The following is a 57,671-nucleotide window of genomic DNA, read 5'->3' as shown; positions in this document are numbered from 1 at the left end:
TCTAAAATTTCCTTTTTTCAACAATTCATTTTCAGGAACGTAAGGACATACTTCCAAAATGGTTGTTAGGTTAATGTCTGTAATCAGATAATCGTTCAGATTACCTAAGTTTTTCACTAAAGCTTCGTACACATCTTTAGGATTATCAGCATTAATCAACATCATGTGTGGTACTTTCTTTTCTTTCTGCGTTTTTTCGTCGAAAGTAATGTATTGTACCTTGGCTTTATACCAAATCTCTGAACCATTTTCTTCAAAGAAAACTTCACTGAGCTTCATTTTAGCTAAATTAATCAACTGAAAATCAGGTGTATTACTTGCTACTACTTCAAACATTCTTGCTTCTGCTTCTGTATAAGAAACTGCATCAACTAAGTATGCTTCATTAATTGTTTTTAAAGAACCCGCTTCGTCTTCACGTTGGTAACGTATTTTACCTAAATACCAAGTTGCCATGTTTTGTTGTTTTAATATGAACAACCTCACCCCTAACCCCTCTCCTGTTGAGAGGGGAACTTTAATTTTGATAAGCCCCCTCTCAACAGGAGAGGGGGTTGGGGGTGAGGTTTACTTCGCCAAATTTTATTTAAGACCTTTTCCTTGTATTTTTTACAATTACACAAAACTATCAAGACTTATGGAGGAATACAATTTGTGAGGGATAAGTTCTTGCAACCCTTGAATAGTTTTTAGCATCTATGCTTTCAAACTAAAATCTCTACAGGCTGATTATCTTGATTTTATTCCTTAATTTTAATTACAGAATTCAATAAATCCTCTTCTAAAATTATTTAACAAAATGGAATCAACAAGCACATTAAGTCATCCATTACACACTCATCAAAGTAAAACAAGTTTCGCCAGTCTTCTTTTAGGCATTCCAATGTATGTTTATGTTGTTGCTATTTGTTCATGTTTAGTCATCAGTGGTATTCTGTGGGATATTGCTTGGCACATGACGATTGGCAGAGACGGGCTTTTCTCTGCGCCACATAATTTAATTTATATTGGTGCGGCTTTCGCAGGAATTATTTCAGGGTTTCAAGTATTAAAAACTTCTTTTTGGGGAAATGCTACAGAAAAAGGTAAAATGGTAAATTTCTGGGGGATTTTCTATAGCTCATTGGGCGGAATGTTTTGTATTTGGGGAGGTTTTGCCGCAGGAACTTCTGCTCCTTTTGATGATTGGTGGCATAATACTTATGGCTTAGATGTTCAAATTTTTTCGCCTCCGCATACAGTTTTGCTTTTGGGGTTAATTTCTATTCAGATTGGAGCGATGATTATGGTTTTAGCCATTTTGAATAGAAAAGAAAAAGTAGCGAGTTTAACGAAGGAACAAAACGAAGCAAGAAACATCCGTTTGCGTTGGATTTTTATCTTTACCGCAGGCATGGTATTAGCAACTGCTTATACTTTTATGTTTGAATTTTTGGGAAGATGGAATATGCACGGTGCATTATTTTACCAAATAGGTTCTGCTTTATTTCCTTTATTAATTATTCCTTTTTCAAGGGCATCTGGCAGTAAATGGGGCGCTACTTATTCCGCTTTAATTTACATGATTTATTACATTACTATCAATGCAACGCTTAGAATGTTCCCCGCAGAACCTTTATTAGGACCTATTGCCAATCCTGTTACTTTCTATCAGACAACGGCTTTCCCTTTATTATTAGTTTTCCCAGCAATGGTGATTGATATATTGACTACAAAATTCGGTGCGAAAAATGATTGGTTTTTAGCAATACTAATGGGCTTTGGTTTCTTAGCTACTTTCTTGATTATTCAATATCCAGCAGGAAATTTCTTACTTGAATCACCTTATGCACGTAACTGGTTCTTCCAGTCAGACGCATGGTCGTATAGTAGCAGTGCAGATTGGGAATATCGTTACAAATTTGCTCCTTGGGATGTTACTGAAGGAATAGAAGCTTGGGCAAAAGGCGGAGGGATTGCATTGTTACTTGGTATTTTATCGGCAAGAGTTGGTTTGCTTTGGGGGAAATGGATGCAGAAGGTTCAGCGATAAATAACTGGAACTATTCCGTTATTTATCAATTTTACGCAAAAGGAAAAATGTTTTTTTTAATCTTAATTATTCATTCTTAAAGACCTTACTTTTCTTGTCTTGACACAAGAAAAGTAACAAAAGAAAGTCAAGAAATTCCGAATCGCAGCGGCGAACCGCCTCGCTCCGCTCAAACAGCGGAATTTCGAAAAATGCTGACGCCAGAATAATAACATATTTTTCTTTGCTTTTTGTAGGTTTCTATTTACTCTTTCTTTACAAGCCTTAAAAGAAAATTATACTATGAAAAATATATTGTTAAACAGTTTTTTATTACTCTTAAGTTTTTGTTTTACTTATCCAATTCAAGCTCATATTGGTAGTTCGGGTGTTGTTTTTGAAGGAAATGCTGGTAAATATGCTTTGCAAGTATATGTTCAACCGCCTGATGTTATTCCGGGAACAGCAAAAGTAACGGTGATTGCAGATGCTAACGATATTCAGAAAGTAAATATCAAACCTATTTATTATTGGTTTGGTGATGAAGGTTCTCCTCGTTCAGATGAAGCTTTTCCTGTAGCAAACCAAGCTGGGCGTTACGAAGGACAAATCTGGTTGATGAATTCTGGTGCTGCCAGTGTACAAGTAGAAATCATCGGTAGTCGTGGTAAAGGAAGTTTGATAGTTCCTTTAGTTGCCATTGCTACTGCCAAACGTGCGATGTCACCATCTTTAGGTTGGGTTTTAGCAGGTTTAGGTTTATTGTTAGTTGGCTTGCTAACAACCATTATTGGTGCAAGTACAAGCGATAGTTTACAAACTGTTGGTGAACCAATTAGTGGAACTACCATGAAAAAGAGAATCAAAGGCTCTGTGATTGGAGCAAGTTTTTGTGGTGTTTTACTTTTTGTGGGTAATAATTGGTGGAATGGTCTGACGGATGATTATCAAAGAAATCTCTATAAACCTTATACTGCCAACACAAAAGTGATAGAAGAAAATGGTGTCTCAGTTTTAAAATTACAAATTGATAGTAATTCTGTACAAAGACGTTGGCTAAGTTATGCCATTCCTGATCATGGAAAATTAATGCACTTGTTTTTAATTCGTCAAGGTACGATGGATGTTTTTGCTCATTTACATCCTTCCAGAAAAGATACTTTAAATTTTGAAGCACAATTACCTGATTTACCTGCGGGCAAATATTTATTATATGCCGATGTCATGCGTTATCAAGGCGCACAATATACCATTGCTGATACTGTAGAAATCAAAAAGCAAATTAGTAATGGTAATAATTCAAGTACTTTAAAAGACCCATACGATGCCTACGCCATTACTAATCCGTTAAATACCAAAGAGGCAAGTATCAAAAGTGATTTGATTACAATTTGTGGAACGCCCGGTGTTAAAACCAAATTACAAGATGGTTCAAGTATTGTTTGGGAGGAAGACCCCAATAAACCTTTAATGATGGGAAAAGTCTATGATTTAAAGTTTAGTATTCTCAGTCCAGATGGTACAAAAGCTAAACTTGAACCTTATTTAGGAATGATGGGACATGCCGCTATTGTAAAAGATGATGGCTCAGTTTATATACATTTACATCCAACTGGAACGGTTTCAAGTACTTCTGTTTCTGTCATGCAAAAAAGACTCGACGAAACATCAAAGAAACCTAATATTTTACCTGCTATCGCTTTTAAAGATAGTGTAGATAAAATCATGACAAAATTAAGTATGATGACAGAAGCAGAAAGAGACAATTTTTTGATGCCAAATATGTTACATACAAACGACAAAGCCGAACATCACAATACGGTAAATTTCCCTTACGTCTTCCCACAAGCAGGAAAATATAGAATTTGGTTACAAGTAAAAAGAAATGGCAAAATCCTGACTGGAACATTTGATGCGAAAGTGATGTAGGATTTTGGGATTTCAGATTTCAGCTTTCGGATTTCAGTCATCGGGTTTTGTTTATAAATTATAAAGTACAACTGATGGCATGAATGAAGTCATGCCATCAGTAAAGTAAAAATTCAAAGCCGACATCTGATAGCCGACTACCGAAAGCCAACAGCGAAAAACTGACCTTCATCATTTTACCACAAAAAAATCAAAAAAACGTCCTACGTTTCCTTTTCGTTTCTACCTTTGCAGTCAAGTTTAATCGGAGGATAATCTTGTTCAATAGAAGCAAGCTTATTCGCTAATTCTCATATTTTCAAAAGGTAGAAATGGAATACAGAATAGAAAAAGACACGATGGGCAAGGTACAAGTGCCTGCGAATGTTTACTGGGGAGCGCAAACGCAACGTTCAATCTTGAACTTTCCTATTGCTCAAGACATCAACAAGATGCCAAAAGAAATTATCCGTGCGTTTGCCTATTTGAAAAAAGCGGCAGCCATCACAAATTTCGAGGCTGGTGTTTTGGCAGAAGATAAGAAAAACCTTATCGGACAAGTATGTGATGAAATCTTAGAAGGAAAATTAGACGACCAATTTCCATTGGTAGTTTGGCAAACTGGTTCGGGAACACAATCAAACATGAACTGTAATGAAGTGGTTGCTTATAGAGCACACGTAATTAACGGTGGTAACTTGTTAGATGAAAGTAAATACGTTCACCCGAACGATGATGTAAACAAATCGCAGTCGTCTAACGATACTTTTCCAACAGCGATGCACATTGCGGCATACAAAATCTTGGTAGAAGTAACGATTCCGGGAATCACCAAATTACGTAATACCTTAGACGCAAAAGCAAAAGAATTCAAAAATGTTGTAAAAATTGGTCGTACTCACTTTATGGATGCTACGCCTTTAACTTTAGGACAAGAATTCTCTGGTTATGTTTCTCAACTTGACCACGGTTTGCGTGCTATCAACAATACTTTAGCTCACCTTTCTGAATTAGCTTTAGGTGGTACAGCAGTAGGAACAGGTATCAACACGCCAAAAGGATATTCTGAAAATGTAGCAAAACACATTGCTGATTTAACAGGCTTACCTTTTGTAACAGCAGAAAATAAGTTTGAAGCGTTGGCGGCACACGATGCTATCGTAGAAGCACATGGAGCTTTGAAAACAGTAGCAGTTAGCTTAATGAAAATCGGTAACGATGTTCGTATGCTTTCTTCTGGTCCACGTTCGGGTATTGGTGAAATTTATATTCCTGATAACGAACCGGGTTCGTCAATTATGCCAGGAAAAGTAAACCCAACACAATGCGAAGCGATGACAATGGTTTCAGCACAAGTAATGGGTAATGATGTAGCAATCGGTATTGGTGGTTCGATGGGACATTTTGAATTGAATGTTTTCAAACCAGTAATGATTTTCAACTTCTTACACTCTGCTCGTTTGATTGGCGATGTTTGTGTGGCGTTTAATGATAAATGTGCTGAAGGTATCCAACCTTTACACGAAAATATCAAGAAACACGTAAACAATTCTTTGATGTTGGTAACGGCATTGAATACTAAGATTGGGTATTATAAATCGGCTGAGATTGCTCAGACTGCCCATAAAAATGGCTCAACGTTAAAAGAAACAGCTATCGCTTTAGGTTATTTAACAGCAGAAGAATTTGACGCTTGGGTAATTCCTGAAGATATGGTTGGTGATATTAATGTTTAGTAGCAGTCAGCTATTAGCTTTGAGTTATGAGCTTTGAGCTTTGAGCTTTTGATTGCCATTGCTCGTGTCTCCACGAGCAATATTGCGGAGTAATTCCAAACATAAAAATCCCCTTTACAGCGATGTGAAGGGGATTTTTATTTTTATGGGAATTACACTCAATGAATGGCGACTTACAATAAAGAAATGACCATTTACATTGAAGAAATGGCAACTTACAATCGAGAAACGACCATTTACATTCAAGAAATAGAGACTTACAATCGAGAAACGACTATTTACATTTAAGAAATGGTAACTTACAATTGAGAAATGACCATTTACATTGAAGAAACGAATAATTACACTCCCTAAACACTTGCTTACATTCCAGAAACAGGTGACTACAATGAAGAAATTGCCATCTACACTAAAGAAAAGAGAAACAGCAATTGATAATCAGATAATTACATTTGAGAAATATAGGTTTACAACTAAGAAATGATATGTAGCTGTAAACCTTTACGGTTACCGTTTTTGTATCTGTACTTTCCTAAAAGGTAACCGCAAGATTTACCGCTACACCTTATCATAAGACAAAATACCGTTTAATAAGTTTTTGGGAAATTGTTAGCTATTGGTTTGGGTATTTTGTGGGAAAATGGTAGGTTGTGGGAGTGTTTGGATTTATATTATTTCATTATGAAGTGTATAATACAAATCAATTTAAAAAATAAAAAATCTTATCTGTTAAACACAATATTGTCAACTTGTTTCCTCAATGAAAGAACTCGATAAATTCTATTTAGAATATGGTAAATTTATTATAAATTTTGAAAACATAAATTTTAGGCTTTGTTATATAATACGTAACATTTGTACAAATCATAATATGTTTTCAGAGGATGATAAAAAAATTGAAATTTTATTAGAAGGTTTAACTGCAAATCCCTTGCTTTCTAAGTTTAAAAGTCTTTTTCTGACACTAGATATTTCTGAGGATAAAGAAATTACAGATTTAATTGACAATTTTCACAAAAACTTCTTAAAAGTAATAGAAATTAGAAATTTCTTAGCACATGGAACATTTTTTCCGGGTGACCCACAAGGAAACTTGGAGAATTTTGAAGTTCGAAAACCTAAATTAAGTAAAAAAGGGTATCATCAAAATGTTAATATTATTTCTATTGAAGCACTAAGAAAATTAAATTTAGAAGTAAAGAAAATGGAGAATTTTATAAATTCATTTAATTCGTTTCAAGGTGGGAATCTTTCAGAAGGTTTAAGACAACGAATATACAATGAAATGAAAAGCTCAATTTTGGGTTTAAATGTTTCTTTGGATATATTAAATAAGTCTATTGATTAAAACAAATCAAAACTCCAAGCTCTTCCAAGTTTCTAAACTTAGAAGCTACAATAAAATCAGTCTTAAACTTTGTAAAGCATACTTATCCTCACATCGATTAATAAAATTATGAAAACACTAATATTCACAGTACTAACCTTGACTTTTTTAAGTTGTTCAACAAAAGGCAATAACAAAATGGGATTATTTTGGAAAAAAGAAATTCCTAAACAAAATGTAAACAATATTACAAGTTTTGATACGACACAACTTGCAAAAACAGCAGAAATGCTAGATGAAGATTTGTATTGGAAAATTATTGACAAATCATTAAAAAACACTTCTAACCAAGATGACCAAGAACAGTATTTAATAAATGAAATTGGTACCTTGACACCAAAACAGATGATTGGTTTTCGTTTACGAACAGACAAGTTACTTTATGACACTTATAATTCAGAAATGTGGTGTGCAGGATGTATTATGAATAATGGCTCTTCGGACGATGGTTTTGAGTATTTTAGAAATTGGGTGATTTCAAGAGGTAAAAAAGCTTACTATAATGCAAAAAAAATCCAGACAATTTAATCAACGAAGTGAACGAAGATTTAGAAATGTATGAATTTGAAGCTTTTTGGTATGTAGCTCTGGAAGCATTTAAACGAAAGACAGGTAAGGATTTATATGACTATATTGATGAAGAAAAGTTTAAAGAAAATGAAGGAAATTATCCTCAGTTTAAATTTACTTGGCAAGAAGACAAACCTCAGAGTATGAAGAAAATTTGTCCGAAATTATTTGACAAACTATGGGATAAATAAAAATTATTGTCAACAACTAATCTCCCAAGCTCTTCTAAGTTTCTAAACTTGGAAGCTCCAATAAAAATCAGTCTGAGACTGATTTTTATTTTGCCCTTGTTGGAGTTATCTCCAACAGGATGTGCGTAAGCAACACACCAGCTTGATAGTTTAATTCTCCCTTCACATTTGGCGAGTTGCTTACGCTCGTTTCGTTGGAGATAACTCCAACGAAGGTGGAATCCGAAACCCGAAAGCCTCTTCCTAAATCTCCATCAATCGCTTTAAATTATCGTGGAAAGAAACGCCTGTTTCTAATTTACTTCGTTTTTGGTCTTGCATTACTACCAAGTATTTGCCGTTGAAATGTCTTTCTAATTCTTTAATTCTGGTAGCATTTACAATACACGAACGGCTGATTCTGATAAAGCTGTCTGGTAGTTTTTCGCTAAGGTTGGCAATGGTATAATTGGTAATATGTTGTTTTCCATCGACAGTATTTAAAAATACATACTTATCATCTGCCTGAAAAAAGGCGATTTCGTGGAAAGCAATGATTAAAATTTTATCGCCATTCTTTACAGAAATAGAATGTATTTCTTTTTTAGGTTTTAGCAATTCCGAAATAGATTGAATACTCTCGGAAGAAAGTTTTAAAGATTGGTTTTCCGTAAATTTCAGCAGTTTTTGTACCGTTCTATCCAACCTTGATTTTTCGATAGGCTTTAATAAATAATCTATAGAATTTTCTTCAAAAGCCTTCATCGCAAATTGGTCGAAGGCAGTCACAAAAATCACAATCGGCATATAAGTAAGCTTTGCCAGCATCTCAAAACCAGAAAGAATGGGCATTTCGATGTCTAAGAAAATTAAATCAGGCTTTAAATCTTCGATGATTTCCAAGCCCTCTTGTCCGTTCAAAGCCTCGCCAATGATGTCGAAAGTATCGTCATAATCATTCAAAAGTCTTCGCATTCGACTAATTGAAATAGGTTCGTCGTCTATAAGTATGGTTTTGTATTGCATGATTTTTGGATTTCGGATGTCGGATTTCAGTTTTCGATTTTTATTAATTTATATCTCAAGCAAAAAGCTCATAGCTGAAAGCTACAAAGGCAAATAAATCACCACCACCTTCTCCGGTTGATTTTTAATGTCAATAGTTGCCTTGTCACCATAAACAATTTTTAGTTTTTCCTTGATACTCCGCAAGCCAAAACCTCCTCCGAAAGATTCGCCAAAGTCTGGTCCGTTGTCATGGATTTTTATCAAAATCTTATTCTCAAGCGTTGTGATTTTAACCGAAATAATTCCTGCACTGGCAATTTTAGAAATACCATGTTTAATAGCATTTTCTACCAAAGGCTGTAACAAAAATCGAGGAATTTTTTCTTCCAAAATACTTTCTTCACAATCAATAGCATAAGTCAAACGATGTCCAAAACGTACTTCTTCAATTGTTAGATAAGCTTTAATGATTTCTAATTCATCTGCCAAAGTATGAAAATTCTCTTCGGTTCGTCCTGTTGTGTAGCGAAACAATTTTGATAATTGAATCGTCATTTCCTCCGCTTTATCAGGTTTATCGTGAATTAAACCTGTAATACTATTCAGCGAATTATACAAAAAATGTGGATTGATTCGGGCTTCCAAAGCATCTAATTGTGCTTTTGATTTTAGCTTTTCTAAATTCAATAATTGGTACTCTTGTTCAGAAATTTTACGAGTAATACTGCGTGTTCTTAGCCAATAAAAAAGGTACGCCCAACTAATCAGCACAGGAAGAATAAAGTAAAAATAAATAGCAGTCCCATTATCAAGGTCCCAAATACTTTTATCAACATTTTGCCAGCTTAAAGTTGTATGAAAAAGGTTGCCGAAAAGTAAAGAACAGCCCATTAAAGGGAAAAACTTCACAAAATCTACGGGAATTCTATTTTCAATAAAGTTTATAAAAACATAAATAGAAGCCACAGCAGCGAAGGAACTCATCAGATTCAAGTAAAAAACATCCTGATAAACTCCAGAAAAATCTAAAGGTAAATGACTGATTTGAAGTGAAAAGAAAATCACAGAAGTAAAAGCATAACCTACCAGTAAACAAAAAATGATGTTAAAATAGATATTGTATGATGGTTTCCACTGAGACTCATGCTCAGTTTTAGCAAAAGGTTTAGCGTTTTTTATAGGTTTTTCATGAAAAGGCTCAGGGCTTTTTTTTTCAGGAGGTTGCTGTGGATTATCTTTCGGAGCATTCGGACGATAAGTATCGTTGGCAAAGTCTGAATGAAAGATATTTATTTTACCCGCCAAGGTTTTAATGGTTACGTTCGCTCCGCCCCCATTCAATTTTCCTCTGATACTTTGTTTGGTTTGATAGCCCGAAAAATTTTGAAGTGGGGGCAAATATATTCTATTGGCAGATGCTTCCAAATCTATGGGATGTTCGAGCGGGAGCGAAATATTGATGTTTCCACCAGCCGTATCAAACCAAGCGTATTGATTAATCGCATTTACTTCAGCCCGAATATTTCCGCCTTTGGTACTTGCTCCGATATTACCATTTATGTTTTTTAAAGCAATATTTCCACCTGCGGTGTTGCATTCGAAAGCGCCAGAAACATTGAAAGCTTCGATATTCCCTCCCCAACTTGAACAGTGAATTTTTCCTTCATGGTTCTGAATATACATATTTCCACCTTTGGTATCTATCTTAATATCAGCGTTGTTTCCTGCTAAAAAGATATTTCCACCCATTGTAGTAGCTTCAACATTTCCTTCACATCTTAATAAATTAATCTTACCGCCCATCGTTTTTCCATAAATATTACCATGAGTCTGTTCGGCAGAAATATTTCCTCCCCAAGTAGAAAAACTATGATTCCCTTCAAGGTTTTTTAAGGCTATTTTTCCCCCATAGGTTTTTGAATAAGAATTGATAGACGCTGGCAAATAAATACTGAAAGAGGTTTTCTGGAAATTAAACCAATTATAAATATTAAGATAATTGGGTTTTGAATAAATATGCAATGTATCGTTAACCACGTTCATTGATAAATCATGAGCCTCAAAATCAAATTCCAGTAATGGGTCTTTGATGATAAAAAAAGTAAACAAACTACGAACAGTAGCAAATACTTCTACTTTGATGGTATTATCATCATGTCCGACTATCTCTATATCGCCAGAGAAAGTTTTTAGTTGAAGGTTTTTGAGGTTTTCAACGTCGTATTTTTTGGTAATTACTGGTTTATAGTTCATTGCTCAGAAAGCATCAGCCTATGCGAATGATGCAAGTTTAAATTTAATGAATTGTTTTGATTAGATTGAGATTGAAGCTTTTAGCTTTCGGTCATCAGCTATCGACTTTTATATTTATTATTTGATTCAAAACAACTTATAAAAACTATTTTCTAGAAATGCTTTCCGATAGATTGAAGTTTTAGAAGGATAAAATTTATTTTATTGAGGATAAAAAAAATCCCGAAAATGAATAATTCACTTTCGAGATTTTTGATAATTATTTTATGACGTAAAAATCAAATTGCTTAAATCTCATTGTTTTTAGCAATTTTAAGCTTCTCTGCTTTAGCAATATCTCTTAAACTTTTCATGTAAAGCAATTCTACTTTTGTTCTTGCCCAAGGAGTTTTTCTTAAAAAAGACAAGCTTGATTTTACGTTAGGGTCATAATTAAAACAACGAATATTGATTAATTCTCCTAATTTTTCCCAACCATAATAAGCCACTAAATGGTTCACTATATTTTCTAAGGTTACTCCATGTAATGGATTATTTTTTTGCTTGGTTTCCATATTTTTATTTTTTGGTCTGCTATCGGCTATCAGTCGTCGGGTTTCAGTAATTCTAAAAAACCGAAAGTGTATAGCCGAAAGCCGACGACTGAAAGCCATACTAAGCTACAAATCTAATCATTAAATTCCTTTACCGCTTTGTTTTTATCAATTGTAACTTCCAAAGAAGTAACGGCAGAAGTACCAAACCAGCCTGCTGCTTGTTTTTTTGAATTTGGGTTTGTATTGTTTACATTACATGGGATTCTAGCCGCAGGTGTCGCAAATAAGCCTGAATTATTTAATTCAGTACGTAACTGAGTCCAAAAATCAAAATGTGCTTCCGTAATCGAACTTAGTTCAACTTTCAATTTATCGTTTTCTGCATATAATTCTGGAGAAATAGCACGACGAAGTGGTAAAATAAACATCAGTCCATCGCCAACACTACTTTTATTCAAAAGTGCATCATAAGCAATAACAATATTTTCAGCTCCGCTGAACAACTTCCCATTTTTATATACTTTTACACGATAGCAGTCTCCTACTCCCACAAAATCTTTGGCATAAAAATTAGCGTCGTAGCCTTCTTTGGGTTTGTCATCACCTGTTTGGTTTAAGTTAGGACTATCTTCGTACTTATAAACGATAGAATCAATTTTAGGAACTCTTTTCAATTCAGAAACCGCTTTGAAACTTTCACCTTCAGCTTCAATGGTCAAAGTATAAGTTTTACCAATTACACCCATTATTTCTGTAGAGCTTGAAGGAGTCCAAACGTATTTGCCTTCATTCTTCAAGTCTTTGAATTCATAAATCTTACCTGTATTGTCTGTTACTTTTACCACCGCATTTGTAATGGCTCTTGGCGTTGTGCTACTCAATAAAGCTTGAGATTCACTCAGTTTAATAACTTGTTCACCCGCTACATCCGTTATTGTTCCTTCTACTACTAAATACTTTTCAGTTTCAGGAACATTTAAGTCAATGACATCCTCACAACTCATCAGTGATATGCCAAGAAATAAGGAAAATATAGTTTTAATAATTGATTTCATGATTGATACTGTTAAAGTTTCGATGTTAGAATTTAAAATTGTACGTTATTGATGGAATAAATGAGCCAATAATTGATAAACGTACCGCTTCATTTTGAACAACACTTGTTGGCGACTGTGCCGCTTCTCCAGCAGTTTGTTCTTTAGGTCTTGTATAAATTGAAAATGGATTTCTACGATTGTACAAGTTATATACCGAGAAAACCCATTCAGATTCACCTTTCCCAAATAATGCTTTTTTATTCTTTTTGGTCGCCGAAATATCCAAACGATGGTAAGAAGGAACTCTTACATTTCCTCTAACACCATTATCAGTAATGCTATAAGTTAGGTCTTCATAAGTACCTTGTCCTTTTCCTAATGAATAAGGCACTCCAGAAATAAAGGCGAAATTTCCGCCAAAACTCCATTTCTTGTTAATTTCATATTGAGCAACTACGTTTAAAGTGTGCATACGATCATAACGGTTTGGATACCAATTACTGTTGTTCAATCCTTCCACTAAGCGTTCGGTACGAGCCAAAGTATAACTTACCCAACCTGTCAATTTGCCTTTATTTTTCTTCCCGTACAATTCTAAACCGTAAGCACGACCTTTTCCAAACATCAAATCTTTTTCGAATTCTGGATTTAAAAACAAATCGGCACGGTCAGAATAATCAATTTGGTTTTTCAAATCCTTGTAATATACTTCTACCGAAGTTTCGTATTCATTATCTCCTAAGTTTTTGAAATATCCCAAAGCAACTTGGTCGATTAACTGAGGTTTGATATTGTTCGTGCTAGAAGTCCAAACATCCAAAGGCGTTGATGCAGCAGTATTAGAAAGCAAGTGAATATACTGAACCATGCGGTTATAGCTCGCTTTGATAGAACTCGTTTCGCTTGTTTCCAACTTCATACTAAATCTTGGCTCGAAGTTTTGATAACTTTGTAATACTTTATTAGGGTCGTTTGGTTTGGTGTTGAGGTCATAACCAGAAGGGAATTCATCCGAAATACCAACTTTTACTCTTTCATAATATACATCTTCTTTACTTGTATAGTCATATCTTGAAAAGCGGATTCCATATTGTAAAGACAATTTAGACGAAACCTTCATTTCATTTCCGACATAAGCAGAATACTCTACAGCATTTTTAGGAGCAGAACCAAAAGTACGTTTATCTCCGTTTGAACTTGCCGTAGCCGAACCTGGCGTAAAATCATAATTCAATACTTGTCCACCAAAAGTCAGCGTATTTTCTGGATTAATATAGTAAGTAAAATCTGGCTTGAAACTTAGATTTTCGATATTAGAAGTCCACCTGAAAGCATTATTTGGGCGTTTGTTAGCCAAATCAGAATCTAACAAGTAATCGTAATTACTATAAAAAGCTGTAGAGTTTAAGAATAATTTCGAGCTAAATACATGATTCCAACGAGCAGAAAGCGTACTGTTTCCCCAATTGAAACCAAAGTCATTTCCAAAAACATCTCTACCAAAATAACCTGAAAGGAAAACAGTATTATTTTGATTAATGTTATAATTTACTTTGGCTGTTAAATCATAAAAACTAAATTTTGAATCGGCATTATCACCCGTTAAAAATGGTTTTGCTAAAACATCAATGTAAGAACGACGAGCCGCCACAATAAATGAAGCTTTGTCTTTTACAATAGGAGCTTCAATGGAAAGGCGACTGAAGATTACGCCAATTCCGCCATTTACTTCTAGCTTTTTTGCATTTCCTTCTTTCATTTTTACATCCAGAATTGACGCTCCACGTCCACCATATTGAGCAGGGATTCCGCCTTTGATGAGCTTCACATCCTTCACAGCATCAGGGTTAAAAATAGAGAAAAAACCAAAAAGGTGAGATGAATTATACACTGGGGCATCATCCAAAAGAATCAAGTTTTGGTCAACTCCACCACCACGAACGTTGAAACCACTTGCACCTTCGCCAACTGTAGAAACACCCGGTAATAGCTGAATAGCACGTACCAAATCAACCTCGCCCAACAAAGCAGGGATTTTCTTGATGGTTTTCATGTCTATTTTATTGACAGACATTTCTATCGCTTGTACGTTGTCGTCTTCACGTTTAGCATTCACAATTACTTCTGCTAATTCTTGTCCATCTTCTTGGACTTCTACATTCAAAGTAACATTTTGGTCGATTAATTTGATGTCTTTAATCACTTTGCGATAGCCAACTGAGCTAATGATTAATGAATAATTGCCTTTAGGAAGTGTTAAAGAATAAAAACCGTAGGTATTTGTGGTAGTACCTGTCATTAATTCCTTCACAAAAATGGATGCACCAATCAAGCCTTCTCCATTTTTATTGTCTTTTATGTAGCCACTGACAGTTAATTTATCAGACTGGGCAAACATTTCAAACGGTAAAATTAATAGTATCAGTAAGGATTTTCGAATAAGGTTTATCATAGATTGAAATTGGAATTGTGAAATTTAAATTTGGAAATATGTTAGTACTTTAGAAACTCAAGAAATCGATTTTGGTTTTTAGTTTTTTTCTAATTGAACACATTTTAGTTTATTCTTTTTTTAGATTATTATGAAATAGCAAAAACACAATCCTCTGATTTACTTCATTTTGCAAAATTAATATTCAATTTTCTTCAAAAATAATTCGCTTTTCATTAAAGAAAATCAGCAAAAAAACTTTTTAATTTTATCTTAAAAATGGGTATAAATTCATAAAAATATCGCTTTTCAAAAAAGATTTTATGAAAACATAACCAAGGCAATTCATTTGAATAATGCAAAACTACTTCTCTTTATGATGAAAGAAACAGAAGTATGTGATGAATGGTAATTTCTTTAATCTGACAGCCAAAAGTAATTCTACCCCTATACATAATGATAAATTAACAAAAGCAATTAATTAATTTAACATATCGGAAACATATTGCCGAATAATAATTTTAATTTCAAATAATAATTGTATATTTGCAAAAATATCAGTAAAATAATTCTGAAATATGAATCTCGAACAATTAGGCAGTGTTATCCGTGAAAGACGTAATACTCTTTCCCTTAGCCAAGAAAACCTCAGTGAAAAATGTGATGTTGCTATCAAAACCATTCACTCTATCGAATTAGGTAAGGCTAACCCTTCAATAAAAACACTTAATAAAATCCTAGATAATCTAGGATTAGAGGTAATTGTAGTTAGCAAGAAGGAATAAGAATATCATTATTATTTGTGTTTTAAACACGAAACAAGCCATAAAATATCATACAATCTTTCTAATTTTCAAATTGATTTAACATGGAACAAGCCATTAGTTACGAACGTATTCCGACTATTATTTATGCTGATTCAGATGCTGCGTCTCGGGCAATTGCTCATGAAATCGCTGGCATTATTCGTCAAAAAAGTATCGAAGGTAAACCCGCAGTTTTAGGTTTAGCAACGGGTTCTTCTCCTAAAAAAGTATATGCTGAGCTTATCAGAATGCACCGTGAAGAAGGTTTAAGTTTCCAAAACGTAGTTACTTATAACCTTGACGAGTACTATCCGATGCAACCAGATTCTGTGCAGAGTTATGTACGTTTCATGCGTGAACAACTTTTTGACCATGTTGATATTCCTTCAGGTAACTGGCATTTACCAGACGGAACTTTGCCTCTTGAAAAATTAGGAGAGTTTTGTAAAGATTACGAAGCACAAATTGAACGTTATGGCGGTTTAGACTTCCAATTATTGGGAATTGGTAGAAACGGTCACATTGGTTTTAACGAACCCGGTTCATTGATTAACTCAAGAACTCGTTTGATGACGCTTGATTTAACTACTCAAATTGATGCCGCTGGCGATTTTGGTGGTTTAGCCAAAGTATCAAAGAAAGCCATCACAATGGGCGTCCAAAAAATCATGGAAGCCAAACGTGTAGTTCTATTGGCTTGGGGTGAACACAAAGCTACCAACGTTGCCCGTGCTGTTGAAGGTTCTGTAAGCTCAGATGTTCCAGCTTCTTATTTACAATTACACGAAAATGCTAGTTTCGTTATTGATACTTCGGCGGCTTCGCAATTGACAAGAATGAGAACGCCTTGGATGGTGGATGCTGTGAATTGGGACAGACCAATGATTAAAAAAGCCGTTATACATTTAGCATTGACGGTTAATAAGCCTGTTTTAAAATTGACCAATTCAGATTATAACGAAAATGGTCTTTCTGATTTATTGGCTTTGTACGGACAAGCTTACGATATTAATATTGAAGTTTTCAATTATTTACAACATAGTATTACGGGCTGGCCAGGTGGAAAACCAAATGCGGATGATTCTAACCGACCAGAACGTGCATATCCAGCTAGAAAGAAAGTAATTATTTTCAGTCCACATCCAGACGACGATATTATTTCAATGGGTGGTACTTTCCAACGTTTGCACGACCAAGGTCATGATGTACACGTTGCCTACCAAACTTCTGGAAATATTGCCGTTGCCGATGATGAAGCCTTGCGTTTTGCAGAATTTGTGGTTGACTTCAATGAAAGATTTGAAGCAAACAATGCAAAAGCAAACCGTATTTATCGTGAAGCAGCAAAATTCCTGAAAGCAAAAAAAGATTCAGAAATTGATACGCCAGAAGTACGATATATTAAAGGCTTGATTCGTAGAGGTGAAGCCAAAAATACTTGTCGTTACGTAGGTATCAAAAAAGAAAACATTCACTTCTTGGATATGCCTTTTTATGAAACAGGTACTGTTCAGAAAAATCCAATTGGTGAAGCAGACGTAGAAATTGTGTTGAATTTAATCGAAGAAATTCAACCACATCAAATCTATGCCGCTGGCGATTTGGCAGACCCACACGGAACACACAAAGTATGTTTGGACGCTATCATTCAGGCAGCACAAAAATTGAAACACCGTGAGTACATGAACAATTGTTGGATTTGGTTGTATAAAGGTGCTTGGCAAGAATGGGATATCGACCAAATCGAAATGGCTGTACCGATGTCGCCCGACCAAGTATTGAAGAAACGTTATGGTATTTTCAAACACCAATCACAAAAAGATGGCGTTCCTTTCCAAGGTTCTGACGACCGTGAATTCTGGCAACGTGCTGAAGATAGAAACAGTAATACAGCCAAACTTTATAATAAACTTGGCTTAGCAGAATACGAAGCGATGGAAGCTTTCGTAAGATGGAAGATTTAATATTACAATTCATCAGTAAAAGGTTGGCAAATTCATTTTGTCAACCTTTTTATTTTTATATCGAAGCCTCAATAAATTTTATTAAATTGAAAATCTAAAAACTAAACCATGACACAAACAAAGCCAATTTTCACGGTTGACCTTTTACCAAAACTTGATGAAAAGTTAATCGAAGTTCTCCAATCACTTTCTCCACAAGATTGGGAAAAACAAAGTATCGCCCCGCTTTGGCGAGTAAAAGATATTGCAGTGCATTTATTAGATGGAAATATCAGGGCATTATCAATGCTGAGAGACCAATATTTTGGCGTAATTCCTGAAAGTATTAATTCATATCAAGATTTACTGGATTATCTGAATAAACTAAATCATGATTGGGTGGCGGCTATGAAAAGAGTAAGTCCAAAAATCATTATTGAATTACTCACTTCAACTGGAAAAGAATATTGCGAATACCTAAAAACACTTGAGCCTTTCGAAGTAGCAACATTTTCAGTTGCTTGGGCTGGCGAAGAACAATCGTCAAATTGGTTTCATATCGCAAGAGAATACACAGAAAAATGGCATCATCAACAACAAATTAGGTTTGCAGTTGGGCAAACGGCTGAACTCTATAGCAAAGAATTTTACTTTCCATATTTAGAAACATCCATGCGAGCTTTACCTCATCATTATAGAAATGTAGAAGCATCCAAAGGAGAGGTAATAAAATTTAGTGTCAGCGGTGATGGCGGTGGAGATTGGTTTCTTGAATTTGATGGAAAACAATGGTATTTAGTGCCAAATCCTGCTCAAAAACCTGTTACCGAAGTGACGATAGAAGGAGAAATTGCTTGGCGAATTTTTACAAAAGGAATCAATAAACAAAGAGCTGCCAAACAGATAAGTATTAAAGGAAACCAATTATTTGGTGAAAAAATACTTGATATGCTAGCAGTAATGGCATAAAATGACACATTTTGACACGATAGATTACCTGAAATATGGCAATCAGAAACAACAAAAAGCTTTTCAAGTATTGAGTGATTATGCAATTTTTGAATCATTAACAACATTCAATCCTATTTTAGTAGGAACAATTCCGATTGAAATAGACATTGAAACAAGTGATTTGGATATTATTTGCAAATGGTCAGAAAAACAACATTTCATAGATTTTTTGACAACACATTTCAGTCATTTCACAGATTTTAAGTATTGGTCTCGTGAAATTCATGGTCAGGATTCAGTCATTGCAAATTTCAGGATTGAAGATTTTGAAATTGAGATTTTCGGACAAAATCTACATCCTAAAGAGCAGTTCGCTTACAAACATTTAATCATTGAACATCAAATCTTAGAGCATTATGGTGAAAAGTTCAAAGAAAAAGTAATTGCTTTGAAAAAAGAGGGAATTAAAACCGAACCCGCTTTTGCTCAATTATTAGGGCTAAAAGGCGACCCCTACTTAGAATTGCTGAAAGTAAATTATAAAAAAATAGTCTGATATATCTTCCGAAAAAGATAATCAGACTATGTAATATCTATCAAATTTTATGGATTTTGATAGACAGAAATACCACTGGCGGGTGGCGTTGCAGTTAAGGTGTTAGTGAAAGTTGTCTTATTAAAGCTAGCAGGTTTAGTTAAAAAATATTTTATTACTTCAGAAGTTACATAAGGCGCTGCAAAAGATGAACCACTTTGTGCCAAGCTGTTAGGAACATTATGTTTACAATTTTCATCAGCTTTTACAGTGAAATTGATATTCTTTCCTGATTTCGATTGATTCTGACAAATTGTACCACTTTTACTGGTTACAGAAATTACATTGGTTCCTAAAGTATCATTACTTGCATAACAAGCTGGCCAGTATTTTTCATCATCAATATCCAAATTATCATTCCCTGCTGAACAAATTAAAACCATACCAGCATTTTGTAAATCTTTCAATACAGCTGAAAAAACAGCATCTGATTGTTTCAAATAAGTACCCCAACTTGCATTGACGATATTGATGTTATTTTTATGTGCATAAATCAACGCACAAACATTGTGATATAAATCTCCTGCATAATTTTCATCAAAAGTCTTTAAGCCAACTAATTGAATTTGGTCATTTTTAGGAGCATTTTGAATGATGATTCTTGATACTTTAGTACCATGAATTTCTGAGTTATTATCTTGAATTTGATTGGTATTGTTCAAGAAATTATAATCCAAACCTGTTGTGAAATAACCGTTATTAAAACCCTCAGCATTAAAACCTGTATCAATAATTCCTACTAAAATCTTCCCATTCGCACTATTTGGTACGGTCGTTTGATTTGCTCCTTTAGCATTTACTAAAAACGATACAGAATCAAGCGGAACACTTCCAGTACTTGGAATTGGCACAATATCATGTGGTGGTGGTCCGCTCCCAATTCCTCCTCCATCTGGATTAGGAATCGTATTAATCAAGTGTAAATCTTTTCCTGTAAGTAAAATAAAATTTTTATCACATTTACAATTATTAACAGTATCGATTTCAACTTTAATTAAATCAGTAACATCGAAAAGTTGCCCAACTCTGTCTGTAATTCCAGGAGTCTCCTCAGCTGAAGCTACAGCACTTGAATCTACAACAAGACTTTTATTGCCAAATAAAATTTCCCATTTCCAATAAGCCTCTAATTCTTTTTGGAACTCAGCAATTACTTCTTGTCGTCTAGCTTCGGTAGTGTCCGATTTACCAAAATACACTACTTGTTTATCTTTCAGAACATAACCAGTACCTTCTACATAAGAGTAGGGAAACACATCTGGCTTCGCTTGAATCAGTGAATCAATTTTAGTTTTAATTGGTGCAACGATTTCTTTCCTAGCACTAATAGGTTTTAAACCCATAAAGTAAAAAAATAGGCCAACCAATAGAAAAATGGAGAGTAGAAGTAATAATAGAGATCTTCTCATAGTGATTGAATGTTAAGTTAAAATTGAGGCATTTATAATTGTTTAAGTATCTCAACAGCAGTTTGTTTCCCTTCTAAATCATTACTAATCACTTCATTAAGCAATCCCTCCACAACTTTTTTATCAAAAGGTTTTATTTTCATCAATGCTAAAGCTTCATAGAATTTCCCGGGATTAGCAAATAGGTTTTCTTGTTTACCTAATTCATGAAAACGAATTACAGCTTTTGGATAATCTCCTAATTTCAACGCCGTAATTCCCGATACTTTTAAAACTTCTGCGCCATCTGGTTTTCTTTCTAACATTTTATCAAAAATAGACTGAGCATCTTTGTATGATTTTTGATTGAAAAATCTCAAACCCATTTGTAAACTATCTGTGCTGCCATCCATTTTTACAGGCAAACTCTCAAAATGCTCTTGGATATATACATCGGCAATTTCATCAGCATTTATGCCATTCTTTTGAACAAAAATCCAAGTAACAATAGCAATAAGTACAGACGCAGCGATACCAGTAATCCATCCGTTCAAACGAATTTTATTGTTTTTTACTAGCTTTTTTCTCAATTCTTCAAATTCCTGCTTTCTCTTTTCTTTAGCATTTTCACGGGCAGCAATTTTAGTGTTCAAATAAAATGCTACTTCATTTGCCAAAGTTTCGTCGGTTGCTAATTGTGTTTCAAACAATTGACGTTCCTCATTGCTTAAAGTATGATTAAAATATGATTCAATTCTTTCTAACATTTTCTTAATTTTTTAATTGATTAATAGAAACAGAACGTATTCTTTCGATTTGGAGACAAGTATCAAAAATTTACATTTTTTAAAATTGTTTGTATAATGCTTTTAATTTTTCTAAACATCTCAAACGGCTCGTTTTCACTACACCAGCAGACTGATAACCCATTTCAAAAGCTATTTTTTCATCTGCTAAACCTTCACTCCAAGCCATCATCATTTGTTGGCACTTCTCTCCTATTTGTTTAATCTTGGTTCTTAGAATATTTACTTCGTTTTCAGACACCAATTTTTGTAAAATACTCTTGGTTTCATCTGGCACAGCGACTAGTAAATCATCAATTGATTCAGTTTTATAGACGCTCATCTTGTTAGTCGAAGTTTTTCGTAAGAAGTCAACACATTTATTAGAAAAAATTTGAAAAAGATATGTTTTTAAGGACGATTTGCCTTCAAAGCGTTTATTTAAGATATTTTCGATAACAACAAGAATGGTATCAGAGTATAAACTCGCTGCATCATCCTCAGATAGTTGATGTTTAAACGTAGCATCTTTAATCAAATAAGCGAATTGTTCGTACAGCTTATTTTCAGTCGCTCTTTTCAGCACTGAGTCCCCTAAAATTCCTGATAAAATCTCATCATCCGATACTATTCCACGAGTAAAAAAAATCATTTCGATAAAGGTTATTTAAGCAATTTTAAGTAGTTTTTGTTTGGAGGAGGTGTTAAGAAGTATTATCAATAAACTAATATTTTTATACTTCTTTTCTGAAGATGTATTTTCATACAAAAGGGCAAAAACCAATATTTGAATCTGTCTTTCCACAAAAATAGAAAAAGTTTTCAATTGGCTAAATAAAACATTTAATAGCCAATTGAAAACCAAGAATTTAAAATTAATATTTTATCTAAAAAACTTTCCTGTAGTTGTTGTTAAAAAGTCATTAAAGTCAATTTCTTCTTGTTTGATAAATCCTTTTTGTGGTAGTTTTTTGTCTGCTACCATTTCAATAACACTCACAATTGAAGCCGCCGTTGTCCATGAAATCGCACGCCAATGTTTTCCATCAATCAAAATAGGTGAATAAGCCTTATAAAATTCTTCTCTTTCAATAACACCATTTTTCCAACCTTCCACTACAGCATATACGTAAACAACGTCTTCTTGCACAGGCGGTTTGGCTTCTGTAAGAATTTCTTCTAGTAATTCTCTGCGATTTTTCAAGATTAATTCATAGAGTAAAAACTTCATTAATTTTCCATGGCCAGGATAGCGAATTGTTTTATAATTCAATGTATCTACTTTCCCTTCGAAGGTTTCGCACATTGTTCCTAAGCCTCCAGAAGTACTAAAAGCTTCAAATTCATTTCCTTCAATATTGATGGTTTCTAAACCATCCAAAGCCGATACTAATTTCAGTTTTCCATTATGAATTACTTCACAATCGTTGATATACTCATTAATCACACCCGCTGGCGACCATGTAAAAGAGTAACCAAGTAACCCATTGGGGTATTTTGGCAGTGCGCCTACTCTTAATTCAATATCTCGAAGCTTGATAAAACGTTTCGCTAAATCTGCTCCAACAATTCCTATCAAACCCGGAGCTAAGCCACATTGTGGAGCTAAAACTGCTGAACTTCCTTCTTCTGCCATTTTTCGGATAGCACTTGTCGTTGGTACATCTTCGGTTAAATCGAAATAATGTTTCCCATTTTTATGAGCCGTTTGAGCAATCTTTAAATTCAAATTATAGGGCATACAAGAAACGATAGCATCAAATGTTGGAATCAAATTTTCCAGAAAAATTAAGTCTGTAACATCACCTTTGATTACTTCGAAAGGCACTTCTGATGAAGGAAAACTCTTGTCTAAACCCTTTACTTCAAAACGTTTGGACAATAGAATTCCCACCAATGAGCCGACTTTGCCCATCCCAATTACTAATATATTTTTCATGATTTTATTCGATTAGCTGTCAGCTTTTAGGCAAGGCTAAAAGCTGACAGTTGCTGAGGGTGAAATTTGTTTGTTGTGAAGTGAAGTATTCTGGCGGTTTAATCTTACCATTAGAATACTATATCAAAAAAGCTGAAATCCGTTTTCCGAAATCTAAACTCCTAATTTCTTTTAGTCATTTCAAAAAGATTGGTTGCTTGTTCGCCTAAAAAACCATCAAACCAAACTTTTTTACCATCCGTTTCAAGGTATCCTCTTTCTGCTAACTCGTAATAAGCATAAGACCAATTAAGTGTTCCCAAGCTTCCGTCAGCTTCAATCACTGGGCAATCTTCATCAATCGCTTGCGTTGAACTTTGGCGGAGTTTACTTCCTTTCTCACCTTCAATCGCAGGTTTTATCGGAACACCGATACTTTCCAAAGCGGCCATTGTGCCTTCAATTCCATCCCATTCTGGTACATTTTGATAATTGATATAAGCCGTAAAATGGTTGACAGAATTACCATGCAAGAGTGTCCAAGCAGCAAATTGAGATTCTTGATTGACTGCTAGAATCGTTTCCTTTTTAACAGGCGACCAAGGACGAGCAAAGTATTTCACTAATGCTTCCACCAAACGATCGGCTTCTGCCGTAATCAATTCTTTATTATGTTTTAGAGAAGCTAATAATTGACGAGCTTCGCCAGCTAACAAATCAGGTGCATCTTTCACGGCTTCATTAATCAAAACTTGTGTTGCTTCAGAAAGTTCAGTTACTTCTAATTGTGTTACAAAAAATTTTGGGAAATTAATATTGGTAGGATGTTGATAATGAAATGAATTCAAATGTTTTGATGGAAAAGAGTATGGTGATATTTTTTCATAACCCAAAGCTTCGAGTATTTCCGCAATAGCAGGAATTCCCGCTGGTTGTTTACCCGTTAACGTATTGAAAGTACGGAAAGCACAATGGTCATTCACCACATTTCCACCTTTAGATATCACAAAGTCTGCATATTGTTGCGCATATTTTACTCTTTGGCAATAGCCCTCCCAGAGCTTTTCCATGAGAGATTTAGTGATTGTTTCTTGCGTTTTCATAATTATATAATTAGTTGTGAATGAGTAAATTGTGATTTAGTGAGTTGTGAATGAGTGATTGAGTGATTTTTTGTAACTCTATTATTTATCATTGAAATTATTCACTCATTCACAACTCACTAAATAATCTATTCTATAAATTAAATTTTATTCCTTGTGCCAAAGGCAATTGTTTTCCGTAATTGATGGTATTGGTTTGTCGCCTCATATAAGCTTTCCAAGCATCAGAACCAGATTCTCTTCCTCCACCAGTTTCTTTTTCTCCGCCAAAAGCTCCGCCAATTTCTGCACCAGAAGTACCAATATTTACATTGGCAATGCCACAATCTGAGCCATTTACTGATAAAAACATCTCTGCTTCACGTATATTCAAAGTAAAAATAGAAGAAGACAAACCTTGAGGCGCATCATTCTGAATATCAATTGCTTCCTCAATAGTTGAATACGACATAAGGTACAAAATTGGAGCGAATGTTTCATGCTTTACAATCCTGAAATCGGATTTTACTTCTGCAATACATGGCTTTACATAACAACCAGATTCATACCCTTCTCCAGAAAGTACTTCTGCATCAACTAACATTTTTCCACCTTCTTGATATACCGATTCTACAGCTTCAGTATATGCTTCAACCGCTTTCGTATCAATTAATGGGCCTACATGATTATTTTCATCTAAAGGATTACCAATGCGCAATTGTTGGTATGCTTTTATTAAACGTTCTTTTACTGATTCGTAAATTGACGCATGAATAATTAATCTTCTAGTAGAAGTACAACGCTGACCAGCAGTGCCAACTGCACCAAAAACAACAGCAGGAATAGCAATATTTAAATCTGCATTTTCTGTAATTATAATGGCATTATTTCCGCCTAATTCTAATAGACTTTTTCCCATTCTAGCAGCGACGGTCGCTCCAACAATTTTTCCCATTCGGGTTGAACCTGTGGCTGAAATCAAAGGGACTCTGGTATCTGAAGTAAGCCATTCTCCTACTTGATAATCACCAGTAATAATATTTGACACTCCTTCTGGAATATCATTTTCCTTGAGTACCGAAGTAATAATATACTGACAAGCGATAGCTGTTAATGGTGTTTTTTCTGAAGGTTTCCAGATACAAACATCGCCACAAACCCAAGCGAGCATAGCATTCCAAGACCAAACTGCTACAGGAAAATTAAACGCTGAAATAATGCCAACGATTCCTAAAGGATGATATTGTTCATACATTCTGTGTTCTGGACGTTCGGAGTGCATCGTTAAGCCATACAATTGGCGAGATAAACCTACAGCGAAATCACAGATGTCTATTATTTCTTGTACTTCTCCTAAACCTTCTTGTAAACTTTTTCCCATTTCATAAGAAACTAATTTACCAAGTTCAGATTTATACTCCCGAAAAGCCATACCCATTTGTCTAACAATTTCTCCACGCCTTGGCGCAGGAATGTTTCGCCAAGTTTTAAAAGCATCATTTGCCTTTTCAACAACCTGTTGGTAATCTTGAAAAGTAGTTTTTGTCACCTCTGCAATCAATTGATTATCGACAGGCGAAAACGAAGCGAGCAATTCTTCTCCAGATGACCAAGCATTTAGGCCTGTGCTCGTTCCGAAATTGACAGATTTAATGTTTAATTTTTCTAAAATAGTTTGCATGACGAAAAAGCTCAACTTTTTGTGTTGATTTATTTAATTTTTCTAAGAATGGGCTTCTTAGCACAGAATATTAACAAATATTGATTTTTCCGAAATGTATGCTCAATTATTCTAATTTGCAAGTATTTAAACTCTTAACAATATACGTAAGCAAGCAGCGAAAATATTACTATTTTAAGGCTAAAAAATTTTAGGCTATGCTAAAATTAGGGATTGTAGTATTTTTATGAGAAATAAAATACTGAAATTTTTTCAAAAAAAATATTTCGCTTGCAACGTTTTATACTTTTTTGACATCTTATAGACAAACCTAAATCCATTCATCCGTTTCCTTAACCATTCGTACGGATTTTAACAAAATTTATGGTATTATGTATTGCATAGTACCTAACAAAACACTTAACTTTGTATTGTAATAAAAGAACCACTCCTACGACATATACATAGAACATTTAAAACGAATCATAAAGATGAAATCTTTTACAATTGCTCTTACATTATTTACGTGTATCACTTTGTCTAATAACGCATTAGCCATTGGATTTCCACATAATTTGTTGTCGGGAAAGAAGGTTGAAAGAAAAGAAATGAAATCAAAAAATATTGTTCCTGATATTCAGAAAAAAACAATATTGAATAAGGAAAGTCGTTTATTAAGTATCGGAAGCAGAATTTTACTTCAAGCTTTTAAGCGTGAAGAATAACAATAATCTTACTCGACCTTTGGTCGAATTTGCCTTGATTGGCATTTTTAGAACACATTATCTATTTAGTTTTGGTTTAAGGATGATTTGTAGCGAAGCCTTTTAGGTTTCGCTACATTTGTTTTAACTCGTTCGTAATAAAATCTGTAATTTCTGCTACATTTTTGGCATCAAACCAATGAAATTCATCTTGATTTTTAAACCAAGTCATTTGTCGTTTGGCATATCTTCTTGAATTTCTTTTCAATAATCTCACCATTTCTTCACGGTCATAATTTCCATCAAGATGCTCGTAAATTTCTCGATAACCAACAGTTTTCAACGCATAATGTTCACGGTACTCCATTACTGCTTTTGCTTCGGCTTCCAAACCCCCTTCCAACATCAAATCCATACGAGTATCAATTCTCGCATAAAGTTCTTCTCGTGGGCGTTCCAAAGCAATTTTTAGCATTTTGAAAGGTCGCTCTACTTTCTGATTTTTCCTAAAACTTGAAAAAGGTTTGCCCGTTGATATACAAACCTCTAAAGCACGCAATACTCTTTGCGTATTTTGGTCATCTACTTGTTCAAAATAAACAGGGTCTAGTACTCTTAATTCCTCTTTTAATTGACTCAAACCTTCTTTTTCAAAGCGTTCTGCCAATTGTTGTCGCAAAATCAAATCAGCTTCTGGCATTTCGTCGATGCCATCAGTTATCATTTTGATAAACATTCCCGAACCACCTGTTAGAATTGCAGTATCTTTTCTAGTAAAAATTTCTTCTAAAACCTTTAAGCAATCACGCTCAAAATCACCAACCGAATAATAATCATGAATAGAATGTGAATTAACAAAATAATGTGGTACTCCATCCATTTCCTCCTCAGTAGGCTTGGCTGTTCCGATGGCAAGTTCACGATAAAATTGGCGAGAATCTGCTGAAACCACTTCTGTATCAAGCAATTTGGCAAGTTTTACACACAAATCTGTTTTCCCAACAGCCGTTGGACCGACGATGATGATGAGAGTTTTACTTGAATTTCGGATTTCGGATTTCGGGTTTCGGATTTCGGACATAATTTTTATTTAGCTACGAGCCGTGAGCTTTCAGTCTTGAGTTTTAAGGTATGTTTTGTAAACGAAGAATGAATATTTTAGAATTAAAAAATATACTATTTTACTGAAATCCGAAGTCCGATAACTGATAGCTCACAGCTCATTGCTGAAAGCTTCTAAACTCCTCCGAAGTATTAACATTCTTCAACATTTTAGCATCTGGAATTTGAAGTAATTCTATGTCTAAACTTTGTAAAAGTCGCATTGTCGATTTTTTTTCTTGCTGAATAAATACTTGTAAAGGCTCGTAAAATTTAGCTTCAAAAATTGTAAGTAAAGGTTCAGGAAATTGTTCTTCTGGATTTTCAAAAGCAGTAGCGTACTTTTCTGGATTTCTATTTTTGAGTAAAAAATCAATTGTTTCTTGACTCACCAAAGGCATATCGCAAGCAATTATCAGCCAAGCAGATTCAGGAAATTGTTGAAAAGCGGAAAAGATTCCCACAATCGGACTCTTCACTGCAAGCTCAACATCTTGAATATAAGGCAATTCTGTTTGTTGATGAGCATTAATTGATACAAATACTTCATCACAAAAAGGTTTCATCAATTCATAAAGATACTGTTCCTGACTCTTTCCATGATAATTCAATAAACGCTTTTCCGTTCCCATTCGAGTACTCATTCCTCCAGAAAGAATTAATCCTTTGGGTTTTGGGATGTCGGATGTCGGATTTCGGTCGTCAGATTTCGGGTATGAGCTTTTAGCTAACAGATAATCATTATGGCTTAAATTTTTATTCATTTCTAATTCTACTTAAATACTTCATTACTAAAAAACTGAAAATCCGATGACCGAAAGCTGAAAGCTCACAGCTTATAATCACTTTTCCCGCCAGTCTTTGAAATCAGTTTTGTTTCTTTAATAATGATATCGTGCGAGAAAGCTTTACACATATCATAAATCGTCAAAGCGGCAATACTTGCTCCTGTCAACGCCTCCATTTCTACGCCAGTTTTTGCCGTAAGCGAGCAAATACAAGTAATAATCACTTCATTACCAGCAATTTCAGTTGAAAACTTACAAGAATCTAAACCCAATGGATGGCAAAGAGGAATCAAATCAGAAGTCTTTTTTGCTCCCATCGTTCCGGCAATAATTGCCGTTTGAATCACAGAACCTTTCTTGGTTTTAAGGTCTCCATCCTGAAAATTCGCCATGATTTCGTCCGTCAATACCACAATACTTTGAGCAATGGCAGTACGTTTTGTAATCGCTTTTTCAGAAACATCCACCATCGAAGGCTGATTATCGGAATCTAAATGTGTAAAGGTTTTCATATCACTATCGTCAAAAATCCGTTTGAACAAAATCTAAAGAATCAACGATTCCCAAAGGAATCCTGTTTATTTTTGCACAAAGGTAAATATCTAATCTTGATTCCCTACGTTTAGTCGAAATTGAGTTTTGGCTAACAATCCAACTATTCTTATGATTTCAGTAGAAGAAGCTCTAAAAATTGTATTAGCCAACCAACATGAAACAACAGTTTCGGAAGTTCCGCTATTGTCGTCTGTCGGTAGGATTTTAGCAGAAAACATTTATGCCGACCGAGATTTTCCTCCTTTCAACAGAGTAGCAATGGACGGCTTGGCTTTTTGTTTTAATGAAGTAGATTTACAAAAAATTGTCCTTGAGAATATTCAATTCGCAGGCGAAGCTCAAAAGACTTTACAAGATACCAGCAAAGGCATCGAAGTAATGACAGGAGCAATTTTACCTTTGGGTTGTGATACTGTACTCCGTTATGAAGATTTCAACATTCAGCAAGATGGCGAAAAAAAATTTGCTTCCATAAGTATTCCAAGCGAAGAAATTAAAAAAGGGCAAAATGTACATCTGCAAGGATCAGACCGAAAAGCTAAAGAAGTTTTATTGCAAAAAGGCATCAAAATTAGTCCCGCTGAAATTGCCGTAATGGCAACTGTCGGCAAAAGTATTGTGAAAGTACAGAGTACGCCAAAAATAGCACTTATTTCTACGGGAGATGAATTAGTTGATATTGAAGAAACGCCATTAGCGTATCAGATTCGTACTTCCAACGCTTATATGTTGGCGGCAGCTTTACAGCAAATTGGTGTTGAAGCTACTACTTTTCATTTGATTGATGAAGAAAAAGTACTCTACCAAAAGCTCAAAGAAATCATTCATTCATACGATATTTTACTATTGAGCGGGGGAGTTTCAGCAGGGAAAAAAGATTTTGTTCCAGCCATTTTAACAGATTTAGGATTAGAAAAACTATTTCATAAAGTAGCCCAAAAACCGGGAAAACCTATGTGGTTTGGCAAAACAAAAGCAGGAAAAATCATCTTTGCTTTACCCGGAAATCCAGTTTCTACTTTTTTATGTTTTTGTAAATACGTATTGCCAACGCTGAAAGCTGAGATTAAACATGAAGAAGTAATTTTAGACAGAGACATTATTTTCAAGCCAGATTTAACCTACTTCGTACCCGTAAAAACGTATTTTGAAGCTGGAAAAATGATGGCTAAACCTTTCTTAGGAAGTGGCTCAGCAGATTTTGCCAATCTGACAGATTGTGATGGTTTTGTAGAATTACCTGCTGAAAAACAAGTTTTTAAAGCAGGTGAAGTATTTGGATTTGTAAGGTTTAGGTAGCGATTAGCTTTGAGCCTTGAGCTATGAGTTTTTCTAATATTAAAAGCTCATGGCTCAGAGCTAAAAGCTAAACAATAATTTTATCCTGCACAAACTCCAACATTCTTTTATCTCCGTAATATAAACCTTCGGGATTTGAAGCATAAAAACCACAATGTCCACCATAATTTGGATATTCCGAAAAAATATAATCTGAGTTTTTGGCGACATCTAACATCGCACAGCTTTCAGATAAAACTGGATCATTTTTGGCATTTAAAATAAAAGCAGGAATCCTGATTTTAGGAACATAAGGCGCTGCGGCACATTGCTCATAATACTCTTCAGCATCTTTCATTCCATGTAATGGAGCGATATAATTGTTCGTAAAATCGTCTAGGTACTTATATTTATCAAATTCTCTAAAAATTTGGTTATCAATCAATTCCCAACGATTTTTCAAAAATTTCAACAATTTACTTTTAAATCTTTCAGCATAAAAGCCCGTTTTTCCCATTGCATTTACACTTCCTTGTAAATCTGTTGGACAAGAAACTGCTATTACTTTTTTTACTTTATCGGGAATCTCCTCTCCTTTTTCACCTGCATATTTCAAAGAAATATTTGCGCCTTTACTGTAACCCACCAACACAATTTCTTCGTAATTATCTTTCGTTAAAGCATGATTTACGACGGCTTCTAGTTCATCGCTTCCCCCATGAATCGTCATTCGCTCTAAGCGATTTTTTTCTCCACTCAATCCTCTATGATTCCATGCCAAAACATCCCAGCCAATTGAATTAAAAGCTTTTGCTCCTCCTAATAAATAAGGTCTTGTAGTATTTCCTAAAAATCCATGTGAAAGTATCGCTAAAGATTTGCTAGGCTGAACCACTTCATCAACTTTTGTTTCCTCTTTCTTTTTTGATTTTGCTTTCTTATTAATAGCACCTGCCTTCGACCAATCTAAATCTAAAAAGTCTCCATCCCACAGTTCTAATCGTTCACGTTCGTATTGAATTCCAGTTACTTTTCTAAGCGTACTTGGATATATTGTTGAAAAATGTGCATCTTTCCAGATATGTGAAGTTCTGTAAGACGTTTGAATAATGGGCATATTTCTAATATTTATACAACAATATGCCCGCAAAATTGGGCTGTATTGTCGATGATTTTTCCACCTTTTCTAAAACCTAGACCACATGCTTCGCCAGCAAAAAAAACACCTGCTTGATAAAAATTGCCAGCACGGTCGCTCAAAAATTCAGTATATTCTTGATAAACGGCTTCTTGTTCAAAATATTCTCCTTCTTTTGCATCAATCGTTGCACCATCTTTCGAAAGTATTTTCACATTAGCTCCTTCTCTGCCAAAAAGTACTTTTTGTACGCAAGTTTTATTCGCCAAAGGTTTTCTAGCTGTTTCTAACAACAAAGGATGATTCGGAAATAATTTCCATAAAATATTCAAAAGTCCTTTTGACTGAAACAATAACGTATAGGCGGGATTTAATACAATTACTTTATTATCGTAAACTAGTTTGGTAAGAATATCAGCCAATTCAGGTTCATCCCAACCAATGTATTCCCAAGGCACTAGCTTAAACCAAAAATCATAACGAGTAAATCTCCCATCGCTTTCATTTTGCTTGAAAATTCCTTCCACAGGCGAAAATTCTACATTTTCAATATTTTCATAAGCTACTTCAAAACCTGCTTCCAAAGCTGCTTCTCCCAATACTTTCATATTGGTATCATCTTCTGGAAAACCTTCCATTGTTGAAATCAGCAAAGTGGGTGAAAGCACTGGGTTTTGACGTTTTACTTCTTTCAATTGTTCGACTAAAGCTTCATACAAAGTATTAAATTGTGAACTTTCGTCTAAACCATTTGCCTTTAAAGAAGCCCATTGCACAACAGCAGTTTCTGGAATACAAGTAGCTGTATCGGCATTAAATTCTATCAATTTTATTGGTTTTCCGTCTAAACCTCCACTCAAATCAAAGCGTCCGTACAAATGCCAATGATTATCATTTTCCCAAGAATATTTTACTAATTTGATGAGATTTTCTGGAATTCCTAATTCAGCAAAAAGTTCATTTTCAACGACATACTGAGCAGCTTCAATGTACATTTCGTATAATTGATTTACGGCTTCATAGTATTGTTCGGCTTCTTTTTCAGAAACTATAACCATCTCGTCGGTAATGTAGGGCAAAGTGTTTTCGCCAAGCATCCAATCCCAACCAACATTTTGTAGCGTTTGTGTAGGTGATATATTTAATTTTTTGAGATTCATTGTAAATAGCTATGAGCTGTCAGCAGTGAGCTTCAGCTTTTTTTAATATGGTAAAAATGTATTTTTCTCTGAAAACAAAACTTAAAAGCTCACGACTAATTGCTCAAAGCTTATACTTATAACTATCCACGAAATCCTCCATGACTTGAACTATGAAAGAAACCACTTCTTCCCGAAATCGGGCGAGAAGTAATTGTTCTTGAACTTCCGATGTTTTCGTGAATCGTGCTAGATTTTTGAAAAGCACTTGCTGTAGCATAATAACGACCTATTCCCCCTCCATAATATCCAACATGGTGTCTTCTTCTTGAACTGTCTTGCTTTGTACTGCTATAGGAAGAATTTGATGAACTAAAATTATTCGACATATCTGGGCGATAATTTGAGTAAGTCGGGCTTAAAGTTTTTGCTAATAAATAGCCCATTCCACCATATAACAAAGCATTCGACAAATTATTACTTTGACCAATTTGCGTTTGATTTGTGGCAATTTCATTATCAATCAAGGCTTTTACTGCTCTTGGAGAAAGGGTATCTTTTTTTCCATCCAAATAAGTAACAATTGCTTTAGAACTATCCGCTGGTACTTCTACTTCATCTGTAATTTTGAATACCCCTTTAGAAGTCTCTGTGATATACGTTTTTACTCCTTTGGTATAAACTTCAACTTCCTCATAGTCGCCCTCATCATCTTGATTAGAACTTCCACAACTTTGAAGCATCACAGTATTTCCCAAAACAGCCAAAGCCAAAGTACTACTAACAGTAATGTCTTTGACTTTTCGAATAAATGAACTTTTGCGTAAAGGTGTCATTGTTTTTGAATAACGATTTTAAAAATCGTGAAATTTTGGTTTGTCCATCAAAGATATTCTGGATTTTTGCAATAAGAAAATACTTAGGAAGAATGGTATTTTATTTTGGGGAACGGTAAAGATGTGATAATAGTAGAAGATTTTTCTTGACAAAACCCAAATACTTTATTTGAAGCAAAAAAGCCTGATAGATAAAACTATCAAGCTTCCGTGTTTATTTTTTAATCTTCTTTGGCATTGGTGGTGCTGGTGGTAATGATGTCATTGGTGGTGGTGGTGGCGGTGGCGGCGGTGGACCAAGCGGCGCTACAAAATGTTCGCCAGTGGTTTTATCAGCAAAAAGAACAATCGTAGCATCCAAGTCTTTAGGATTTTTATTAATCATTTTACTGAGATTAAAACTAAAATGCGTTGGTAAGTCTGATACTTTTACTTTCTTTTTATCTCTTGCATTCTTACTTTTTTCATTTTCTTCCAAACTAATTTCAATTCTACTCAATTTTTTGGCTTCGTTGTATTCAACATTTTTTACTTTCACCAAAAAGCCATAGCTTTTAAATTCTTCAGCAACAATTCCATTGACCAAATCTGGAGTAATTTTTCTAGGACTCAAAGTCATTGAAATCTGGTCTTTTTTCTCATTAGTTCTAATCGTGTAAAGTTCTTTGTTGTCAGTAACTTTAACTTCTGGATAGGTATTCAAAGCACTATTTTGTGGCCTTTCAATACTTTTACTAGGCTTTTCTTGAAATTTCTTGACGACAGTTTCAAAAGAAAATGCCATCATAATTAGCCCCAAAATGGGCAGAACGGATAAGTAAGCAAACTTTTTCATAGGTATTGTTTTTTGTTTAGTAAATAAAAAATGAATTCTGTCGGAAAGGGGCTTTCGACTAAAAGAATGAATCATCATTGGCGAAACTTGAAAACCTGCTAGTTTCAATAATAAGTGTGCATAAGTCTGGGGATGATACTTTTCTATCATTCGGATATCTACTTCATATTCATGCACTTCCGCTAATGAACGTTGATATAACCAAACAATAGGATTAAACCAAAAAGTTATTTTAACAAGCTCAACAAAGAGTAAATCATAAGAATGAAAGAGACGAACATGCCAACGTTCATGTGCTAAAATTTGTTCGATTTCATCAGCATTTAGGTGTGAATCATCAATGAAAACCAGGTTAAAAAACGAAGCATTGGCAAATTTTCCAGTATTTGAGATATAAGGTTGAGAAGAGCCTTTCTTGAGATTTATCAACTTAAAAATTAAAACAATTATTCTTCCTGACATCAGCACAAAGCCCAACCAGTAAAATGAAAAGAGTAATTCAAACCAATTAAAACTTGTTCCGTTTTTATTTATTGTTACTTCTGAACCGATATTTCCGAATTCATCTATTTGTTTCAAAGAGTAAATTCGTGCATAATTGGCTAGGTCTTTAGCGTTAAAAGCCAATTCTTGAACTTCCCAAGTAAATGCTGGAACGAGCAAACTGAAAACTAAGCTCAACAATAGATAGATTCGATTGAGTCGAATGAAAGTAAAATTTCTAAATACAAAAAAGTAAAGTGCATACAAAAGCACCATCGAGATGCTCGATTCTAATAAATAATTCATAGTTGATAGGATTAAAAATTAGTATATTTTATCAGTTTTTTCCATCAATAATGTTTTTCAAAGCCTCTAATTCAGCAGAAGAAATTTTCTCTTCTTTTACCAAAAAAGACAATAAGCTACTCGCTGAATTATCGAAATAATTACTTAATACTTTTTTGAAGGTCTTCTTGGCATAATCTTCCTTGGAAACTATCGGAAAGTACTCGTAAGTTTTGCCATAGGCTTTGTAGCCAACAAAACCTTTCTTCTCTAAAATTCTCACTACCGACGAAATGGTATTGTATGGAGGTTTGGGTTCTTCATCCATTTTTTCGATAATATCTTTTACAAAAGCACTTTTCAACTCCCAAAGTGCCTGCATGATTTTCTCTTCTGTTTTCGTTAATTCTTCCATGAATCAAACTTATAACTTATTTTTCAGTTTTACAACTAAATATTAAGTTATTTAACGTATTGTTCAGTTAATATCTTAAAATACATTATTCAACTACCTTTGTACTTCAATAAAAAGCTTCGGCTTTCCAAGATTTTATGCAAACCAATTATTATTTCCTTCGTCAATTATCTAAAAAGCTTTCAACTGAACTGACTGGTTTGGTGTTGGCAGAATGTTTTTCTCAAGAAAAAGACGAAATTCTATTAGGCTTTTGTAGCGAAGGCAAACAATGGCGTGACCAAAAGGAATTTTATATCAAAGGCGTTCTTCATCCAGATTTTGCTTGTCTAGTTTTTCCAAAAGATTTCAAAAGAGCTGGCAGAAATTCTGTTAATCTCTTCAAAGAAATCATAGATTTAAAAGTACTAAGCATTCGTCAGTTTGAAAACGAGCGTGCTTTTGCTTTATATTTTGAAAATAACTTTGTTTTACTTTTTAAAATGTATGGAAATCGTTCAAACATTATTCTTTTTCAAGAAAACGAAGTAATTGATTTGTTCCAGAATAAATTGGTGATTGATAATAATGTAGAAATTGATAAACTAGACCGACCAATCGACCAAAGTTTTGAAGCTTTTCAGGAAAAAGGTTGGAAAGTACTCTTCCCTACTTTCGGTAAAGAAATCACAAAATTCTTAACAAAAAACAGTACTGAAGTTGTTGCTTGGGAACAAATTCAGTCGATTCTAAAACAACTAGAAACGCCTACTTTTTACATAAAAACAATAGATTTTCAGCCTGTTTTATCTTTAATTGATGAAGATGGTGAGATTTTAAATACTTTTTCTGACCCACTCGAAGCCAGTAATGCCTTTTATTATGCCCACAACAAAATCAATGTGATTGATAAAGAAAAAGGGCTAATCATTAAAGCACTTCAAAAAAGAAAGACACGCACGCAAACTTATATTGATAAATGTTATCAGCAACTTTCTGGATTAGATACTGGCGTAAAACACGATGAAATTGCGAACATTATCATGGCAAATCTTCATGCCATTCCTGAAAGAACAGAAGTAATTGAATTATATGATTTCTATCGTGACCAGCCAATTAAAATTCGTTTAAAGCCAGATTTGAGTCCACAGAAAAGTGCTGAGAATTATTATCGAAAATCCAAAAATGAAAAGATTGAAATCGAGAAATTGATGGAAAATGTAGAAGCTAAAGAAATGGATTTGGCTGAAATTGAACAGCAAATAAAAGACATTGAAGGTTTTGAAACCTTAAAAGAGTTTAGAAAATACGTAAAAGCAAATCAGCTAGAACCTTCACAAAAGGCGGTAGAAACAGTACAAACACTGTTTAAATGTTATCAATTTGAAGGGTATGAAATTTTGGTTGGACGCAATGCTAAAAACAATGATTTACTGACACAACGTTTTGCCCGAAAAGAAGATTTATGGCTACACGCTCGTGATGTTGCAGGTTCGCATGTCGTGATTCGTAAACAAGCGGGTAGGAATTTCCCAATCAATGTCATTGAAAAAGCCGCAGGTTTAGCCGCTTTTTACTCTAAAAGAAAAAACGATACACTTTGTCCAGTAATCGTTACTCCTAAAAAATATGTGAGAAAAACTAGGGATTTAGGTGAAGGACAAGTAATCATCGACAAAGAAGAAGTTATTATGATTGAGCCAAAACTTTAGCATAAAGTATTTTTTTATTTACAAAAAATATTAATTTTGAGGGAAATAAACTTATTTAATCATTTCATCAGCTTTTTAGAAAGCACTTTCTTATATTTTCAGAAAATAACAATTAGATTATTTTTATACAGAATTGTAAAAAAGTACAATAAAATGTGTCAATTTGACATGATTAAAACAATCAACAACTCATTGATTTACAATTAATTAAATACTTAATGATGGATTTTGCATAGCTTTTGCAATATTTTTAATAGTATTTAATTTATTTAATTTTGAATTAATGCAGTATCTTTCGGAGATGAAAAATAATATATAACCAAAAAAATAAAATAAACCCAATGCAAAAAGGACTGCAATCCATTGACTATCTAGTATTCTTCTTCTATTTTATCGTTGTAGCAGGCTACGGCTACTGGATTTACCAACAGAAAAAATCAAAACAAGCATCATCTACAGATTTCTTCCTTGCCGAAGGTTCACTTACTTGGTGGGCAATTGGGGCATCGATGATTGCTTCAAACATTTCAGCAGAACAATTTATTGGTATGGCTGGTAATGGTTTCAAAATGGGCTTAGCGATTTCGGCTTACGAATGGATGGCAGCCGCAACGCTTGTAATTGTCGCAGTATTTTTCATGCCTATTTACTTGAAAAATAAGATTTTCACCATGCCTCAATTTTTGAAGCAACGTTATAATTCAACCGTAAGTACTATTATGGCTGTATTCTGGTTGATTCTATACGTGGTTGTAAACCTTACTTCTATCTTATATTTAGGAGCCTTAGCAATTACAACAATTTCAGGAATCGACTTTACACTTTGTATGTGGGGTTTAGCATTTTTTGCCGTAATTATCACATTAGGTGGTATGAAAGTAATTGGTTTTACAGACGTTATTCAGGTATTCTTCTTAATCTTAGGCGGTCTTTGTACTACATATTTAGCATTGACATTGGTATCAGAACAATTTGGTGAAGTAGGAGCTGTAGAAGGTATGAAGCAAATGTTTACTCGTGCAGACGACCATTTCCACATGATTTTAAAGAAAGATAATCCTAATTATACTTCTCTTCCAGGTTTAGCGGTGTTAATTGGTGGTATGTGGATTGTAAACTTAAACTACTGGGGTTGTAACCAATACATCACTCAACGTGCATTAGGAGCTTCTCTTCCTGTAGCTCGTGAAGGGTTATTATTCGCAGGTTTCTTGAAATTATTAATGCCTCTTATCGTAGTTATTCCGGGTATTGCGGCTTATGTTTTATATCAAAATGGTTTATTCCAAAAAGAAATGTTAGGGGCAGATGGTACTGTAAATCCTGACCACGCTTATCCTGTTTTATTAAACTTACTTCCTGTTGGTTTAAAAGGTTTATCTTTTGCTGCTTTAACTGCTGCTATTGTAGCTTCTTTAGCTGGTAAGGCAAACTCAATCTCAACAATTTTTACGCTTGATATTTACCAAAAATTCTTCAAAAAAGATGCTACTGAACAAGAATTAGTAACAACTGGTAGAATTGTAATTGTAGCTTCGATGATTCTTGCCATTTTCATTTCTCCATTCTTAGGAATTGATAAAAAAGGTGGGTTCGACTTTATTCAAGAAATGACTGGTTATGTATCTCCGGGTATTTTTGCTGTATTCTTGTTAGGTTTCTTCTGGAAACGTGCCAATTCAGCTGGTGCAATGGTAGCAACAATTGGTTCAGTAGTTATCTCTTTAGTATTAAAAGAATTTCCAGATTGGACTGGCTTGTACCAAACACCAATCTATACATCTTTCTTAGATGCAGAAGGCAAACATATTATTCCTTTCCTTGACCGTATGGCGATTACTTTTGTAATATGCGTACTAGTAATGTTAATTTTAGGTTTACTAGACCCATCTACTAAAGAAAACCCTAAAGCTTTGGCTGTAGATGCTTCAATGTTCAAAACAACAAAAAGCTTTACAGTTGGCGCAATTGCCATCGTAATTATCTTAATTGTTCTTTATACTACTTTCTGGTAGAATAATTGATATTGTATTTAGCAAAAAAGGCATTAAGTAATCTTAGTGCCTTTTTTGTTACATTTGTGCTTCAAACAAATTCTTATTTTATGTCATCTCATCACGTTATCAGAGAACAACAAGAACCTGCACTTATTATTGCCAACGGTGAAGCCTGTAGTTTTGAACTTATGGGACAGTTACTTGAATGGTCGCCATTAGTCATTGTACTCGATTCTGCCATTAATCGTGTGTTGGAGTTAGGTATCAAAATAGATGTATTGTTGGGCGATTTTGATGTACTTAGAAACACTTCTGACTTTACTCTTTTGGATGAACAAAGTATCAAAAGAGCTGTAAATCTTGATAAAATCAGAGAAGAGCAATATCCGATTGAAATCGTACATACGCCCGACCAAAACAAAACTGATTTAGAAAAAGCTTTTGATTATTTGATTGAAAAAGGGTTTCCAGCAGTGAATGTTATTTGGGCAACAGGACGAAGAGCCGACCATACCATAACGAATGTTACCAACATCGTTAGATTTAGAGAACAATTGAAAATTGTTGTGATTGATGATTACTCCAAAATTTTTATCCTTCCAAACACTTATGAAAAATGGTATCCATCCAAAACACCCATTTCATTGATTCCAATTGGTGATGTAACTGGAATAAGTACAGAAAACCTAAAGTATGAATTATCAGATGATAGCCTAAAAATAGGCTACAGAACTGGAAGCAGCAATGAAGTAAAAGAAGATGGTTTAGTCAAAATCACTTATAAAACAGGTGATTTATTAATGATGGAATGTAATGATTAATCATTTTTATTCAGTGCAGGTTGTTCTAAATCCCAAATTTTCAAAGACTCAACTTTCACTTTTCTATGTTTAGTAAAAATTGAAAACATCACTGCTTCACTGCTTGGTGCAATTGAATCAGCTAACATTACTTCATTATTATTAGCAAAAAAACGCACATAATCTTTACTGACAATAACCTGCATTTTTACTCTTTTATTCACCAATTTTAAAGGCGCAATTAAATCTTTCACCGATGGTTTTGAAGATTTTATTCTATCAATGTAAAGATGTTTTTGATGTACATTGTAGCCTAAAACTAGCTCCTCTAATACTTTTTTAGGCTGATTCTTATCTTTCAATTGTGTTACTTTAAAACCAAAATTTCTTGCTGATTTACAAAGTAACTCTGCTTCTATTAAGTAATTATTCTTTGAAAAAAGCTCTGAGCCATTCAAAGGAACTTCTTTCGAAATAACAAAATCTTTCTTTTCAAAATATCGATAGGTTTGCTTCGGAATCAGCGAATCAAAAGCAATGTTTTGTCCTAAAACTGAGCAATGAATCAATAAGAGTATCGCTAATATTTTCATCCTTGAAATTGTTTTACACTGAAATTCACACCATCAAAAATGGCATAATGATTACTTTCTGCATTATCATAACACCACTGCCCTAAATTGATATAACGGCTACTTTCACCTGCTTCTAAATCTAATAAAAGATGACGATGACCAAAAACATAAAAATCATGGTGCTTTTGTTGTTCTATTTCTTTGGCATAAGCCCAAAGCCACTCGCCTTCCCCTCTGAACTGTAATTCACGTTTCAAATGTTCTTCCCCTTTTTTAGAGTCCGACCAAGCCATAGCTAATTTCATCCCAACTTGTGGATGAATCCAACCAAATGCCCATTGGCAAAACTTACTTTCAAAAACTAATTTTAATTTTTTATAGCCATAATCGCCTGGACCATAGCCATCACCATGAACCAAGTAAAATGAAGTGCTATGATTAGCTTGTTTGACGATGTATTCAGTGGGTTCTCTTAATACTTGAATACCCATTTCTTGTTGGAAATAATCAAAAATCCAAATATCATGATTACCTCTAAAAATCACAATTTCTATACCTGCATCCGATAATTCTGCCAATTTCCCTTGAAATCTGACAAAGCCTTTAGGAATTACATTCTCATATTCAAACCAGAAATCAAACAAATCACCCATCAAAAATATGGTTTGTGCATCTTTTTGAATATTATTCAACCAAGCAATAATCTTTTTTTCACGAATTAAACTCGTTTGATGGTCTGGATATCCTAAATGAAAATCAGAAGCAAAGTATATTTTTTTGTCGGCTTGTAAATTAATCGTAGTCATTGAAGCAAATTTAGAAAACAAATATACAATAAATCTAAGTCGTTTAGGTTGAAGTAGATTCCTCAATTGTCTTATAAACAAAAATCCTACCCAGTAACTGAGTAGGATTTTTATTGTTTTTAGAAAATCAAGCTTTATTTCTCAGCATTTTCTGCCGTTGCTTCTTCACTCTCTTTTTCAGGAGTAGTTTCAGTCACTTTAGCTTCTAATTCAGCAGCTTTTCTATCTTCATTTCTTGTAAACTCTTGATAAGTAGTTAACTGTTCGAAAGGACGAGCACCCACCAAACGCTCTAAATCATTTTGGAAAAGTACTTCTTTCACTAATAATTCCTGAGCTAAAATTTCTAATTTATCTTTCTTTTCTGTCAATAAAGCCTTTGTTCTTTCATAAGCAAGTTGGATAATTTTACGAGCTTCCTCATCAATTTCACGAGCTGTTTGTTCAGAATAAGGTTTATTGAAGTTATATTCAGAGCCTTTAGAGTCATAGAACGATACATTTCCAAGTTTATCATTCATACCATAAATGGTTACCATGCTGTAAGCCAATTTAGTAATACGTTCTAAGTCGTTTTGCGCTCCAGTTGAGATTTTACCGAAAATAATATCTTCAGCAGCACGTCCACCCAAAGTAACACACATTTCATCAATCAATTGCTCCGTTCTGTACAAGAACTGCTCTTTAGGCAAATACTGTGCATAACCTAAGGCTGCAACACCACGAGGAACGATAGTTACTTTCACCAATGGATTTGCGTGTTCTAAGAACCAACCCGCAATAGCATGACCGGCTTCGTGATAAGCAACAATTTTCTTTTCTTCTGGAGAAATCAATTTGTTCTTTTTCTCTAAACCGCCAATTACTCTATCCATTGCCTCTTGGAAATCCTTCATATCAACCGCAGTTTTACTACGACGAGCTGCAATTAAAGCGGCTTCGTTACAAACATTGGCAATTTCAGCACCTGCAAAACCTGGCGTTTGAGCCGACAATTCTTTAGGGTCAATATCAGCCGCTAGTTTCAAAGGTTTTAAATGTACTTTAAAAATAGCTTCTCTTCCAATAATATCTGGTTTATCAATTGAAATCTGACGGTCGAAACGTCCCGGACGTAACAATGCTGAATCTAATACATCTGGACGGTTTGTTGCCGCCATGATGATAATTCCAGAATCTGTTGCAAAACCATCCATTTCAACTAATAACGAGTTCAACGTATTTTCACGTTCATCATTAGAGCCTGGCATCGCACCACGACCACGAGAACGACCTACTGCATCAATCTCATCAATAAAAATGATACAAGGTGCTTTTTCTTTCGCTTGTTTGAACAAATCTCTTACACGAGCCGCACCAACACCTACAAACATTTCCACAAAATCTGACCCTGAAAGTGAGAAGAAAGGTACTCCTGCTTCACCAGCAACAGCTTTTGCTAACAAAGTTTTACCAGTACCCGGAGGGCCTACTAATAATGCACCTTTAGGAATTTTACCTCCCAAATCAGTGAATTTCTTAGGGAATTTCAAGAATTCTACAATTTCTTGAATCTCTTCTTTCGCTTCATCCAAACCAGCAACATCGTTGAAAGTAATTTTCACTTTTGCTTCACCGTCAAACAATGTAGCTCTAGAACGACCGATATTGAAAATCTGTCCGCCAGGTCCACCTGTTCCACCCATTCTGAAGAACATAAAGTAAATGGCTACGAACATCAAAATGAAAAAGCCAGGACCAGCTAAGAATTCAAATATTCCATAATGCTCTTCGGTAGTAGCGTGTACTCTTTTTTCACGAGGAATATCTTTTTGTAATTCGTTAAGTTCTGTTTCAAAAGAATTTATTGAAGTAATTTCTTTTTCAAATTGAGGCCCAGCAGTTTGATTAACAACTGCATTTGGTTGGTCACTTAATTCGTTTTTATATTTAGGTAATGCCTCAGGTTTGAGTGTTATTTCAACAATATCTTTTCCTTTGATGATGGATAATTTAGCAATTTCTTGGTTCAGCACCATTTGTTCGTACTGAGTTTGCTGAATCGGTTTTAGAACTTTCGTTTTACTCAAAAAGTAAATACTGATTAAAGCAACAACTAACCCTACAACCAACCATCCTTGAAAACCATTTCCAGAAGCATTAGGGCGACGCTTCGGAAAGCCCTGAGGTTTATTATTCTCACTATTATTTTCTGCCATTTTTTCTATAATTAACTTTTAAACAGTGTACAGTTTACGCTAATAAGTAAATTAACTTACCAAGATAAATTGTAAACTTGGATTATCTGTAATGAAAACACAAGGTTGGATAACTTTGTTTCTAACTTATGTTATACATGAAAAGTGGTATGATAAATTTATGGAAGGAATATGATTACTTTAAACGGCATCATCGTCGATATAAGTAAATTCAGCATCACCCCAAAGCTCTTCGAGTTTGTAAAATTCTCTTCGATCTTTTTTGAATACGTGTACAACTACATCATAATAATCTACCAATATCCATTCTCGGTTGGCTTTGCCTTCCATACTTCTAGGATTTGTACGAGTGGCTTCCCATACTTCTTTATCTACAGATTCAGAGATAGCATCAATTTGTGTATCAGAATTACCAGAACAAACGACAAAAAAATCAGTGAAAGCATTTTTCACTTTTCTTAAATCCATCACTACAATATTGGTTGCCTTTCTTTCCTGCATCCCTTTCACCACCAATTGGCTAAGTTCTTGTGAACTAATTTCTTTTTTTAATTTAACTTCTGTCATGCTTTGCTGTTTGTAAATTCACAAGTGTTTGTCACAATGTTTAGAGAGAAATCTCATAACTTCATCACTTAATAACACAAAAAATAATTTGAACTTTAAAATTACAAAATAACCTTGTACAAAATTCAACCCAATACATTATTTACTGGCAAAACAATTAAATACCTGCCAGTCTGTCATTCTACTAACGACATAGCGGCTGAAATAATTCAGTCGGGTACAAACGTTTTTGAAGGAATGGTCATAATTACTGACAATCAAACTGCTGGTCGTGGACAAAGAGGAAACGTTTGGGAAGCCTCTATTGGCGAAAATTTAACGTTTTCTTTAATTCTGAAACCTAATTTTTTAAAAGCTAGCGAACAGTTTCAACTCAATGTTGCGGTATCGCTTGGTGTTTTAGATTGTTTGTCGGAATATATAGACGAAGACCTAAAAGTAAAATGGTCAAACGATATTTATTTCCAAAATCAAAAAATGGGGGGAATCTTAATTGAAAATACCCTACAAGGTTATCAAATTGGTTATTCAGTAATTGGCATTGGGCTTAATATTAATCAAGCTAGTTTTCCAGTACCAAATGCTACATCGCTCAGGAACGTAACGACAAATCCGCTAAAATATGATTTAGCAGCCTTACTTTCTAGTCTTTTGGAATGTATTGAGAAAAATTATTTGACCATTAAAAACGGAGATTATGAAACACTAAAACACAGGTATTTGTCTAATCTGTTTAGAATAGAAGAATTCCATCATTTCAGGAAAAACGGACAATTATTTGTAGGAAAAATAATTGGGATTGATGAAACTGGACAATTAGGAATTGAATCCGATGGTTTAATCGAATACTTTGGTTTTAAAGAAGTGGAATTTGTAATTTAACAAAAGCAGTTAATGCTTTTTTAAGACGTGATGTGCAAATGAATCGAAGCTTTTCAAAAAAATGTATCCTAAAAAAATTACCAGAGAACTGATAAACAAAATGCGAAGCATTGATTTGAGATTCATGGCATATTAAGGGTTTTACGTGTGGTTAGTTTGTAAATATCTATCAAATATAATTAAAATCTTGAAATAACCATATACATTAATAAATTATTTTAATTTATAGTGCGTTTGCTAAAGGTTCTTCAAAAAGCTGAAAATCAATCATCTTATGTAATAAGTAAAATAGTATTTATCACAAGTTTTACCCAACCCATAAGATGATTGATTCTATGAATTATTACTTAAAACTTCGCTAATTCAATTTCCTCTGTACTTATAATTTCTACTCTTCTTTTCATCTTTTTTTGAATGATATGAAAGTGATGTTGGTCTTCTGGACAAATCAATGAAATGGCATCACCTGAGTTTGTAGCACGTCCTGTTCTTCCGATTCTGTGAACATAATCTTTGGGCGAGCGTGGCAATTCATAATTTATCACCACTGGTAAAAACTGAATATCAATACCACGAGAAGCCAAATCAGTAGCTACCAAAACATTGGTTTTTCCAGCTTTAAAACTTCTTAAAGCTTCCGTTCTTGCTCCTTGTGTTTTTTTGCTGTGAATGGCAGCGGCATTAATGCCATTTTTTTTCAATTTATCCACCAAATTATCGGCAGTTCTTACGGCAGATACAAAAATCAATACTTGTTGCATCGCCTGCGTTTTGATTAAATATCGTAAAAATGGGCCTTTTCTTTCTGGACTTACCGCATAAGCGATTTGATTAATTTGGTCGAGATGCTGAACTTCTGGCTCAATTTCAATTTTCACAGGTTCGCTCAACAACGCTTCTTTGATTGTTTCTAAATCAGTATCCAAAGTTGCCGAAAACAAAATATTCTGACGTTTTTTCGGTAATAATTTAAAAATACTGTTGGCTTCATCTTTAAAACCCAAATCCAACATTTTGTCGGCTTCGTCCAACACCAACGTTTCTATTCTGGCTAAATTGATAGATTGTGTAGAAACCAAATCTAACAAACGTCCAGGCGTAGCTACTAAAATTTCGGTATTTTTGAGCGTCACCATTTGCTGATTCAAAGGTACTCCACCAAAAACAGCAATTGTTTTCACAGGATTTTTTAAATGAATCGCAAAAGATTCTATTACTTCTTTAATCTGAATCGCTAATTCACGAGTTGGCACCAAAATCAGTACTTTCAAGTGTAAATTTCTTGTTGGACTTTTACGCTGAAACATTTCTAAAATCGGCAACACAAAACTCCCTGTTTTTCCAGAACCCGTTTGAGCAATTCCTTGAATGTCTTTTCCAGCCAAAATTGCAGGAATAGCTTGTTGCTGAATCGGGAAAGGTTCGGAATAATTTTGTGCGGTAATGCCTCTTAAAAGAGATTCTGATAAACCAAGTGATGCGAAAGTCATGTAATTATTTTTGAATGAAAATATCTTACAAAGATAAGATTTCTTTTCCACAAAGCTTTGCATTGCAGAAGCGTCCTCAAATGAATGTATATTTGCCTTTGAATAAACGATACAATTATGCAACCATTAGCCGAACGAATGCGTCCACAAACGCTTGATGAGTACGTCGGGCAACAACATTTAGTAGGCGAAAAAGCCGTTTTACGTCGTGCCGTAGAATCAGGCAGAATTCCTTCTTTTATTTTGTGGGGACCTCCGGGCGTTGGAAAAACTACTTTGGCAAGTATTGTGGCTCAGACTTTGAAGCGTCCATTTCATGTACTTTCTGCCATAAGTGCGGGAGTAAAAGACATTCGTGAGACAATTGAAATGGCGAAAAAACAAAAGTTTTTTGATACGCCCTCTCCTATTTTGTTCATTGATGAAATTCATCGTTTTTCAAAATCTCAGCAAGATTCACTCCTCGGTGCAGTTGAAAAAGGAATTATTACTTTGATTGGAGCTACAACCGAAAACCCTTCATTTGAAGTAATTTCTGCTTTACTTTCTCGCTGTCAGGTTTATGTGTTGAAGCCTTTGGTAAAAGAAGAATTGATTTATTTAATCAATCAGGCTTTAGAGAAAGATATTTTCTTGAAAAATCGTGGTATCGTTGTAAAAGAGTACGAAGCCATTTTACAGTTTTCGGGTGGCGACGGACGAAAATTATACAATATTTTGGAATTGGTCAGCAATTTTATTCCTGTGGGCGAAGGTTTGGAAATCACCAACGAAATGGTGGTAGAAAAACTTCAACAAAATATTGCACTTTACGACAAAGACGGCGAACAACATTACGATATTATCTCGGCTTTTATCAAATCCATTCGTGGTTCCGACCCCAACGCAGCCGTTTATTGGCTCGCAAGAATGTTGGAAGGTGGTGAAGACATAGAATTTATTGGAAGAAGATTAATGATTTTAGCTTCAGAAGATATTGGCTTGGCAAACCCGAATGCACTATTAATGGCAAATACTTGTTTTCAAACGATTCGTGCAGTAGGAATGCCCGAAGCCCGCATTGTACTTTCGCAAACGGTGATTTATTTGGCTACTTCTGCCAAAAGTAATTCTGCATATTTGGCGATTGACCAAGCTTTGGCGATGGTGCGTGAAACGGGAAATTTACCAGTTCCCTTACATCTCAGAAATGCGCCAACCAAACTGATGAAACAATTAGATTATGGAAAAAACTACAAGTACGCCCACAATTACGAAGGCAATTTTGTAAAACAGCAATTTTTACCCGAAGAAGTAAAAAATACTAAGTTTTTTGAGCCACAACAAAATCCTGCGGAAGAAAAAATCAAACAAAAACTTCGGCAAGATTGGGACGAAGAGTATGATTATTAAGTATGAGTGCTGAATTGTGAATACTGAATTATGAGTTCAAATATCTGAATATCAATTTATTGAGCAATCGACAAATCTTAACTAATTATGACAATTACTCAAGGCAATAACAAAGAAGAATCACCATAACTCAAGAAACGACAATCCTTTGCCATTGCTTCGGCATACACTTTTCTCCAATCTTCGCCAATGAGTGCGGCGATGAGTAAAATCAAAGTACTTTCTGGTTGGTGATAATTGGTAATAATGCCTTTGCAGATTTTAAATTGATAACCCGGAAAAATAAAAATTTCGGTTTCACCTGTAATTTCGGTTTCGCCAGTCGCTTCCATCTTTGCTAAAATCGTTCTTAAAGCAAGTTCAGGACTTGGCAAAGATTCACTAGGATTTTGATAAGGATCTAATTTTTCGATAAAAAAAGTACTTGAAAAATCCTTCGTCAGTTTTACGCCATACCAATACAAACTCTCCAAAGCTCTCATCGAAGTTGTGCCAACAGGAATGGTATTTCCGATATTTTCGAGTAAAATTCCAATATTCTTTTTTGTGAACACAATTTGCTCGTTGTGCATTCTGTGTTCAACAATATTTTCAACTTTGATGGGCTGAAATGTGCCAGCTCCAACATGAAGTGTTATAAATTCTTCTTTAATTCCTTGATTTGAAAGATTTTGCAGTACTTCATCTGTAAAATGCAAACCTGCCGTTGGGGCGGCTACTGCTCCTTTTTTCTCGCTATAAACAGTTTGGTAGGTTTCATAATCAGCTTCTTCGGCTTCACGATTCAAGTAAGGAGGCAATGGAATTTCACCCAAAGCTTGAATAATATCCACAAATTTAGGTGTGAAATTTTCTGGATTTTCAGAAATTACTTGCCAAGAAAGTTGTACTTGATTACTCTCAAAATCAAAAATACTGGTTTTTACTTCTACTTTTTCACCAGAAATTGTTAGAATTTTCGATAAAATATCTTCTTTTTTCCAACGCTTTCTATTCCCAATCATACATTCCCAAACGCAAGTATCGTTTACTTCCATCGCCAAATTAATGACAGAAGTGGGTGCGACAGGATGCAGCAGAAAAATCTGAATGACTGCTCCAGTAAGTTTTTGGAAATGAATTCGGGCAGGAATTACCTTGGTATTATTAAAAACCAACAATGTATTTTCAGGCAAATACTCATTGATTTTATGAAAAACCGTATGCGTAATTTTTCCTTGCTGATATACTTGTAGTTTAGATTCGTCACGCTTTTCTAAAGGGAATTTGGCAATTCGCTCGTCGGGCAAATCATAAGTATAATCAGCAAGTTTTAAATCTTGAATATTCATCAATTACTCTTCTTCTTCAATTTTTGGACTAGTAAAAAGCAATTTGATTGGCAAATAAAATATCCAAGCCATCATCAGAACAATTCCGATTACTAACAAATAAGTATAATCTGTCTGGAAAGTACGTTCGTCGTTCAAAATCAACAAAGCTCTCAGAATAAGTAAAAGAAAAGTATTGACGATAGCAGGCAAAAAGTTTAACCAATTGACAATTGCAGCATTTAATTGATTACCACCTTTCAACCATTTTTTATTCGGAATCCATTGAAAAGCCAATAAAGGAATACGTTTTACATTGTTTGCTAACAAAACAGAAAGAATGTTGAAAGCAAACATTACTCCAGCAAAAAGATAGAAAACCTGATTTTTAGGTAAAAATCCATCTCCTCTACCATTTGGTCCAAAATGAACAGCGGTGGTATCTGGCAAACCACGATAAGTAAATAATAATACAAGTACGAAGGCTAAAATTGATAAATAACGCCAAGTTCTGGAAATGAAAAATTCTATACTCATTGCTAATGTTGTTTCAGGGTGCAAAATTACGCTAGAAAAGGCAGGATTTCTAATGAAACAAGTGATTAATCAAGAATAAAATAGCTACAAGCTCAAAGTGACGAGTCTTGAGCCTTTTTCAGGGTGATATAAAAAAGAAAAATAGTTGTCATAACAATTATTTTTTTCATGTTTAATGAGTAAAACTTCTGAAAAAAATTTAGCTTTGTAAAATGAACGATTTCAGGGCATTAATCGCCCAGAATATGAATAAAATGTATGAAAATTTACACTAAAACTGGCGATAAAGGTACAACTTCATTAGTTGGAGGAACAAGAGTATCAAAAACAGCACTTAGAATTGAGGCTTATGGCACAGTTGATGAATTAAATTCATACATTGGTTTAGTACGTGACCAAGCAGTGAACGAAAAACGTAAAGATATTTTAAAAGAAATTCAAGATAGATTATTTACAATTGGTTCTATTTTAGCTTCTGAGCCAGAACAAAGTAAAAAACGTTTACCTGATTTACTAGAAAGCGACGTTGAGCTATTAGAAAATGAAATGGATAATATGGATAAGGAATTAGAACCTATGAGATATTTCATTTTACCGGGTGGTCATCAATCCATTTCATTTGGGCATTTAGCCAGAACTATTTGTCGCAGAACAGAAAGAATTGTACTTCGACTTGCAGAAGAATCAACAGTAAATGAATTAATAATCAGATACTTGAATCGACTTTCTGACTATCTTTTTGTATTATGTCGAATAATGGCAAAAGAGCTTGAAGTTGAAGAAATAGCTTGGAAACCGAGAGTTTGACTTTCTTTGAGACTAGAAGACTTTAGGACTTTAAGAGACAAGAAGCAAGATTTTAGACAAAAGAATTGGGACTTAAGGAAACAAGACAAAAGAGACAAGATTAAAGACTTTATTGAGAAAAAATGAAAGCTGATGACTGAAAGCTCGTAGCTCACAGCTAACAATATTAAAGAATAACAGATAATATTTTAAAATTATGACAGATACTTTGCAGATTGATATCCATCAGATTGAAAAATCTAGGATTGATTCGGTTGATTTTGACAACCTTGTTTTTGGACGTTCTTTTGCCGACCACATGTTAATGGTTGATTTTAAAGACGGAGAATGGCAAACGCCACAAATTTTGCCTTATGGCCCAATTTCATATTCTCCAGCAATGATGTCTCTACATTACGGACAAGCAATTTTTGAAGGAATGAAAGCCTACAAAAATGCTGCGGGTGAAATTTTAGTTTTCCGTCCGGAAGAAAACTGGAAGCGTCTCAACAAATCTGCAGTCCGTATGTGTATTCCAGAAATTCCTGAAGATATTTTCATGGAAGGGCTTTCACAACTTTTACGTTTAGATGCTGAGTGGATTCCAGCCAAAGAAGGTTGTTCGATGTACATTCGTCCTTTTATGTTCTCGACAGATGAATACGTTGGAGTAAGTCCATCAAAAACTTATAAGTTTATGATTTTCAACTGTCCTGTAGGTTCTTATTATTCAAAACCTCTACGTGTACGTGTTGAAACACAATATATCCGTGCGGCACATGGTGGTGTTGGTTTTTCTAAAAATGCTGGTAATTATGGTGGTTCTTTGTATCCAACTAAATTAGCGATGGATGCTGGCTACGACCAAATTATTTGGACTGATGCCGCTACACATACTTTTGTGGAAGAAGCAGGTACAATGAACCTTTTGTTCGTAATTGACGGAGCATTAGTAACAGCACCGACTGGCGATACAATTCTTGATGGAATTACTCGTAAATCAGTTTTACAAGTAGCAAAAGAATGGGGAATGAAAATTGAAGAAAGACAGCTTTCAGTTAAAGAATTAGTAGAAGGTATTAAAGCTGGAAAAGTAACTGAAGCTTTTGGTGCAGGTACAGCCGCTGTAATTGCTCCTATTGCTACTATCGGTTTTGAAGGTGTTGATTATCAACTTCCTGAACGTACAGAAGATGCTTTCTCGAAAAGAGTATTTGAAGAAATTAATGATACACGTTTAGGCAAAAAAGCTGATACACGTGGATGGGTTATGAAAATATAATTTTCTGATACAATTGATACAAAAAGAGCCTTCAGATAATCTGAAGGCTCTTTTTGTATCAATACTTATTGTAAAATCTTATCAGCTTTATTAGCGAAAACAATCTTTAGTCCAGGGTCTTTTTCTGTACTTACATTCTGAATCAATACATTATTATTACCATCAGCTAACTGCCAAATTGTTGATTTATCTTTGCTTACTCCTTTGCCATACTTCGTTTCAAAATAGCCTTTGAACTCATTCATTAAACTATCCACAGCAGTTTGTCGTTCAATATAAACATCAATCGTAATAGCTTCCACTTTATTCTCTGGACTTTTTACGTAGAGAATATCAGCAAAGTTTAAATCTGTGTCATCAAAATACTCTGTGAAACTTTTCCCATTTTCTGCTGGCGTTTCCGAAGGCAATGTCGTTTCATTAATCGTATCAATATTATCACCAATTTTTACACCTCTTGCCATTCCAGCATCGGTTTTAAGAATCGCCTGAAAAATTGTACTATAATTTTCTAAAGCAGACGAACCCTCTGTTACGTTAACCGAAGCGTTGCTTTCTGTTTGAGTACTTTCTTTTTTTTCCTGACAAGCAATTAACAAAACAAAAAAGAGAAGGAAGTAAAAGTTATTTTTTTTCACGGAATGAATTTTTATTAAGGTTTCTTATCACAAAAATACGAAAACTTTCCGACTAGCTACCACATTCAGATTGATGATATAAGTTTCATCACCCAATCATGTGATATTACCTAAACTTATTTTTTTGTAATATTACATTAATTTTAATATTGAAATATGCTACTCCCTACCCAATTAATCTTGCATTTCAGGTAAATATCTTCAATATCATGACTCTAAATTTCATCAAACCAATGACTCAAACTTCTATCAAAATCGTAGTTTACGAGGATAATCCTGATTTACGAGAAAGCCTTTCGGTACTCCTTGCAGGTTCAATTGGTTTTGAACTAATAGGCGCTTTTGTTAACTGCGAACAAGTAGCCAAGCAAATCGTTGAATTAAAACCTGATGTTGTTTTGATGGATATTGATATGCCTGTGGCCAATGGTTTAAAAGGTCTCAAAATCATCAAACAATTAGCTCCACAAGTGAATGTGGTAATGTTTACCGTTTTTGAAGACAATGAAAATATCTTCGAAGCTATTTGTTCTGGAGCGGTTGGTTATCTTTTGAAAAGAACTCCACCAGTCAAACTTCTTGAAGCCATACAAGATGCCAACAATGGTGGCGCACCGATGACCTCTAGCATTGCTCGCAAAGTGTTACAAATGTTGCCAATTCAACAGAAAGTAACAGAAAATAATGATTATAAATTAACAGAACGAGAAAGTGAGATTTTAAACCTCTTAGTAAAGGGAAATAGCTATAAAATGATTGCAGATAAATGTAGCATCAGTATTGATACCGTACGTTCTCACATCAAAAAGATATATGATAAATTACATGTTCACTCACAAACAGAAGCTGTAGCGAAAGCAATTCATGAAAGAATTGTGTAATATATCATCCTATCATGTGATTGACAGCTATTAATTTTCACTCTACTTTTGTAATAAGAACCCAACCATGCAATAGAACAAATTTATGGATCAACCTAAACTAAATAACTATCATGGCAAGTCCGTCATTAACAAGCAATTCATATCTAATTAATAACCTAAGTCATGATTTCAGTTTTAGACGAGACCCTATTTTCAACAAGGAGTCGAATATCATTTTAACGATTTCATGTAAAAAAAATATTATAGTAGCTTGGAAAGACATTAGTCATCTTGAAGCAATTGGAAATTATACAATGTTTCACTTTACAGATGGAAAAAAATTGTTGGTTTCACGAACAATGAAGATTTTTTTACCTAAATTAGACGGCGAAATGTTTGTAAGGATTCATAAATCTTTTACAGTCAATCTTAATTATATCGCTCAGTTTGATGTCAAAGAAGAAATGTTCGTTCAATTAAGAGATGGAAGTAAAATTTCAATCTCAAGAAGAAAGAAAAAAGACTTTATTGAAAAAGCTAGAAGATATTTTGGTAACTTTCGGATAAATTAAAAAAGAAATTAGTGGTTAGGTATTTATGAAACGGGGGTGATTTATGTTACCCCACGTTTTTCAAATCCTACCTTCAAAAATATTTAAGATAATAGGTGTAGAACTATTAATTTGCACAGGGAGATGTTTTTAACGTCTCCTTTGTCTTTTTATAGCCACGCTAAAATTCTCGTCCCATACTGAATACAAAATTTTTCTTATTGCTACTATTAATTGCATAATTAAAACGAAGCACTAAATTGTAATAAGTAACTACATCAAGCCCAACACCATAACCATATATCAATTTATTGGCAAGATTACTTTTATTCTCTGCTGCAAAGCGGTTTTCAACATAAGCATAATCATTAAAAATGTTGGGATACAGACCTAATGGAATTTTATTGAATTGTTTAATTCGAATAAATTTTAAGTAAAAACTCTTGTTTAGCAACTCATATCTTAGGTTATTTCTAACATACAAATATTTACTCCCATCTACAACGTAAAGCTCGTAACCTCTTACTAAATCTCCTCCATAACCCAAACCACGAGTATTCAAAAATGGTTGACGATTGGGAAAAGATAATTTTCCTTCAAGATTAATTCCCAAAAACCATTTCTTAGATAATGGCTTGTAATATGAGTAATCTCCAGTAATTTCTAATTGATTAATATCGTCATTAGGTAAAATTCCTAGTTTATTAATCAATAATTCATATCGTTTACCTCTTAATGGATAAGTAACGTTATCTCTGAAATCATAATTAAAGTAATAACTTATTTGCCCATAAATTTGCTGATTAGTATTACTTGCTAAGTAATTTGGATTAAGTTTTCTAATGGTATCATCAATTGAAATATGGTTAAACCTCAGTTCAATTGTATGATTATCGTAAAAAGCAAAACGCTTTTTTAAGAAAATTGCTCCCGAAAAACGCTCTCTCATGATTTCATCTTTACTGCGAAAGTAAAAAAGTGTATCATTGAGGCTTCTAAAAGCTACATTTTTATTAGTGATATACGAAATACTCATTCCTAAGCCCGTCTTCTGAGCTTTGTTGATGTAGGGAATTCTATAACTAAAATCTACTCTTTTAGTAAAACCATTTTCAAGATGTAAAGATAATCTTTCAGCTCTTCCTCGAAAATTGCTGTGAATCAAATCAATTCCATAAATTGTTCGCCTAAAATCATATCCACGACTCCACCATTCCGAAAAATTTCTATCTGCTAATTGAAAAACTGGATAACCCAAAATGAACCATTGCTCTTGAAGATTAATCATCATTTTCAATTGTCCTTCATTACTTATCTCTGTTTGAATTTCAGCAGAAACAAACAAATTAGTATTGATGATTTTCCTTCGATTTAACTCTAAACGCTTTGAAAGTTGATTCTTCAATAAAGTATCTCCTATTTTAAAATCAAGCTCACGAAGGATGATATTTTCTTTTGTTTTATGATTTCCATGAAGAATAATTTCATTCACTACCACAAATGAATCTACCTGAATAGGTTTTAGATGAGGATTTATCAGGGAAAAAAGGAAAGTAAAAAGTAGCATAAATCAAAGTTAATCAATTATTCTAAAGAATTTAGGTTCTTCTTTACACTCTCAACATTCATAAAATAGTTCTTAATTTAAAATAACCGTTCATATTGATTCTAAAGAAAATTTACTCTTCAATTGGTGCTAAGTAGCTCAGAAAAATATAAATTATTCTAATTTAATTAGTATTATTGTAAGTAAAATTAACCGTTTTTATTAAGCAATATTTATGAATATTATCAAACCAAGATTATCATTTTCTCAAATCATTAATATGAATGTAGGTTTTTTTGGCATTCAATATAGTTTTGGTTTGCAGCAAAGTGCTATCAATCCCATTTACGATTTCTTAGGCGCTAGTCCAGATGAAATTCCTCTTTTAAATTTAGCAGGTCCAATGACTGGACTTTTAATCCAACCAATTATTGGTGCTATGAGCGATAAAACATGGCATCCACGTTGGGGGAGGCGCAAACCTTATTTTCTAGTTGGAGCGTTACTTTGTAGCATTGCACTATTTATTTACCCTTTCAGTAGTTCATTATGGATGGCTGCAGGCTTACTATGGATACTTGATGCAGGAAATAATACTGCAATGGAGCCTTATAGAGCATTTATTGCAGATAAGCTACCAGCAGAGCAACAAGCAACGGGGTTTCTTTCTCAAAGCTTTTTTACAGGTTTAGGGATTACCTTAGCGAATATTTCATTATTTATTTTTCAAAAGTTTATTCCAGGCGAGCATGGAAGTATTCCATATTGGGTATTTGGTTCATTCTTTTTAGGTTCTGTTTGTTCAATTGGTTCAGTACTCTGGTCGATGTCTAAAACTCCAGAAATTCCACCAAGCCCTGAAGAATTAATGATTATGGAACAGCATAAAGGAGGAATTTTTGCACCGTTCATTGAAATATCTGAAGCTATTAAAGACATGCCCAAAGTAATGTGGCAATTATCTTTAGTATATCTTTTTCAATGGTATGCCTTATTTTGTTATTGGCAAAATGCCTCTAAGAGTATTGCTCAATCTGTTTGGCATACGTCTCCAATGGGCGACAAGCAATTATATGAAGAAGCAGTTGGTTGGACAGGTTTAGTTAACGGATGGTATAATATTGCTACTTTTCTATCTGCATTTGCTTTAGTTGGACTTGCCAAAAAGTATTCTCCCAAATTAGTACATGTCATTTGTTTGCTTATTGCTGGTATTGGTCTAATGCTTTTTCCACACATTGAAAATAAATACCTACTATTTGCACCAATGACAGGCTTTGGAGTAGCTTGGGCAAGTATGATGGGCATTCCATATTTAATGGTAATTTCAGAAATACCCAAAGAACGTTATGGTGTGTATATGGGGATAATTAATATGATGATTGTGATTCCAATGATCATTCAAAACCTTACTTTTGGATATGTATTAGAACACTTTTTAGATAATGATTCTGGTAAAGCTATTACTTTTGCAGGTATATTTTTATTAATTGCATGTGGTGCAACGATGCTCATGAAATCTGGAAAGATAGAAGAAGGAATGGGAATTCCTACAAGTGGCGGTGGACATTAATACAATATAAAGATTAAAATTTTAAAAAAAGCTCGGCATTGTGCTGGGCTTTTTAAATATGTTATAATTAACTAATACCCTTAAAATAAAGGTGTTGTGTTTATATTAAAAAACTTTAGTAACCGAAGATTATTGATAGAATATCCATCAATATATCTAAATTGTTTTTGCGCAAATCCATTGCAGGGGATGATGATATAGCTGAAATATATCATGATTAAGTGTAGTTTTCTTTTCATTGTAGGGATTTTTTACTTTTAAAGATAATTCTTCTCTTTTACAAAATCAAGTTTCCCAATATCTTTCAAACGCAAAAAGGTTCTTGATATTACTATCAAGAACCTTTTTTAATATTTTTGGGGTTTATTTACTTTCCCGCATATGATTGCAGTATCATCAACGGAACTGGGCTTAACTTCTCTGTTCGAGATGGGAAGAGGTGAACACCAGTCCTA

Annotated in this window: 52 protein-coding genes and 1 rRNA gene (1 of these 53 running past the window's edge); 23 read left to right on the top strand and 30 right to left on the bottom strand. The window is 34.2% G+C overall.

The genetic code is table 11. From position 1 onward, the window contains the following. On the bottom strand, positions 1-456 hold the 5' portion of the coding sequence (locus tag ABID42_RS21600; protein ID WP_323689674.1) for a DUF4494 domain-containing protein. 60 nt of this gene lie to the left of the window's left edge; the window shows 456 of its 516 coding nt (coding positions 1-456); it begins with the start codon at positions 454-456; its stop codon lies beyond the left edge, outside the window. Between the two features lie 343 nt (positions 457-799). On the opposite strand from ABID42_RS21600, the gene ABID42_RS21595 reads away from it, so the two are divergent. The 7 genes from ABID42_RS21595 to ABID42_RS21565 all read left to right on the top strand — a co-directional run bounded on the left by ABID42_RS21595 (position 800) and on the right by ABID42_RS21565 (position 7,803). Further along, positions 800-2,032 carry a hypothetical protein gene (locus tag ABID42_RS21595; protein ID WP_367285432.1) on the top strand — a complete coding sequence of 411 codons (1,233 nt, stop codon included), beginning with the start codon at positions 800-802 and terminating at the stop codon, positions 2,030-2,032. Positions 2,033-2,314: 282 nt separating this feature from the next. Beyond that, the gene (locus ABID42_RS21590; RefSeq protein WP_367285431.1) at positions 2,315-3,940 is read left to right on the top strand and encodes a DUF8832 domain-containing protein; all 1,626 of its coding nucleotides are present in this window, start codon (positions 2,315-2,317) and stop codon (positions 3,938-3,940) included. Positions 3,941-4,251: 311 nt separating this feature from the next. Then, complete coding sequence (gene fumC / locus ABID42_RS21585; RefSeq protein ID WP_367285430.1) at positions 4,252-5,655, top strand: class II fumarate hydratase; 1,404 nt, start codon at positions 4,252-4,254, stop codon at positions 5,653-5,655. Positions 5,656-5,820: 165 nt separating this feature from the next. After that, positions 5,821-5,943 carry a hypothetical protein gene (locus ABID42_RS21580; protein ID WP_367285429.1) on the top strand — a complete coding sequence of 41 codons (123 nt, stop codon included), beginning with the start codon at positions 5,821-5,823 and terminating at the stop codon, positions 5,941-5,943. Positions 5,944-6,415: 472 nt separating this feature from the next. Beyond that, positions 6,416-7,003, top strand: a complete 588-nt coding sequence (locus tag ABID42_RS21575) for a hypothetical protein (protein ID WP_367285428.1) — start codon at positions 6,416-6,418, stop codon at positions 7,001-7,003. Positions 7,004-7,111: 108 nt separating this feature from the next. Further along, positions 7,112-7,570 carry a DUF4240 domain-containing protein gene (locus ABID42_RS21570; RefSeq protein WP_367285427.1) on the top strand — a complete coding sequence of 153 codons (459 nt, stop codon included), beginning with the start codon at positions 7,112-7,114 and terminating at the stop codon, positions 7,568-7,570. An 8-nt stretch (positions 7,571-7,578) separates the two neighbouring features. Beyond that, a complete protein-coding gene (locus tag ABID42_RS21565; protein ID WP_367285426.1) occupies positions 7,579-7,803 on the top strand; it encodes a hypothetical protein in 225 nt (74 codons plus the stop codon). Positions 7,804-8,046: 243 nt separating this feature from the next. Here ABID42_RS21565 and ABID42_RS21560 read toward each other — a convergent pair whose 3' ends face one another. From ABID42_RS21560 to ABID42_RS21540, 5 genes are all read right to left on the bottom strand, one after another. Beyond that, positions 8,047-8,808 carry a LytR/AlgR family response regulator transcription factor gene (locus ABID42_RS21560; protein WP_367285425.1) on the bottom strand — a complete coding sequence of 254 codons (762 nt, stop codon included), beginning with the start codon at positions 8,806-8,808 and terminating at the stop codon, positions 8,047-8,049. An 81-nt stretch (positions 8,809-8,889) separates the two neighbouring features. Next, complete coding sequence (locus ABID42_RS21555; RefSeq protein WP_367285424.1) at positions 8,890-11,043, bottom strand: histidine kinase; 2,154 nt, start codon at positions 11,041-11,043, stop codon at positions 8,890-8,892. A 287-nt stretch (positions 11,044-11,330) separates the two neighbouring features. Then, complete coding sequence (locus ABID42_RS21550) at positions 11,331-11,597, bottom strand: VF530 family protein (RefSeq protein WP_367285423.1); 267 nt, start codon at positions 11,595-11,597, stop codon at positions 11,331-11,333. A gap of 113 nt (positions 11,598-11,710) precedes the next feature. Continuing rightward, positions 11,711-12,634, bottom strand: a complete 924-nt coding sequence (locus ABID42_RS21545) for a DUF4249 domain-containing protein (RefSeq protein ID WP_367285422.1) — start codon at positions 12,632-12,634, stop codon at positions 11,711-11,713. A 25-nt stretch (positions 12,635-12,659) separates the two neighbouring features. After that, positions 12,660-15,068 carry a TonB-dependent receptor gene (locus tag ABID42_RS21540; protein WP_367285421.1) on the bottom strand — a complete coding sequence of 803 codons (2,409 nt, stop codon included), beginning with the start codon at positions 15,066-15,068 and terminating at the stop codon, positions 12,660-12,662. A gap of 557 nt (positions 15,069-15,625) precedes the next feature. Between ABID42_RS21540 and ABID42_RS21535 the strand changes: the two genes are divergently transcribed. The 4 genes from ABID42_RS21535 to ABID42_RS21520 all read left to right on the top strand — a co-directional run bounded on the left by ABID42_RS21535 (position 15,626) and on the right by ABID42_RS21520 (position 19,303). After that, positions 15,626-15,832, top strand: coding sequence for a helix-turn-helix transcriptional regulator (locus ABID42_RS21535; RefSeq protein WP_367285420.1), 207 nt, complete (start codon positions 15,626-15,628; stop codon positions 15,830-15,832). A gap of 83 nt (positions 15,833-15,915) precedes the next feature. After that, positions 15,916-17,817 carry a glucosamine-6-phosphate deaminase gene (gene nagB, locus ABID42_RS21530; RefSeq protein WP_323689664.1) on the top strand — a complete coding sequence of 634 codons (1,902 nt, stop codon included), beginning with the start codon at positions 15,916-15,918 and terminating at the stop codon, positions 17,815-17,817. A gap of 108 nt (positions 17,818-17,925) precedes the next feature. Further along, positions 17,926-18,765: a maleylpyruvate isomerase mycothiol-dependent enzyme family protein gene (locus tag ABID42_RS21525; RefSeq protein ID WP_367285419.1), complete on the top strand. Its 840-nt coding sequence runs from the start codon at positions 17,926-17,928 to the stop codon at positions 18,763-18,765. Between the two features lies 1 nt (position 18,766). Next, the gene (locus tag ABID42_RS21520; RefSeq protein WP_367285418.1) at positions 18,767-19,303 is read left to right on the top strand and encodes a DUF4269 domain-containing protein; all 537 of its coding nucleotides are present in this window, start codon (positions 18,767-18,769) and stop codon (positions 19,301-19,303) included. A 47-nt stretch (positions 19,304-19,350) separates the two neighbouring features. Here the strand turns inward: ABID42_RS21520 and ABID42_RS21515 are convergent, their stop codons facing one another. From ABID42_RS21515 to amaB, 6 genes are all read right to left on the bottom strand, one after another. Further along, entirely contained in the window at positions 19,351-20,751 is a 1,401-nt protein-coding gene (locus ABID42_RS21515; protein WP_367285417.1) for a S8 family peptidase, read from the bottom strand. A gap of 32 nt (positions 20,752-20,783) precedes the next feature. Beyond that, the gene (locus tag ABID42_RS21510) at positions 20,784-21,497 is read right to left on the bottom strand and encodes a hypothetical protein (protein WP_367285416.1); all 714 of its coding nucleotides are present in this window, start codon (positions 21,495-21,497) and stop codon (positions 20,784-20,786) included. Between the two features lie 79 nt (positions 21,498-21,576). Further along, a complete protein-coding gene (locus tag ABID42_RS21505; protein ID WP_367285415.1) occupies positions 21,577-22,167 on the bottom strand; it encodes an RNA polymerase sigma factor in 591 nt (196 codons plus the stop codon). Between the two features lie 231 nt (positions 22,168-22,398). Next, on the bottom strand, positions 22,399-23,454 hold the full coding sequence (locus ABID42_RS21500) for a saccharopine dehydrogenase family protein (protein WP_367285414.1): 1,056 nt from the start codon (positions 23,452-23,454) through the stop codon (positions 22,399-22,401). Positions 23,455-23,615: 161 nt separating this feature from the next. After that, positions 23,616-24,503 carry a DUF1338 domain-containing protein gene (locus ABID42_RS21495; protein WP_435521490.1) on the bottom strand — a complete coding sequence of 296 codons (888 nt, stop codon included), beginning with the start codon at positions 24,501-24,503 and terminating at the stop codon, positions 23,616-23,618. Between the two features lie 166 nt (positions 24,504-24,669). After that, positions 24,670-26,196, bottom strand: a complete 1,527-nt coding sequence (gene amaB, locus ABID42_RS21490) for an L-piperidine-6-carboxylate dehydrogenase (RefSeq protein ID WP_367285412.1) — start codon at positions 26,194-26,196, stop codon at positions 24,670-24,672. A gap of 470 nt (positions 26,197-26,666) precedes the next feature. On the opposite strand from amaB, the gene ABID42_RS21485 reads away from it, so the two are divergent. After that, positions 26,667-26,900: a hypothetical protein gene (locus ABID42_RS21485; protein WP_367285411.1), complete on the top strand. Its 234-nt coding sequence runs from the start codon at positions 26,667-26,669 to the stop codon at positions 26,898-26,900. Positions 26,901-27,012: 112 nt separating this feature from the next. Here the strand turns inward: ABID42_RS21485 and miaA are convergent, their stop codons facing one another. The 3 genes from miaA to moaC all read right to left on the bottom strand — a co-directional run bounded on the left by miaA (position 27,013) and on the right by moaC (position 29,280). After that, positions 27,013-27,960, bottom strand: a complete 948-nt coding sequence (gene miaA, locus ABID42_RS21480) for a tRNA (adenosine(37)-N6)-dimethylallyltransferase MiaA (RefSeq protein ID WP_367285410.1) — start codon at positions 27,958-27,960, stop codon at positions 27,013-27,015. A 139-nt stretch (positions 27,961-28,099) separates the two neighbouring features. Continuing rightward, a complete protein-coding gene (locus ABID42_RS21475) occupies positions 28,100-28,744 on the bottom strand; it encodes an NTP transferase domain-containing protein (protein ID WP_367285409.1) in 645 nt (214 codons plus the stop codon). A gap of 65 nt (positions 28,745-28,809) precedes the next feature. Further along, positions 28,810-29,280: a cyclic pyranopterin monophosphate synthase MoaC gene (moaC, locus tag ABID42_RS21470; protein WP_367285408.1), complete on the bottom strand. Its 471-nt coding sequence runs from the start codon at positions 29,278-29,280 to the stop codon at positions 28,810-28,812. Positions 29,281-29,431: 151 nt separating this feature from the next. Here moaC and ABID42_RS21465 point away from each other — a divergent pair, with 151 nt between their 5' ends. Next, on the top strand, positions 29,432-30,622 hold the full coding sequence (locus ABID42_RS21465; RefSeq protein WP_367285407.1) for a molybdopterin molybdotransferase MoeA: 1,191 nt from the start codon (positions 29,432-29,434) through the stop codon (positions 30,620-30,622). A gap of 67 nt (positions 30,623-30,689) precedes the next feature. Here ABID42_RS21465 and ABID42_RS21460 read toward each other — a convergent pair whose 3' ends face one another. The 5 genes from ABID42_RS21460 to ABID42_RS21440 all read right to left on the bottom strand — a co-directional run bounded on the left by ABID42_RS21460 (position 30,690) and on the right by ABID42_RS21440 (position 35,732). Further along, on the bottom strand, positions 30,690-31,718 hold the full coding sequence (locus ABID42_RS21460) for a YheT family hydrolase (RefSeq protein WP_367285406.1): 1,029 nt from the start codon (positions 31,716-31,718) through the stop codon (positions 30,690-30,692). An 11-nt stretch (positions 31,719-31,729) separates the two neighbouring features. Then, complete coding sequence (locus tag ABID42_RS21455) at positions 31,730-32,899, bottom strand: glutathionylspermidine synthase family protein (RefSeq protein WP_367285405.1); 1,170 nt, start codon at positions 32,897-32,899, stop codon at positions 31,730-31,732. 122 nt (positions 32,900-33,021) lie between these two features. After that, a complete protein-coding gene (locus tag ABID42_RS21450) occupies positions 33,022-33,714 on the bottom strand; it encodes a Cj0371 family chemotaxis-regulating polar lipoprotein (protein WP_367285404.1) in 693 nt (230 codons plus the stop codon). Between the two features lie 214 nt (positions 33,715-33,928). Beyond that, complete coding sequence (locus ABID42_RS21445; RefSeq protein WP_367285403.1) at positions 33,929-35,338, bottom strand: M56 family metallopeptidase; 1,410 nt, start codon at positions 35,336-35,338, stop codon at positions 33,929-33,931. A 31-nt stretch (positions 35,339-35,369) separates the two neighbouring features. Then, complete coding sequence (locus tag ABID42_RS21440; RefSeq protein ID WP_323689645.1) at positions 35,370-35,732, bottom strand: BlaI/MecI/CopY family transcriptional regulator; 363 nt, start codon at positions 35,730-35,732, stop codon at positions 35,370-35,372. A gap of 137 nt (positions 35,733-35,869) precedes the next feature. Here ABID42_RS21440 and ABID42_RS21435 point away from each other — a divergent pair, with 137 nt between their 5' ends. The 3 genes from ABID42_RS21435 to ABID42_RS21425 all read left to right on the top strand — a co-directional run bounded on the left by ABID42_RS21435 (position 35,870) and on the right by ABID42_RS21425 (position 40,241). Further along, the gene (locus ABID42_RS21435; RefSeq protein WP_367285402.1) at positions 35,870-37,423 is read left to right on the top strand and encodes an NFACT RNA binding domain-containing protein; all 1,554 of its coding nucleotides are present in this window, start codon (positions 35,870-35,872) and stop codon (positions 37,421-37,423) included. 341 nt (positions 37,424-37,764) lie between these two features. Next, complete coding sequence (locus tag ABID42_RS21430) at positions 37,765-39,438, top strand: sodium/sugar symporter (RefSeq protein ID WP_367285401.1); 1,674 nt, start codon at positions 37,765-37,767, stop codon at positions 39,436-39,438. A gap of 89 nt (positions 39,439-39,527) precedes the next feature. Then, positions 39,528-40,241: a thiamine diphosphokinase gene (locus ABID42_RS21425; RefSeq protein WP_367285400.1), complete on the top strand. Its 714-nt coding sequence runs from the start codon at positions 39,528-39,530 to the stop codon at positions 40,239-40,241. Here the strand turns inward: ABID42_RS21425 and ABID42_RS21420 are convergent. The 4 genes from ABID42_RS21420 to rsfS form a co-directional block, all read right to left on the bottom strand. Further along, positions 40,238-40,813, bottom strand: coding sequence for a GH32 C-terminal domain-containing protein (locus tag ABID42_RS21420; protein WP_367285399.1), 576 nt, complete (start codon positions 40,811-40,813; stop codon positions 40,238-40,240). The two genes, ABID42_RS21425 and ABID42_RS21420, sit on opposite strands and share 4 nt — an antisense overlap. Continuing rightward, positions 40,810-41,601, bottom strand: coding sequence for a UDP-2,3-diacylglucosamine diphosphatase (locus tag ABID42_RS21415; protein ID WP_367285398.1), 792 nt, complete (start codon positions 41,599-41,601; stop codon positions 40,810-40,812). Before ABID42_RS21415 ends, ABID42_RS21420 begins: the two co-directional genes overlap by 4 nt. A gap of 134 nt (positions 41,602-41,735) precedes the next feature. Next, positions 41,736-43,799: an ATP-dependent zinc metalloprotease FtsH gene (ftsH, locus tag ABID42_RS21410; RefSeq protein ID WP_367285397.1), complete on the bottom strand. Its 2,064-nt coding sequence runs from the start codon at positions 43,797-43,799 to the stop codon at positions 41,736-41,738. Positions 43,800-43,979: 180 nt separating this feature from the next. Further along, a complete protein-coding gene (gene rsfS / locus ABID42_RS21405) occupies positions 43,980-44,366 on the bottom strand; it encodes a ribosome silencing factor (protein WP_323689638.1) in 387 nt (128 codons plus the stop codon). Positions 44,367-44,480: 114 nt separating this feature from the next. On the opposite strand from rsfS, the gene ABID42_RS21400 reads away from it, so the two are divergent. Further along, positions 44,481-45,248, top strand: coding sequence for a biotin--[acetyl-CoA-carboxylase] ligase (locus ABID42_RS21400; RefSeq protein ID WP_367285396.1), 768 nt, complete (start codon positions 44,481-44,483; stop codon positions 45,246-45,248). 347 nt (positions 45,249-45,595) lie between these two features. On the opposite strand, the gene ABID42_RS21395 is transcribed toward ABID42_RS21400, so the two are convergent. Then, on the bottom strand, positions 45,596-46,738 hold the full coding sequence (locus ABID42_RS21395; protein WP_367285395.1) for a DEAD/DEAH box helicase: 1,143 nt from the start codon (positions 46,736-46,738) through the stop codon (positions 45,596-45,598). Between the two features lie 117 nt (positions 46,739-46,855). Between ABID42_RS21395 and ABID42_RS21390 the strand changes: the two genes are divergently transcribed. Further along, entirely contained in the window at positions 46,856-48,130 is a 1,275-nt protein-coding gene (locus ABID42_RS21390) for a replication-associated recombination protein A (protein ID WP_367285394.1), read from the top strand. Between the two features lie 98 nt (positions 48,131-48,228). Here ABID42_RS21390 and ABID42_RS21385 read toward each other — a convergent pair whose 3' ends face one another. Both ABID42_RS21385 and ABID42_RS21380 read right to left on the bottom strand, forming a co-directional pair. Continuing rightward, positions 48,229-49,461, bottom strand: a complete 1,233-nt coding sequence (locus ABID42_RS21385) for an S-adenosylmethionine:tRNA ribosyltransferase-isomerase (RefSeq protein ID WP_367285393.1) — start codon at positions 49,459-49,461, stop codon at positions 48,229-48,231. A 3-nt stretch (positions 49,462-49,464) separates the two neighbouring features. Further along, complete coding sequence (locus ABID42_RS21380) at positions 49,465-49,977, bottom strand: DUF1648 domain-containing protein (RefSeq protein ID WP_323689633.1); 513 nt, start codon at positions 49,975-49,977, stop codon at positions 49,465-49,467. Between the two features lie 258 nt (positions 49,978-50,235). Here ABID42_RS21380 and ABID42_RS21375 point away from each other — a divergent pair, with 258 nt between their 5' ends. Together ABID42_RS21375 and ABID42_RS21370 are read left to right on the top strand one after the other, a co-directional pair. Beyond that, positions 50,236-50,784 (top strand): cob(I)yrinic acid a,c-diamide adenosyltransferase, encoded by a 549-nt coding sequence (locus tag ABID42_RS21375; protein ID WP_323689632.1) that lies wholly within the window; start codon positions 50,236-50,238, stop codon positions 50,782-50,784. A 196-nt stretch (positions 50,785-50,980) separates the two neighbouring features. After that, positions 50,981-52,045, top strand: a complete 1,065-nt coding sequence (locus tag ABID42_RS21370; protein ID WP_323699201.1) for a branched-chain amino acid aminotransferase — start codon at positions 50,981-50,983, stop codon at positions 52,043-52,045. 65 nt (positions 52,046-52,110) lie between these two features. Here ABID42_RS21370 and ABID42_RS21365 read toward each other — a convergent pair whose 3' ends face one another. Continuing rightward, a complete protein-coding gene (locus ABID42_RS21365) occupies positions 52,111-52,683 on the bottom strand; it encodes a hypothetical protein (RefSeq protein WP_323689630.1) in 573 nt (190 codons plus the stop codon). A gap of 209 nt (positions 52,684-52,892) precedes the next feature. Between ABID42_RS21365 and ABID42_RS21360 the strand changes: the two genes are divergently transcribed. Both ABID42_RS21360 and ABID42_RS21355 read left to right on the top strand, forming a co-directional pair. After that, positions 52,893-53,564 (top strand): response regulator transcription factor, encoded by a 672-nt coding sequence (locus ABID42_RS21360; protein WP_323689629.1) that lies wholly within the window; start codon positions 52,893-52,895, stop codon positions 53,562-53,564. A gap of 113 nt (positions 53,565-53,677) precedes the next feature. Then, positions 53,678-54,118: a LytR/AlgR family response regulator transcription factor gene (locus ABID42_RS21355; protein ID WP_367285392.1), complete on the top strand. Its 441-nt coding sequence runs from the start codon at positions 53,678-53,680 to the stop codon at positions 54,116-54,118. Positions 54,119-54,278: 160 nt separating this feature from the next. On the opposite strand, the gene ABID42_RS21350 is transcribed toward ABID42_RS21355, so the two are convergent. Next, positions 54,279-55,664, bottom strand: a complete 1,386-nt coding sequence (locus tag ABID42_RS21350; protein WP_367285391.1) for a BamA/TamA family outer membrane protein — start codon at positions 55,662-55,664, stop codon at positions 54,279-54,281. A 214-nt stretch (positions 55,665-55,878) separates the two neighbouring features. Here ABID42_RS21350 and ABID42_RS21345 point away from each other — a divergent pair, with 214 nt between their 5' ends. After that, complete coding sequence (locus tag ABID42_RS21345; RefSeq protein ID WP_367285390.1) at positions 55,879-57,216, top strand: MFS transporter; 1,338 nt, start codon at positions 55,879-55,881, stop codon at positions 57,214-57,216. A 354-nt stretch (positions 57,217-57,570) separates the two neighbouring features. On the opposite strand, the gene rrf is transcribed toward ABID42_RS21345, so the two are convergent. Next, positions 57,571-57,671, bottom strand: a 5S ribosomal RNA gene (gene rrf, locus ABID42_RS21340); the annotation flags it as partial.

The organism is Arcicella rosea, assembly GCF_040543805.1.
GTDB classification, from domain to species: domain Bacteria; phylum Bacteroidota; class Bacteroidia; order Cytophagales; family Spirosomataceae; genus Arcicella; species Arcicella rosea.
Note: the sequence above shows the minus strand (reverse complement) of the source record. Positions and strands in the feature narration are given on the sequence as shown.

What these genes read in the sequence shown, in the direction of transcription:
- ABID42_RS21595 (WP_367285432.1), top strand. Translation starts at nt 800, where the DNA reads ATGGAATCAACAAGCACATTAAGTCATCCATTACACACTCATCAAAGT.
- ABID42_RS21590 (WP_367285431.1), top strand. Translation starts at nt 2,315, where the DNA reads ATGAAAAATATATTGTTAAACAGTTTTTTATTACTCTTAAGTTTTTGT.
- fumC (WP_367285430.1), top strand. Translation starts at nt 4,252, where the DNA reads ATGGAATACAGAATAGAAAAAGACACGATGGGCAAGGTACAAGTGCCT.
- ABID42_RS21580 (WP_367285429.1), top strand. Translation starts at nt 5,821, where the DNA reads ATGGCGACTTACAATAAAGAAATGACCATTTACATTGAAGAAATGGCA.
- ABID42_RS21575 (WP_367285428.1), top strand. Translation starts at nt 6,416, where the DNA reads ATGAAAGAACTCGATAAATTCTATTTAGAATATGGTAAATTTATTATA.
- ABID42_RS21570 (WP_367285427.1), top strand. Translation starts at nt 7,112, where the DNA reads ATGAAAACACTAATATTCACAGTACTAACCTTGACTTTTTTAAGTTGT.
- ABID42_RS21560 (WP_367285425.1), bottom strand. Translation starts at nt 8,808, where the DNA reads ATGCAATACAAAACCATACTTATAGACGACGAACCTATTTCAATTAGT.
- ABID42_RS21555 (WP_367285424.1), bottom strand. Translation starts at nt 11,043, where the DNA reads ATGAACTATAAACCAGTAATTACCAAAAAATACGACGTTGAAAACCTC.
- ABID42_RS21550 (WP_367285423.1), bottom strand. Translation starts at nt 11,597, where the DNA reads ATGGAAACCAAGCAAAAAAATAATCCATTACATGGAGTAACCTTAGAA.
- ABID42_RS21545 (WP_367285422.1), bottom strand. Translation starts at nt 12,634, where the DNA reads ATGAAATCAATTATTAAAACTATATTTTCCTTATTTCTTGGCATATCA.
- ABID42_RS21540 (WP_367285421.1), bottom strand. Translation starts at nt 15,068, where the DNA reads ATGATAAACCTTATTCGAAAATCCTTACTGATACTATTAATTTTACCG.
- ABID42_RS21535 (WP_367285420.1), top strand. Translation starts at nt 15,626, where the DNA reads ATGAATCTCGAACAATTAGGCAGTGTTATCCGTGAAAGACGTAATACT.
- nagB (WP_323689664.1), top strand. Translation starts at nt 15,916, where the DNA reads ATGGAACAAGCCATTAGTTACGAACGTATTCCGACTATTATTTATGCT.
- ABID42_RS21525 (WP_367285419.1), top strand. Translation starts at nt 17,926, where the DNA reads ATGACACAAACAAAGCCAATTTTCACGGTTGACCTTTTACCAAAACTT.
- ABID42_RS21520 (WP_367285418.1), top strand. Translation starts at nt 18,767, where the DNA reads ATGACACATTTTGACACGATAGATTACCTGAAATATGGCAATCAGAAA.
- ABID42_RS21515 (WP_367285417.1), bottom strand. Translation starts at nt 20,751, where the DNA reads ATGAGAAGATCTCTATTATTACTTCTACTCTCCATTTTTCTATTGGTT.
- ABID42_RS21510 (WP_367285416.1), bottom strand. Translation starts at nt 21,497, where the DNA reads ATGTTAGAAAGAATTGAATCATATTTTAATCATACTTTAAGCAATGAG.
- ABID42_RS21505 (WP_367285415.1), bottom strand. Translation starts at nt 22,167, where the DNA reads ATGATTTTTTTTACTCGTGGAATAGTATCGGATGATGAGATTTTATCA.
- ABID42_RS21500 (WP_367285414.1), bottom strand. Translation starts at nt 23,454, where the DNA reads ATGAAAAATATATTAGTAATTGGGATGGGCAAAGTCGGCTCATTGGTG.
- ABID42_RS21495 (WP_435521490.1), bottom strand. Translation starts at nt 24,503, where the DNA reads ATGGAAAAGCTCTGGGAGGGCTATTGCCAAAGAGTAAAATATGCGCAA.
- amaB (WP_367285412.1), bottom strand. Translation starts at nt 26,196, where the DNA reads ATGCAAACTATTTTAGAAAAATTAAACATTAAATCTGTCAATTTCGGA.
- ABID42_RS21485 (WP_367285411.1), top strand. Translation starts at nt 26,667, where the DNA reads ATGAAATCTTTTACAATTGCTCTTACATTATTTACGTGTATCACTTTG.
- miaA (WP_367285410.1), bottom strand. Translation starts at nt 27,960, where the DNA reads ATGTCCGAAATCCGAAACCCGAAATCCGAAATCCGAAATTCAAGTAAA.
- ABID42_RS21475 (WP_367285409.1), bottom strand. Translation starts at nt 28,744, where the DNA reads ATGAATAAAAATTTAAGCCATAATGATTATCTGTTAGCTAAAAGCTCA.
- moaC (WP_367285408.1), bottom strand. Translation starts at nt 29,280, where the DNA reads ATGAAAACCTTTACACATTTAGATTCCGATAATCAGCCTTCGATGGTG.
- ABID42_RS21465 (WP_367285407.1), top strand. Translation starts at nt 29,432, where the DNA reads ATGATTTCAGTAGAAGAAGCTCTAAAAATTGTATTAGCCAACCAACAT.
- ABID42_RS21460 (WP_367285406.1), bottom strand. Translation starts at nt 31,718, where the DNA reads ATGCCCATTATTCAAACGTCTTACAGAACTTCACATATCTGGAAAGAT.
- ABID42_RS21455 (WP_367285405.1), bottom strand. Translation starts at nt 32,899, where the DNA reads ATGAATCTCAAAAAATTAAATATATCACCTACACAAACGCTACAAAAT.
- ABID42_RS21450 (WP_367285404.1), bottom strand. Translation starts at nt 33,714, where the DNA reads ATGACACCTTTACGCAAAAGTTCATTTATTCGAAAAGTCAAAGACATT.
- ABID42_RS21445 (WP_367285403.1), bottom strand. Translation starts at nt 35,338, where the DNA reads ATGAATTATTTATTAGAATCGAGCATCTCGATGGTGCTTTTGTATGCA.
- ABID42_RS21440 (WP_323689645.1), bottom strand. Translation starts at nt 35,732, where the DNA reads ATGGAAGAATTAACGAAAACAGAAGAGAAAATCATGCAGGCACTTTGG.
- ABID42_RS21435 (WP_367285402.1), top strand. Translation starts at nt 35,870, where the DNA reads ATGCAAACCAATTATTATTTCCTTCGTCAATTATCTAAAAAGCTTTCA.
- ABID42_RS21430 (WP_367285401.1), top strand. Translation starts at nt 37,765, where the DNA reads ATGCAAAAAGGACTGCAATCCATTGACTATCTAGTATTCTTCTTCTAT.
- ABID42_RS21425 (WP_367285400.1), top strand. Translation starts at nt 39,528, where the DNA reads ATGTCATCTCATCACGTTATCAGAGAACAACAAGAACCTGCACTTATT.
- ABID42_RS21420 (WP_367285399.1), bottom strand. Translation starts at nt 40,813, where the DNA reads ATGAAAATATTAGCGATACTCTTATTGATTCATTGCTCAGTTTTAGGA.
- ABID42_RS21415 (WP_367285398.1), bottom strand. Translation starts at nt 41,601, where the DNA reads ATGACTACGATTAATTTACAAGCCGACAAAAAAATATACTTTGCTTCT.
- ftsH (WP_367285397.1), bottom strand. Translation starts at nt 43,799, where the DNA reads ATGGCAGAAAATAATAGTGAGAATAATAAACCTCAGGGCTTTCCGAAG.
- rsfS (WP_323689638.1), bottom strand. Translation starts at nt 44,366, where the DNA reads ATGACAGAAGTTAAATTAAAAAAAGAAATTAGTTCACAAGAACTTAGC.
- ABID42_RS21395 (WP_367285395.1), bottom strand. Translation starts at nt 46,738, where the DNA reads ATGACTTTCGCATCACTTGGTTTATCAGAATCTCTTTTAAGAGGCATT.
- ABID42_RS21390 (WP_367285394.1), top strand. Translation starts at nt 46,856, where the DNA reads ATGCAACCATTAGCCGAACGAATGCGTCCACAAACGCTTGATGAGTAC.
- ABID42_RS21385 (WP_367285393.1), bottom strand. Translation starts at nt 49,461, where the DNA reads ATGAATATTCAAGATTTAAAACTTGCTGATTATACTTATGATTTGCCC.
- ABID42_RS21380 (WP_323689633.1), bottom strand. Translation starts at nt 49,977, where the DNA reads ATGAGTATAGAATTTTTCATTTCCAGAACTTGGCGTTATTTATCAATT.
- ABID42_RS21375 (WP_323689632.1), top strand. Translation starts at nt 50,236, where the DNA reads ATGAAAATTTACACTAAAACTGGCGATAAAGGTACAACTTCATTAGTT.
- ABID42_RS21370 (WP_323699201.1), top strand. Translation starts at nt 50,981, where the DNA reads ATGACAGATACTTTGCAGATTGATATCCATCAGATTGAAAAATCTAGG.
- ABID42_RS21360 (WP_323689629.1), top strand. Translation starts at nt 52,893, where the DNA reads ATGACTCTAAATTTCATCAAACCAATGACTCAAACTTCTATCAAAATC.
- ABID42_RS21355 (WP_367285392.1), top strand. Translation starts at nt 53,678, where the DNA reads ATGGCAAGTCCGTCATTAACAAGCAATTCATATCTAATTAATAACCTA.
- ABID42_RS21350 (WP_367285391.1), bottom strand. Translation starts at nt 55,664, where the DNA reads ATGCTACTTTTTACTTTCCTTTTTTCCCTGATAAATCCTCATCTAAAA.
- ABID42_RS21345 (WP_367285390.1), top strand. Translation starts at nt 55,879, where the DNA reads ATGAATATTATCAAACCAAGATTATCATTTTCTCAAATCATTAATATG.